At 71.1% G+C, this 47,248-nt stretch carries 37 protein-coding genes; 26 read left to right on the forward strand and 11 right to left on the reverse strand.

All coding sequences use genetic code 11. The features are described from left to right. Positions 1-259: 259 nt before the first annotated feature. Together TPA0908_RS26915 and acs are read left to right on the forward strand one after the other, a co-directional pair. Positions 260-1,078, forward strand: coding sequence for a methyltransferase domain-containing protein (locus tag TPA0908_RS26915; RefSeq protein ID WP_281942529.1), 819 nt, complete (start codon positions 260-262; stop codon positions 1,076-1,078). A gap of 141 nt (positions 1,079-1,219) precedes the next feature. Then, on the forward strand, positions 1,220-3,199 hold the full coding sequence (gene acs / locus TPA0908_RS26920) for an acetate--CoA ligase (RefSeq protein ID WP_281942532.1): 1,980 nt from the start codon (positions 1,220-1,222) through the stop codon (positions 3,197-3,199). A gap of 236 nt (positions 3,200-3,435) precedes the next feature. On the opposite strand, the gene dpgD is transcribed toward acs, so the two are convergent. Together dpgD and TPA0908_RS26930 are read right to left on the reverse strand one after the other, a co-directional pair. Further along, positions 3,436-4,227, reverse strand: a complete 792-nt coding sequence (dpgD, locus tag TPA0908_RS26925; protein WP_281942534.1) for an enoyl-CoA-hydratase DpgD — start codon at positions 4,225-4,227, stop codon at positions 3,436-3,438. Beyond that, a complete protein-coding gene (locus tag TPA0908_RS26930) occupies positions 4,224-5,696 on the reverse strand; it encodes an FAD-binding oxidoreductase (protein WP_281942536.1) in 1,473 nt (490 codons plus the stop codon). Before TPA0908_RS26930 ends, dpgD begins: the two co-directional genes overlap by 4 nt. 479 nt (positions 5,697-6,175) lie before the next feature. On the opposite strand from TPA0908_RS26930, the gene TPA0908_RS26935 reads away from it, so the two are divergent. Beyond that, entirely contained in the window at positions 6,176-7,786 is a 1,611-nt protein-coding gene (locus TPA0908_RS26935) for a condensation domain-containing protein (protein WP_281942538.1), read from the forward strand. Between the two features lie 272 nt (positions 7,787-8,058). On the opposite strand, the gene TPA0908_RS26940 is transcribed toward TPA0908_RS26935, so the two are convergent. The 3 genes from TPA0908_RS26940 to TPA0908_RS26950 form a co-directional block, all read right to left on the reverse strand. Beyond that, entirely contained in the window at positions 8,059-9,048 is a 990-nt protein-coding gene (locus tag TPA0908_RS26940; RefSeq protein WP_281942540.1) for an LLM class F420-dependent oxidoreductase, read from the reverse strand. A 65-nt stretch (positions 9,049-9,113) separates the two neighbouring features. Next, entirely contained in the window at positions 9,114-10,664 is a 1,551-nt protein-coding gene (locus tag TPA0908_RS26945; protein ID WP_374709246.1) for a 4-hydroxyphenylacetate 3-hydroxylase family protein, read from the reverse strand. Between the two features lie 729 nt (positions 10,665-11,393). Then, a complete protein-coding gene (locus TPA0908_RS26950) occupies positions 11,394-12,686 on the reverse strand; it encodes an MFS transporter (RefSeq protein WP_281942544.1) in 1,293 nt (430 codons plus the stop codon). Positions 12,687-13,248: 562 nt separating this feature from the next. On the opposite strand from TPA0908_RS26950, the gene TPA0908_RS26955 reads away from it, so the two are divergent. Continuing rightward, a complete protein-coding gene (locus tag TPA0908_RS26955) occupies positions 13,249-13,836 on the forward strand; it encodes a dihydrofolate reductase family protein (protein ID WP_281942545.1) in 588 nt (195 codons plus the stop codon). 121 nt (positions 13,837-13,957) lie between these two features. Here TPA0908_RS26955 and TPA0908_RS26960 read toward each other — a convergent pair whose 3' ends face one another. Together TPA0908_RS26960 and TPA0908_RS26965 are read right to left on the reverse strand one after the other, a co-directional pair. Beyond that, positions 13,958-15,157 (reverse strand): acyltransferase family protein, encoded by a 1,200-nt coding sequence (locus TPA0908_RS26960; protein WP_281942547.1) that lies wholly within the window; start codon positions 15,155-15,157, stop codon positions 13,958-13,960. Positions 15,158-15,366: 209 nt separating this feature from the next. Beyond that, a complete protein-coding gene (locus tag TPA0908_RS26965) occupies positions 15,367-16,602 on the reverse strand; it encodes an acyl-CoA dehydrogenase family protein (RefSeq protein ID WP_374709247.1) in 1,236 nt (411 codons plus the stop codon). Between the two features lie 284 nt (positions 16,603-16,886). Between TPA0908_RS26965 and TPA0908_RS26970 the strand changes: the two genes are divergently transcribed. From TPA0908_RS26970 to TPA0908_RS27040, 15 genes are all read left to right on the forward strand, one after another. Then, on the forward strand, positions 16,887-18,665 hold the full coding sequence (locus tag TPA0908_RS26970; RefSeq protein ID WP_281942549.1) for a non-ribosomal peptide synthetase: 1,779 nt from the start codon (positions 16,887-16,889) through the stop codon (positions 18,663-18,665). Further along, positions 18,652-20,022, forward strand: a complete 1,371-nt coding sequence (locus TPA0908_RS26975; protein ID WP_281942551.1) for a condensation domain-containing protein — start codon at positions 18,652-18,654, stop codon at positions 20,020-20,022. The genes TPA0908_RS26970 and TPA0908_RS26975 overlap by 14 nt, the downstream gene beginning before the upstream one ends. Before the next feature lie 51 nt (positions 20,023-20,073). Continuing rightward, positions 20,074-20,304 (forward strand): MbtH family protein, encoded by a 231-nt coding sequence (locus TPA0908_RS26980; protein WP_281942553.1) that lies wholly within the window; start codon positions 20,074-20,076, stop codon positions 20,302-20,304. A 630-nt stretch (positions 20,305-20,934) separates the two neighbouring features. Continuing rightward, the gene (locus TPA0908_RS26985) at positions 20,935-23,664 is read left to right on the forward strand and encodes a PEP/pyruvate-binding domain-containing protein (RefSeq protein ID WP_281942555.1); all 2,730 of its coding nucleotides are present in this window, start codon (positions 20,935-20,937) and stop codon (positions 23,662-23,664) included. After that, positions 23,661-24,563 (forward strand): UbiA prenyltransferase family protein, encoded by a 903-nt coding sequence (locus TPA0908_RS26990; RefSeq protein ID WP_281942556.1) that lies wholly within the window; start codon positions 23,661-23,663, stop codon positions 24,561-24,563. The genes TPA0908_RS26985 and TPA0908_RS26990 overlap by 4 nt, the downstream gene beginning before the upstream one ends. Beyond that, entirely contained in the window at positions 24,560-25,243 is a 684-nt protein-coding gene (locus TPA0908_RS26995) for a dTMP kinase (protein WP_281942558.1), read from the forward strand. The genes TPA0908_RS26990 and TPA0908_RS26995 overlap by 4 nt, the downstream gene beginning before the upstream one ends. Then, on the forward strand, positions 25,240-25,950 hold the full coding sequence (locus TPA0908_RS27000) for a DUF6182 family protein (RefSeq protein WP_281942560.1): 711 nt from the start codon (positions 25,240-25,242) through the stop codon (positions 25,948-25,950). Before TPA0908_RS26995 ends, TPA0908_RS27000 begins: the two co-directional genes overlap by 4 nt. A 28-nt stretch (positions 25,951-25,978) precedes the next feature. Continuing rightward, the gene (locus tag TPA0908_RS27005; RefSeq protein ID WP_281942561.1) at positions 25,979-26,842 is read left to right on the forward strand and encodes an HIT family protein; all 864 of its coding nucleotides are present in this window, start codon (positions 25,979-25,981) and stop codon (positions 26,840-26,842) included. Then, complete coding sequence (locus TPA0908_RS27010; RefSeq protein ID WP_281942562.1) at positions 26,839-28,017, forward strand: hypothetical protein; 1,179 nt, start codon at positions 26,839-26,841, stop codon at positions 28,015-28,017. Before TPA0908_RS27005 ends, TPA0908_RS27010 begins: the two co-directional genes overlap by 4 nt. Further along, positions 28,014-29,114: an AfsA-related hotdog domain-containing protein gene (locus tag TPA0908_RS27015; RefSeq protein WP_281942563.1), complete on the forward strand. Its 1,101-nt coding sequence runs from the start codon at positions 28,014-28,016 to the stop codon at positions 29,112-29,114. The genes TPA0908_RS27010 and TPA0908_RS27015 overlap by 4 nt, the downstream gene beginning before the upstream one ends. Next, positions 29,114-30,139 carry a beta-ketoacyl-ACP synthase III gene (locus tag TPA0908_RS27020; protein WP_281942564.1) on the forward strand — a complete coding sequence of 342 codons (1,026 nt, stop codon included), beginning with the start codon at positions 29,114-29,116 and terminating at the stop codon, positions 30,137-30,139. The genes TPA0908_RS27015 and TPA0908_RS27020 overlap by 1 nt, the downstream gene beginning before the upstream one ends. A 13-nt stretch (positions 30,140-30,152) precedes the next feature. After that, complete coding sequence (locus TPA0908_RS27025) at positions 30,153-30,392, forward strand: acyl carrier protein (RefSeq protein ID WP_281942566.1); 240 nt, start codon at positions 30,153-30,155, stop codon at positions 30,390-30,392. Further along, entirely contained in the window at positions 30,392-31,627 is a 1,236-nt protein-coding gene (locus TPA0908_RS27030) for a beta-ketoacyl-[acyl-carrier-protein] synthase family protein (protein ID WP_281942568.1), read from the forward strand. The genes TPA0908_RS27025 and TPA0908_RS27030 overlap by 1 nt, the downstream gene beginning before the upstream one ends. A 52-nt stretch (positions 31,628-31,679) precedes the next feature. Continuing rightward, entirely contained in the window at positions 31,680-32,384 is a 705-nt protein-coding gene (locus TPA0908_RS27035; RefSeq protein ID WP_281942571.1) for an HAD family hydrolase, read from the forward strand. Between the two features lie 4 nt (positions 32,385-32,388). Beyond that, a complete protein-coding gene (locus tag TPA0908_RS27040; RefSeq protein WP_281942573.1) occupies positions 32,389-33,402 on the forward strand; it encodes an aldo/keto reductase in 1,014 nt (337 codons plus the stop codon). Between the two features lie 149 nt (positions 33,403-33,551). On the opposite strand, the gene TPA0908_RS27045 is transcribed toward TPA0908_RS27040, so the two are convergent. Next, positions 33,552-34,772: a cytochrome P450 gene (locus tag TPA0908_RS27045; RefSeq protein ID WP_281942575.1), complete on the reverse strand. Its 1,221-nt coding sequence runs from the start codon at positions 34,770-34,772 to the stop codon at positions 33,552-33,554. A gap of 291 nt (positions 34,773-35,063) precedes the next feature. On the opposite strand from TPA0908_RS27045, the gene TPA0908_RS27050 reads away from it, so the two are divergent. The 4 genes from TPA0908_RS27050 (at position 35,064) to TPA0908_RS27065 (ending at position 38,808) form a co-directional block, all read left to right on the forward strand. Next, positions 35,064-35,642, forward strand: a complete 579-nt coding sequence (locus TPA0908_RS27050) for a carboxymuconolactone decarboxylase family protein (RefSeq protein ID WP_281942577.1) — start codon at positions 35,064-35,066, stop codon at positions 35,640-35,642. Positions 35,643-35,735: 93 nt separating this feature from the next. Further along, positions 35,736-36,899, forward strand: a complete 1,164-nt coding sequence (locus TPA0908_RS27055) for a M20 family metallopeptidase (protein ID WP_281942579.1) — start codon at positions 35,736-35,738, stop codon at positions 36,897-36,899. 65 nt (positions 36,900-36,964) lie between these two features. Then, positions 36,965-38,089: a carboxylate-amine ligase gene (locus TPA0908_RS27060; protein ID WP_281942581.1), complete on the forward strand. Its 1,125-nt coding sequence runs from the start codon at positions 36,965-36,967 to the stop codon at positions 38,087-38,089. A gap of 119 nt (positions 38,090-38,208) precedes the next feature. Then, the gene (locus TPA0908_RS27065; protein ID WP_281942720.1) at positions 38,209-38,808 is read left to right on the forward strand and encodes a nitroreductase family protein; all 600 of its coding nucleotides are present in this window, start codon (positions 38,209-38,211) and stop codon (positions 38,806-38,808) included. Here TPA0908_RS27065 and TPA0908_RS27070 read toward each other — a convergent pair. The 3 genes from TPA0908_RS27070 to TPA0908_RS27080 are packed head-to-tail and all read right to left on the reverse strand — an operon-like array spanning position 38,792 to position 41,605. After that, positions 38,792-40,336: an NAD(P)-binding domain-containing protein gene (locus TPA0908_RS27070; protein ID WP_281942583.1), complete on the reverse strand. Its 1,545-nt coding sequence runs from the start codon at positions 40,334-40,336 to the stop codon at positions 38,792-38,794. The two genes, TPA0908_RS27065 and TPA0908_RS27070, sit on opposite strands and share 17 nt — an antisense overlap. A 58-nt stretch (positions 40,337-40,394) precedes the next feature. Then, complete coding sequence (locus TPA0908_RS27075) at positions 40,395-41,447, reverse strand: cupin-like domain-containing protein (RefSeq protein WP_281942585.1); 1,053 nt, start codon at positions 41,445-41,447, stop codon at positions 40,395-40,397. After that, complete coding sequence (locus TPA0908_RS27080; protein ID WP_281942586.1) at positions 41,444-41,605, reverse strand: hypothetical protein; 162 nt, start codon at positions 41,603-41,605, stop codon at positions 41,444-41,446. The genes TPA0908_RS27075 and TPA0908_RS27080 overlap by 4 nt, the downstream gene beginning before the upstream one ends. A gap of 207 nt (positions 41,606-41,812) precedes the next feature. On the opposite strand from TPA0908_RS27080, the gene TPA0908_RS27085 reads away from it, so the two are divergent. The 3 genes from TPA0908_RS27085 to TPA0908_RS27095 form a co-directional block, all read left to right on the forward strand. Further along, positions 41,813-44,962 carry a hypothetical protein gene (locus TPA0908_RS27085; protein ID WP_281942588.1) on the forward strand — a complete coding sequence of 1,050 codons (3,150 nt, stop codon included), beginning with the start codon at positions 41,813-41,815 and terminating at the stop codon, positions 44,960-44,962. A 100-nt stretch (positions 44,963-45,062) separates the two neighbouring features. Next, complete coding sequence (locus tag TPA0908_RS27090; RefSeq protein WP_281939313.1) at positions 45,063-47,015, forward strand: sensor histidine kinase; 1,953 nt, start codon at positions 45,063-45,065, stop codon at positions 47,013-47,015. Further along, on the forward strand, positions 47,012-47,248 hold a 237-nt coding region (locus tag TPA0908_RS27095), incomplete at its 3' end, for a response regulator (RefSeq protein WP_281942591.1). The genes TPA0908_RS27090 and TPA0908_RS27095, both read left to right, overlap by 4 nt.

Below are 47,248 nucleotides of genomic sequence, written 5' to 3' on the forward strand. Positions count from 1 at the left end.
GCGGCTGGACTGAGATAGCACGTCGAAACCGTGAAAGGAGCTTCCACAATGACGACGTCGCTGGGGAGCCTCTCCACCCGCGTGCGACCGATCGTCGCACCACCCTGAGTGGACCTGGGACACGGACACCACAGTGGATGGTGCCCGGCCCGCCCCTGACGCGCCGGCGTGCCGAGCGGGGGCACGTCGACATCCGAGCAACGGATCCACACCCATCCGGCCGCGGCGCGGCCTCGACCAACGAGGGAAGTCAGCATCGATGATTCTCGAGGACCAGTACTTTCTTGGCTACCGGAGCGCGGAGCACGATCGCCTGCGGGCGCAGGCGGAGGACTTCCGGTCCGAGGCGGCATGGTTGTTCGACCAGGTCGGTCCGCTCGACGGTAAGCACGTCGTGGAGCTCGGCGTGGGACCCCGTGGCTGCCTGGACGAGTTGGCCCGACGGGTGGGACCGACCGGGTCCGTCATCGGCGTCGAGCGCGACGCGGAGTCGGTCGAGCTCGCGCGCAAGTTCGTGGTGGACCGCACGCTTGACAACGTCGAGGTGCGCCACGGCGACGCGCGTGCGACGGGCCTCCCCGGCGACAGCTTCGACCTCGTCACCGAGCGACTGATCCTGCACAACGTGCCTCGGCCCGAGGAGATCGTCACCGAGGCGGTACGGCTCGCCCGCCCGGGCGGCTGGGTCGCGTTCCACGAGGGCGACCGGGTGGGGCAGGTGTGCGACCCGCCCGCCGAGTCGTGGACCCGGCTCATGGAGGTCTCCCAGCGGTACGCCGACCTCAACAAGATCAACCTGTTCGTGGGCAGGCGGATGCCCAACCTGCTCCGCCGCGCCGGCCTCGTCGACGTCCAGGTGCGGCCCGTCGTCTACATCGACCACGAGCCCGGACACGAGCGGCGGATGGTCCTCGCCGACTTCGCCGAGAACCTGCGGGACCGGCTCATCGCGAGTGAGCTCATCACCCGGGAAGAGTTCGACGAGCTGCACACGGCGTTGAGCAGTCACCTCGCCGATCCCGGCACCAGCGTGATCTCTCACCTGTACGTGCAGGCCTGGGGCCGCAAGCCCGAGTGACCGCGTCCTGGTCCAGCGGAAGCCGGCCCGCGACGGCCCCGCTGGACCATCCCGGGCGTCCCCGCACGGTAGAAGATGACCACCGGCGGTGTTGCGGCTGGACTGGGGTGGCGCGCCGACGCCCCGAGAGGAGCTGCCACCATGACCACGCCGCTGGAGAATCTCTCCACCGAGACGCGAACCTTCGCCCCACCACCTGACCTGGCCGCCCGAGCCAACGTCACGTCGGACACCTACGACGACGCCGCCGCCGACCCGCCGGCGTTCTGGGCCCGGCAGGCGGAGCGGCTCACCTGGGCGCGGGAATGGGAGCAGGTCCTCGACTGGAGCAATCCGCCGTTCGCCAAGTGGTTCGTCGGCGGTGCGCTCAACATCGCCTACAACTGCGTGGACCGCCACGTCGAGGCGGGCCGGGGCGACAAGGTCGCCATCCACTGGGTGGGCGAGCCCGGCGACACCCGCACGATCACCTATGCGGACCTGCTCAAGAGCGTCAGCCAGGCGGCGAACACGCTGACCGAACTCGGTGTGACGGCCGGCGACCGGGTGGCCATCTACCTGCCGATGATCCCGGAGGCCGTGGTCGCGATGCTGGCCTGCGCCCGCGTCGGCGCCCCCCACAGCGTCGTCTTCGGGGGCTACTCGGTGGACGCGCTGGCCACCCGGATCGAGGACGCGGGCGCGAAGGTCGTCATCACCGCGGACGGTGGCTACCGGCGCGGGGAGCCGTCGGCGCTCAAGCCCATCGTCGACGACGCCGTCGCCCGGTGCGCCAGCGTCGAGCACGTGCTCGTCGTCCGCCGGACCGGGGAGGACGTCACCTGGGGCGAGAAGGACCTGTGGTGGCACGAGACGGTCGAGCAGGCCGACGGCAGGCACGAGCCGCAGGCGTTCGACTCCGAGCACCCGCTCTTCATCCTCTACACCTCGGGCACCACGGGTAAGCCGAAGGGCATCCTGCACACCAGCGGTGGTTACCTGACCCAGGTCTCGTACACCCACTGGGCCGTCTTCGACCTCAAGGCCGACACCGACGTGCACTGGTGCGCCGCCGACATCGGCTGGATCACCGGGCACTCGCACATGGTCTACGGTCCACTGTCGAACGGCGCCACCGAGGTCATGTACGAGGGCACCCCGGACACCCCGCACCCGGGCCGGTTCTGGGAGATCGTCGACAGGTACAAGGTCAGCGTCCTCTACACCGCGCCCACCCTGATCCGCACCATGATGAAGTGGGGCAGCGACATCCCGGCCAAGTACGACCTGTCGTCGCTGCGCATCCTCGGCAGCGTCGGCGAGCCGATCAACCCCGAGGCGTGGATGTGGTACCGCGAGCACATCGGGCACGACCGGACCCCGGTCGTGGACACCTGGTGGCAGACCGAGACCGGCGGGATGATGATTTCGCCGCTGCCCGGCGTGACCGCCACGAAGCCCGGCTCGGCGATGGGACCGCTGCCGGGCATCTCCGCCGACGTGGTCAACGACGACGCCGAGTCGGTGCCGAACGGTGGGGGCGGCTTCCTGGTGCTCCGCAAGCCGTGGCCGGCGATGCTGCGGACCATCTGGGGCGACGACAAACGCTTCGTCGACACCTACTGGTCCCAGTTCGGCGCCGGCGCCAACGCCGGTGACGAATGGGTCTACTTCGCCGGTGACGGCGCGAAGCGCGACGAGGACGGCGCCCTGTGGCTGCTCGGCCGGGTCGACGACATCATGGTCATCTCCGGCCACAACATCTCCACCACCGAGGTCGAATCCGCGCTGGTGTCGCACCCGGCGGTCGCGGAGGCGGCCGTGGTGGGCGCGGCCGATCCCACCACCGGCCAGGCCATCGCCGCCTTCGTCATCGCCCGAAGCACCGTGGAGACCGCCGGCGAGAGTGGTGACCAGCTCAAGGCCGACCTGCGCAACCATGTCGCCAAGACGCTCAGCCCGATCGCAAAACCCCGTTCGATCATCTTCGTGGGCGAGCTGCCCAAGACCCGTTCCGGCAAGATCATGCGACGCCTGCTGAAGGACGTCGCCGAGAATCGCACGCTGGGCGACGTCAGCACGCTGATGGACTCGACGGTCATGGACATGATCCGGGCGGGGTCCGGAACCGCCGAGGACTGAGCCGGAACCCGTACGACGCGCCGTCGAGGCGCTCCGCGCCACCGGCGCCGGCGGTATCGCCGGCGCCGGTGCGCCGCGTGGACCTCAGCCGGCCGGGAGCGCGGCGGGAGCCGGGAGGGCGCCGGCCGCGGCGGAAGCCGGAACGATCTCCGTCCCGTCCAGGATTCTGGACGGGACGGAGATCGCGGACCGGGCGCCCCGGCCGTGGTGACCGGGCGGGCGTCCCGCCCGAACGCTCAGCGTCCCCGCCAGACCGGGTCCCGCCGCTGGGTGAAGGCGAGCGGGCCCTCGGTCGCGTCGGCACTGTGCATGCGCTGCTCCTCCCAGGCGTAGCGGGTGGCGAAGGCGTCGGCGAGGCTCCGGGTCGCGGCGGTGGCCGCGGCCTCCTTGATCGCCCGCACCGACAGCGGGGCACAGCGCAGGATGTCCTCGACCCAGCTCGCCACGCTCGCGTCGAGTTCGGCGGCCGGCACCACCTCGTTGACCAGTCCGAGCTCGTAGGCGCGGGCGGCGTCGAACCGGCGACCGGTGATCAGGTGCCCGACCGCGACCCGGTAGGGCACCTGACGGGTCAGCCGGAAGACTCCGCCCGCCCCGGGGATCAGACCGAACCTGGCCTCGGTGAGCCCGAAGACCGACCGGTCCGAGGCGATGATGACGTCACAGGCCAGGGCCAGCTCGCAACCACCGCCGAGGGCGTACCCGTCGACCCGGGCGACCAGCGGTTTGGCGAGGCCGAACCGCTCGGTCAGCCGGGGCCAGCCCGGCTTGCCCCGGCTGCCGAAGGTGGACGGCGTGGCCCGGCCCTGCTCGGTCAGGGCCACCAGTTCCTTGAGGTCCTGACCGACCGAGAAGGCGCGCTCACCCGCTCCGGTGAGCACGCCGACCCAGATGTCGTCATCGGCTTCGAAATCGTCCCAGATCTCGGCGAGTTCCTCATGCGTACGCAGGTCCAGCGCGTTCAACACATGTGGCCGGTCCAGCGTGATGTAGGCGACCCGATCCTGTTTCCGGTACCGAACGGTCACCTCGGCACAATCGACAGAGCGTGGTGGAACACGTTCCGCGGGTCGTACCGCTTCTTGATCTGCTGCAGACGCGGGTAGTTGGACTTGTAGTAGAGCTCCGCCCACGACGTCCCGGACGTGTTCCAGGCCGGGTCGGCGAGATCGGCGTCGATGTAGTTGATGTAGCTGCCGCCATTGATCGCGTTCGGCACCGGCACGCCGCCCGTCTCCGAGAAGACGTCCCGGTAGAACTCGCGAATCCACTTGATGTTCTTCGCGTCGTCGGCGGGCGAGGTCCACCGGCCACCGGTGAAGTACACCCGCAGGACGCAGTCGCGGTCCGCCGTCGCGGTCGCGTCCTTGGCCACCGCGTTGATTCTGCCGCCGTACCCGGACATGGTGAGCGCGGCGCCCGCGTTCGTGGGCTCCGGGTCGGTCAGCCGACGGTAGATGGTCGCGAGCTGGCTGTCCGAGAATCCCTTGCGCAGGTTGGCAGCCTTGTCCTTGGAACGCGAATCCGGCTCGCTCTGCCAGTTCCGGTCGTCCAGGTACGGCGCGAACTCGGTGGTGTCCGACGCGGGCTGCACGCCCACCCCGGACATGACCGCCTCGACGTGTGCGTCGACGAGGGCCTGGGCATTCGGCACCCCGCTGTCGACACCCACGATGAAACCGACCGGCCCGGCCGACTTGTGGAAGGTGAAGAACCCACCCCACAGATTCGCGTACGGCGAGTCGGGCGCGCTGTTCTGCTCGTACCAGTTGGTGTAGTTCCGGAAGAACTTCAGGAACGAGGTGCGGTCCAACTGGTCCCAGGACATCACGACCGCTCGCCGGATCATGGTCGCGGGCGCCCGGGGCAGCAGGTCGGCGGGGTCGGTGGAGTCCGTGCCCGGACGTCGCATCCAGTAGCGCGTCACGACGCCGAAGTTCCCGCCCCCGCCACCGGTGTGCGCCCACCAGAGGTCCCGGTTGGGGTCACCCTCGTCACGTGTCGCGACGACGATCCGGGGCTTGCCCGACTTGTCGACGGTCACGACCTCCACGGCGTACAGGTAGTCGGCCGCGAGACCGTACCGGCGCGACAGGAAGCCGTAGCCGCCACCGGCGATGTGGCCGCCGACGCCCACGCCGGGGCAGATTCCGCCCGGAATGGTGACCGCCCACCCCTTGACGAGGGTGTCGTACACCTTGCCCAGCGTCGCGCCGCTCTCGATGGCGAACGCCCGCCGCTTGGGGTCGTAGTAGACATCCGACATCTGCGAGAGGTCGATCAGTTCCTGAATGTCAGGAGAGGAGGTGAGATTCTCGAAGGAATGGCCGCCGCTGCGAACCGCAAATCGCTTGTTCGCGGCGACCGCAGCGCCGACGACCTCGGCGACCTGCTTCGCGTTGTAGACCAGGTGCACATTCTGCGGGCTGCCCTCGAAACGCCTGTTCCACGGCGTGATGAGGCTCGGATAACGCGGGTCGTTGGTCCCGACCACCACCGCGTCGGGCGACGCGCACTGCGCACTCGTTGACGATCCTGCGTGGATAGCCGGCGGCGCCGCACTCGCGCTGGTCCCGTTCAGCCCAACGGTGATCCCCCCGGCAACCGCACCTGCTAGCAGCCCACGGCGACTTAAATCCGCCATCGTTAGTTCCCCCAATCGTCACAGTGACGGGGTACATGAGAACAGCGAGGTCACACAGGGGTCTACTTCAAAATTGCTCTATGCGGCGATTCAGGTAGCTCTTTTGGAGGTGTATCGCGAAGGGCCGGCCTGCGACAGTGACATGCACAAGTGGCTTCTGACGTGTGCCCCGACGCCCAATTAAGGCCGAATGCGAAGGAGTCGGGCGGCTGTGACATCGAGCATCAATGACCGGGTGACGCCCGACCAGCCGTCGCGCCCCGACACCCACCACCCGGCGCCGGCTTGACCACCAGTTCGTTGAACGCTAATCCACCCTCTAAGGAGCGGGCATGACGCAGCGAGAAGACCTGCGAAGCGACCCCAACGGGGCACTCTCAACGGACGAGCACCCGCGCGGCGAGACAGAGAGCACCATCGCGCGGATATTCGGCGAGATGCTCGGCATTTCCAGCCTGCCGCGCATGGCGTCCTTCTTCGATCTGGGCCTTGACTCCGTAGCGGTGACCGTCGCGTGCGCCCGGTTGGAACAGGCGACCGGGATCCGGGTCCGGTTCACCCAGCTCTTCCGGACCCCGACCGTCGCGCAGCTCGCGACATGGATCGACGCCCACGACAGCGGGAACGGCGCGCCCCGCACCTCGGTCGCGCCACCGGCCGAGCGCAACGCCGAGCTCGTGGCGATCACCCCCATGCAGGCGCACACCGTTCCGATGGACATCGTGCCGCGGTTCGCCTGGTGGTTCGACGGCCAGGTCGACGACGTGGCGCTCGCCGCCGCCGCCACCGACGTGCACCGCCGTCACCAGGCCCTGCACGCCAAGTACCTCTACGAGCCGGATCTCGGCCTGGCCGAGGTGCCGGCCGATCCGGGCCAGGCGCGGTTCCAGCGGCTGCCGGAGCAGGACGACGACGGCGCGGCCGGCGACGCGCTCTGGGAGGCGCTGGAGCACCCGCTGCACATCGACCAGGGTGAGGTCTGGCGGTGCGTGATCGTGCACAGCAGGCAGAGCAATCGCACCCTGTTCGGGGTGGCCGCGCACCACGCCGCGTTCGACGGCCGTTCGCTGGAGATCATGACGGCGGAGCTGTCGGCGGCCTACTCCGCCCGCGCGGCCGGGAGGGCGCCGCAGTGGTCCGGCAGAACCGCGACGCTCGCCGAGATGGCCGCGGACTACCGTCACCAGCTCAGGACGCAGGACGCCGAGGCCCAGCGCCGGTACTGGCTCAACGAACTCCGCGACCTCCCGCCCTGTCGCCTTCCCGGGCGCAAGGACGGGCCGACGGAGCCGAGCGGACCCGCGGCCGACTTCTCCTTCACCGTGTCGAAGACGCGGCTGCGGGCCTGGGACGACTACGCCAGCGCCAACGGGATGCCGCCGTCGGTGGGGATGGTGGCGGTGTACGTCCAGTCCCTCATCCGGGCGGGCGCCCCGCACGACCTCGGCCTGATGGTGTCGATCGGGAACAAGGCCGGCGCGATGATCGACGCGACGATCACCACCCGGGTCGGCAACATCCTGCTGCGGCCGAACGGGCCGTTCCGGTCGGGCCCGCACCTCCTCGCCCGCATCCGTGACTCGTACCTCCAGGGCATGGCCGCGCGCGACGTCCTGCTGGACATGAAGCAGATGGCCAGCATCCTGGGCGCGTTCGGCGGGCTGGAGGCCATGTTCATCGGCAAGCCGGCCGTGGTCTACAACTCCGTGCCGACGCTCAGCCTCGGCAGCGTCCCCGGTGTGATGGATTCCCGGAACGACGACTGGACGGCGTCCGTGCACGACTTCGTGCTCGAGGTCCTGCCCGTCCCCGACGGCCTGGAGATGCACCTGGTGGTGCGGACCGACCTCTACGAGGGCAGCCTCGCCAACGAACTCGGCAAGCACTTCGCCGACATCATCGACAACGGGCCGAAGCAGCTCGAAGTGGAGACCGCGGGCTGACCGACGTCCCGAGGTCGGGCGCCACGTGCCGGTGGCCGCTCGACGACGAGGTCTCCGGTCGCGGGGTCATCGACGAAGATGAACCCCGCCACCGGAGACCTCGTGGCATGCACGGGGGTGGCGAACGACACGACCTGGTGCACGGCCCCCGGGTGCGACCGGCCGGGCCGTCCCCGCCCGGGCCCGCGCCTTCCGCGCCCCCGAACCTGGCGGTGCCGCCGGCGGGCCCGAAGGGCTCCGCCGGCGGCCGACCACCTACGTGGGGACGACGCCTAACCGATCAACTCCGGTATCACCTTGCCGGCGAACAGGTCCATGCTCGTCCGGTCGTAGGCGGCGTCCGCGAAGTAGGCGATCACGTAGCCGACCCCGGCGTCGGCAGCCTTGCGCAACCGCTCGACGATCTGCTCGGGGGTCCCGACCAGACCACGGCGGAACTCGCCGAGCCAGGATTCGAGCGCCTCGGGCGGCATCAGCGGCTCGTAGTGGGACCTCATCCGCGCCATGCTGTCGGCGACGTCCTTCTCGGTCTCGCCGATGGTCACGAGGTAGTAGGCCGAGCGGGTGATCGCGTCGAAGTCGGTGCCCACGTCCTTGCAGTGCTGGGCCAGGACCCGGGACTTGTGCGCGAACTCGTCCAGGCTCAACGTCCCGAAGTTCGTGTACTGCGCGTACTTCGCCGCGGTCCGCAGCGTCTTCTTCTCGCCGGAGCCGCCGATCCACAACGGGATCCCACCGGCCTGAAGCGGAAGCGGATTGCTGACCGCACCATCGAGCTGGTAGTGGCGTCCCGCCAGCGTGGCCGTGCCGGTCGTCCACAACTGCCGCATGATCTGCGCGCCCTCGTCGAGCATGCCGAGCCGATCGGCGACGCTGGGGAAACCGTAACCGTAGCCACGCCATTCGTCCTCGAACCAGCCCGCGCCGAGGCCGACGTCCAACCGGCCGCCGCTCATCACGTCGACGCAGGCCGCCATCTTGGCCAGGTACGCCGGATTCCGGAAACCTATGCACGTGCACAACTGCCCGAGCCGCACCCGGGACGTGCAGACCGCGAACGCGGCCATCATCGACCACGCTTCGAACGCCGACTCGTTGCTCGGCGCCGGAATGGTGAGAAAGTGGTCGCTGACCCAGATCGAATCGTACGGCCCGGCGTCGGCGGCCTGGGCGATGTCACGAATCGTGGACCACTGCTCGGCCACCGGTATGTTGACGAGGTCGAGACTGTAGCCCTGCGGCAAGTGCACACCAAATCGCATGTTCAGACCCTTTCTATCGACATACCCGGATGCTGTCCCCGCGCGCCGGGGTCCCCCGGCCGCCCTCACCCGTTGAGCGTCCGGTCCCGCACCTCGTGGAGATCGTCGAACGACGACAGGTCGGGCACCGTCCAACCGTCCAGGTCGTACTCGGAGAGGCACTCCTGCGCGAAGGCCTTGTAGTCGTCGATCTCACCGCTCGCGAGCTGCGCCGAGAGCAGCTCGACCCGGGTGTTCTCGTGATTGCCCGCGTAGTTGCGCTCGTAGAGCTCGTGCCGCCCGCCGAACTCGGTGCCGACGGCGTCCCACAACAGCTTCATGACCTTCATGCGCTCGACCGCGTCGCTGCCGTCGGAGCCGCGGAGATACTGGTCCAGGTACGGCCGGATCTCCGGGTTCTTGAAGTCCTCGGCGCTGGAGTTGATGTAGATCAACCCGCTGGCGACATCCTGCTGGATGATCTCCTTGATCCTCGGATAGCCGATCTGCATGAACCACCGGTATGCCATCCCGTACCGCGGGTTGGGCAGGACCGCGCCGTTGTGCCAGGGCACCGGGTTGCGGGCCGCCGCGTCCGAGAACGCCCAGAACAGGTTGCGCCAGGCCAGCACCTCGCCGATCCGGGTCTGCACGCCACGGAAGTCCTTGGCACCGGTGAGTTCCACCGCCCGCGCGAGCAGGCCGGCGATGAACTCGAGTTTCACCGCCAGGCGGGTGCAGCCCTGGAACGTGAACCGCTCGGAGAAGCCCGACCGGCTGGGGAACAGTTGGACCTTTCCCAGATGGCCGTAGATGAACACGTTCTCCCACGGGATGAGCACCTTGTCCATCACGAGAATCGTGTCGTTCTCGTCCAGCCGGGAGGAGAGCGGGTAGTCGAACGGGCTGCCCATCAGTGCCGCGCTGGCCGTGTAGGACGGACGGCAGATCAGCTTCAGCCCGGGCGCCCCCATCGGAACGGTCGCCACGAGCGCGAACTTCTTGTCCTTGATCGGCAGGCCGTAGTGCGCGATGAAGTTGTAGTGCGTCAGCGCCGAGCCGGTGGCGACCACCTTGGCGCCGCTCACGACGAGCCCGGCGTCGGTCTCCTTCTCCACGTGCACGAAGACGTCACCGACCTCGTCCGGGGAGCGGTTCCGGTCGACCGGCGGATGCGCGATCGCGTGGTTCCAGTAGAGGACCTTCTCCTGGGACTCCGCGTACCACCGCCGCGCGTTCTCGTCGAACGGCTTGTAGAAGTCGGCGTTCGCACCGAGCGTGCCGAGGAAGGCGGCCTTGTAGTCGGGGCTGCGCCCCATCCAGCCGTAGCTCATCCGGGCCCAGGCGGCGATGGCCTGCTGGTGCTCGACCAGGTCCTCCGCCGAGCGGGGTGTGGTGAAGAACTTGTGGGTGAAGCCGTCGCTGCCCGTGTCGGTGGGCGAGGTGAGCACGTCACGCGTGCGCGGGTCGTGCAACGCGTCGTAGAGCCGCGCGGTCATCCGTACCGGGTTGTAGAACGCAGGATGACTGGTCATGTCCTTCACGCGATCACCGTAAAGATACAGACAGCGGTCGTCACGCAGCGATTCGATGTATTCGGCGCCGGTCATCGGCCGCGTTTTCCGCGGTTCATGCATCTTCTCTTGATCCGCCATTTCGTTCCTCCGAACAGGCGATCGACGACTGAGCATCAGGGCGTGAGGAAACTGCGTGCTGGGCGGCGTTTTACGCTCGAACGGGCGCTCCTCGGATCGGCAGGCGAGACGGCAGGAACCGGCTCTCTCGCACCAGTGGGGAGCCGGCCGCGCGGTCAGACGTCGGAAATGACGGCCACACCGCCGATTCTTCGCGAACTTTCGGGTAAGCGCATCTTCTGTGTTGCAGAGTGCTGCCCCGAAGCGCCGGCCACCGGAAAATCCGGGTCGGCAGCGGAGAAGTAGTCCGCGCCCCGGTCGCCGGGTATGCTGCGCTGATTCGAGTCGGGAACGCCGGCCGAGGGCTCGCACCCGCATACCTCGTCCACCATTGTGTTGCCCCGGGGCGCAGCCCCGCACACTCGGCCGCCTTCATCGCGCACAAGACAACGCGTGGCCGCCCGGCTTCCCGGCCCGGTGTGCTCGGGAGTGTCCACCACGCTGCACCGGCGACGCGGCGGCCCGCGCCGGTCAGCGAAGCCGGGCCCTCGCCCTGACGGTTTCAGGGCTCGCGCGGTTGGTTCACGTCAGCCGCCACCTCGGCGATCGGCTGGTCTGTCTCGCGGACGACCCGGGCGTCCCGCACGGGACTCCCGGGTCGAACCGCCACCTCTTCTCCAGAGACCGTGATCAGGTCGCCGGATCGTGCACTTCTGGCCGGATCAGATCACCTCAGTCGGCTACGGCCGGCGCTACCTCCGGAGCAGCCGGCGCGGCCTTCTCCTCCGACGGCTTCTCCTCCGACTCGGGCCTGGTCCGCTCGCCCCACCGCGCCACGGCGGGCGCCAACAGGCCCACCAGGGCGAAGAACACGCCGATGCCGACCAGACCCGGCCGGCCGAGGGTCAGGATGAAGCTGAGGAACAGCAGCGGGGCGAACGCCTCGCCGATGCCGGAGCCGATCCCGAGGAAGCCCATGTACTGCCCCTGTGCGTGCGCCGGCGGCAGGCCGAAGTTGAGGGCGAAGGAGCCCGCCATGTACCACAGCTCGCCGTAGGTGTGCACGAGGACGGCCGCGACCAGCAGGAGCACCGCGGCCCAGCCGGGAAGCCCGCTCGCGAAACCCATCCCGGCACAGCTGAACAGGAGGAGCGCTCCGGCGCGCCGGATCGCGACGCCACCCTGCCGGATCGTCTTCACCTTGTTGCCGACGCGAACCATGAACAAGACGATCAACGTGTTGTTGATGATGTAGAAGACCGCAACCGTCCAGGTCGGAGCATTGGTGGCATCGACCACCCACAGCGGCAGCAGCATATTGATCATGAAGAGCTGGAGGTTCATGGCACCGGCGATCGCCGTCCACGCGACGAAGGGCCGGTCGGACAGCACACCCCAGCGGGACGCGGTTTCCGGCTTCGGCAACGGCTCGTAGTCGGGCAGCCGGGTGAAGACCAGCAAGGCGCCCAGGAAGCTGAGCGCGTCGAGGGCGATCATCAGGTGGTACGCGGTCGGCGTACCGATCTGGATCACGACGGCACACCCGGCGGTGCCCAGGCCCATGGCGACGAACTGGATCGCGTGCACCTGGGCGCGGAAGCCGACCGCCTCGTCGCCGGCAACCCGACGCAGCAGCGATTCGGACGCCGCCACGGACGCCTTCATCGCCAGCATGTCGAGGGTGGCGGCGATGACAAGTTGGGTGAAGTTGTCGATGAAGATGAATGTGGTAGCCGTCAGGGCCTGGATCACCAGCATGACCTTGACGGTCTTCACCGGACTCCACCGGTCGGCCAGGTTGCCGACCGGGACACCGCTGATCAGGCTGATGGCGACGCCGATGGTGAGGGCGAGACCCACCTGCGAGGCGGGCAGCCCCACGATTCGGGTGAAATACAGGCTCATACTGACGACCAGCAGCCCGAACCCGAACATGTTGATAAAGGTGCCCAGCGCGTAAAACCGCTTCGGCCCAGCCTCGGGAACAAGGGAGCGAAGCTCCTTGATCGGGTTAAACCTCGGCATGCAGTACCACCATCTCTCGCCGTCCGCCAGCGGATGCTACCTATTGGAACCAGACCTTACTACCTTTTAGGCACGGAACCTTCGGCACAACTTCCAGATTGCTCTCCCCAACAGACGAAACGCTCTCCGGTTTGCCTCCCGTCTATTGCGCGGCGGCCTCCCCGAGCAAGCCGCTGACCTGGAAGAAGACAAAGGAGAGTGGCGGGATTCCCACCCATCCGACGCTTCTCCCCTTTGGGGGGCGCCCGACTCGACCTCGTCGCGACCGCCCGGCGCGGCGGCGAGTCGGGCGCGCCGGGCGGGTTGACACACCGCCCGAAATCCGACAAAGAACCTAAGCTTCTGCATACACTCATCCCACCCAAGTAGTAAATATGGGGGGCAACTCCGGCACGTCCACCGCGCCTCATCAATGGGGCCGGCGGAGGGGCGCGACCGGAGGTCCCGAGTGGATCCCGAGTGCCGGTGCACCCATGGCGAGGGTTCGCGCCAGACGCGCACCAGATGGACGCCGCGCCGACGGAGGTCCGGGTGGTGGCAACCGATCATCGAGAGGTGGAGCATGGCAAAGCTGATCTACGTGACGAACGTGTCGCTCGACGGCTACATCGAGGACGAACGCGGCGACTTCAACCTGTTTCCGGTCGATGACGAGGTGTTCGTGTGCTACACCGACATCGTGCGGTCGGCGGGCACCTTCCTCTACGGACGGCGGCAGTACGAGGCGATGGCCGTCTGGGAGACCAATGACGCGCTGGCCGCGCAGTCCGACCTCACCGCCGATTTCGCCAACGCCTGGCAGGCGGCGAGCAAGGTCGTCTACTCCGGGAGCATCTCCTCGGCGTCAACCGCCGACACCACTGTCGAACGTCGTTTCGACCCCGGCGCGGTCAAGGAGATGAAGGCCGCGGCCGACAGCGACCTCACCATCGGAGGCGCCAATCTCGCGACGCAGGCCTTCAAGGCCGGGCTGGTCGACGAGTGCCAGCTGTTCGTCCTGCCCGTCGCCGTCGGTGGGGGCAAGCCGGGACTGCCGACCGGGATGCGTACCGACCTCGATCTCGTCGACGAGCGTCGGTTCCGCAACGGCGTCGTGCACCTGCGCTACCGCCCTCGCGAACAGGAAGCGACAGCCCGATCCGCACGGTGACCCATCGGCGTGGCCACACAGTCGTACGGTCGGGGTCGACGCGGACGCCCTCAGCGTCACCCTCGTCGACCCCGACCGCTCCGCCGGCCCGCTCCACGACCCGGCGGCTACCGACAGACGATCAGTGGACCGCGGCCGGAGCCTCGGTTGGTCGGGTTCGTCCCGGCCGGCCCCACCGCCGCATCACCGGACGCTCCACCAGGGAGTACAGGAGCCAGGCGACGAGCAAACAGGCCAGATAGGAGCCGATGAGGAACGCTATCGCGGGCAACGTGGCGAACGGTCGCGAGGTGAACATCCCGCCCAGGCCCCACTGGTGGTTGAACGCGGCCTGAAGGGAGAAGAACACCGTGATGTGGACGAGGTAGAAGGCGTACGAGATCTCGCCCAGGAAGACCATGACGCGGGTGTTGAACAGCGTCCGGCGTCCGGCGAGGTCCGCCGCGGCCGTGCCGGTGATCGCCAGCGCGAGCGGGATGAGGAAGGCGATCTGGTATCCCTCCTCGAACAGCTTGAGCGGCAGGGTCGCCACGTACGCCGCCGCCACCACCGCCGCGATGAGCGACGGCCGGATGTTCGGCCAGCGGCCCGTGATCAGGATCCGGGCCATGACCATCCCGACCACGAACTCGAACATCCGGGTGACCGGGAAGTAGTAGATGAACCACAGCTGGGGCCAGGAGAGCGAGGCGGAGATGGGAGTCGCCGGGCTGTCGGGCAGGATCAGCCGCGAGAGCACCGGCATGAGCAGGGCGGCCACGGCGGCCAGCCCGGCGTACAGCCACAGCCGGCCGGGCCGGATCCGGTTGATCACGATCAGCAGGAGCGGGAAGCACAGGTAGAACAGCAGCTCCACCGACAACGTCCAGGTCGGCGGGTTCACCGCGAGGAGCTGGTAGTCGAAGCTCGGCACCCACGCCTGCATGAGCGGGAGGTTGGCCAGCGCCTCGGGCCACAGGATGGTGCGCCCGGCCACGAACATCAGGACCAGCAGAATGGCGTAGACCACGAGGTGGTTCGGGAAGATCTTGAAAAACCGGCGTCGGTAGTAGTTCTTCAGGCCGTCGCGCGGCTTGCCCGACCAGGTGAGGATGAAGCCGCTCAGCACGAAGAAGAACATGACGCTCAGCGGGCCCAGGTTGCGGGAGAACTCGTTGTAGGCGTTCTGCACGCCCTGGTCGGAGAAGAGCGGCTGGAACATCGCGTGGTGGATGAACACCAGGGTCGCGGCCACGGTCCGCATTGCCGTCAGGGAGGGGAGTCTGATGCCCGGAGGTGTCGGGGAATCCGTTGCCCCGTCCACCCTTTCTTGCACTGTCATCGGCGGCTGTCCTTTCGCTCCGGCCGAGGATCCCACGCGTCCGTCGCGACCACGTCTTCGTAAATGCGTTCATGTCGGCGCGCAGGCGGGGCCGGGGCGGCGGGCCGACGAACGTGACGTGGATCGATGCCGGTCATCCGGTCGGCGCGGCACTCGCCGACCCCGCGAGTCGCGCCCCGGACGACCGGCCCGTCGTCCCCTCGGCGACGTCAGCGCATCCGTACCCGGGTGAGTTCCCGCACGGCCACCGTCGGCAGCAGGACGGAGATGCCCCCGTGACTGTGCAACATGGACATGTCACGCCAGACGCGCTCGAGCCGCTCGCCGTGCCGGACCGAACTCGCGCCGGCGGTCGGCATCAGGTAGTTCGCCACCGCGTCCCAACAGAGCTGGATCACGTGTCGGCAGATCGCCGAGATCCGCAGGTCCTCTTGCCGGGTGACCGCCGCGGGGCCACGGACACAGTTGTCGTGCCACTGCTGAACTCCGTTCAGCAACGCGGCCTCGGCGGTACCGATCATGCCGACGGCGTCGCCGTACCAGAACTGGTAGTCGGGATCGTGGTGCCGGGCCACGATCGGCGGGACCAGGGTCGTCCGCTCCCGTAGCAGGATCTCGTAGATGTCGAGCGCTCCCCGGGCGATGCCCACGGCCAGGGCCGCGTTGCCGAGATTCGTGAAGGAGAGCGGCCCGCCGCCGTACTCCGGGTTCCCGTGCAGGTCCCGGCCCGGCGTGCCACCCGAGACGTCGGCCTCCATTACCTGCACGCCGGGCAGGGCGAGGTGCTCCGGAACGTAGGCGTTCTCCATGGTGATGCTGTGTGACCCACTGCCGCGCAGGCCCAACTGCCGGCCCCAGTCGTCCAACCGCGTCCACTGACTGCGTGGCGCGAGGAAGAACAGGGGTTTCGGCGACGCCCCGTTCACACCGGCGATCAGGGCGTGTCCGAGGAAATGCGTCGCGTAGGGCGACCCGGAGCAGTAGGACCACTTGCCGCTGATCGTCCAGCCGCCGTCCGCGGAGCGTTCGGCGGACCCGCTGGGAACGGCGGTGCCGGGGCAGATGAAGTCGCCGACGCCGAACACCTCCGATTGCGCCTGCTCACCGAACATGGTGGCGACAACCTGCGTGTGCATGGCCCCGAGGGTGAACATCCAGCCGGTCGACGGGCATCCGCGCAGCAGGGTCGTGGAGACGCGCACGAAAGTGTCGAGGCCGAATTCGTAGCCGCCGTAACGCCGGGGCTGAAGAATTCGGTAGAAGCCGTTCCGGGCGAATTTCTCGTGGATGTCCTCGGCGTAGAAGCTGCGTTCCTCGACCTCTGCCTGGCGGTCGACGAGCTCGGGGATCATCGCCTCGGCCCGCGCCACCATCTGGGCCGGGGTGAGGTCCGGCTCGACCGGGGCAGGAAGGTCGTGTTCGGCGGTGCCGCTGATTCGTGTCACGGTGCACGATCCTTTCGGCTGCTGACGGTTCTCCCGGTCAGATGCAGCGTGTCGGAGTCCAGTCCGCAGACGATCCTTATCGCCGAGATGGAGCTGATGCCACCTCGACAGCCTCGTCGAGTGTCCCAACTCCGCCGGCCTGCCACATCTTTACGATTGCTGATCGACATCGACGCTCGTCGACGATTTGTAGCGCAGTCCTGAAGGCGAAATCGATCAGCGCCGGCGGTACGTTCCCTCTTGTCAGGTCGGGTCTGCGGACGAGTGGACGGAGATGAGGCGGCATGGGTTCCAGGTCCATCCAGGAGCAGTTCGCCAGGCAGGTGGCCCGGACACCCGACGCGCCGGCGCTGACCGGAGGGAGCGTACGGCTGACCTATCGCCAGCTCGACGAGCGCGCCAACCAGTTGGCGCATCGGCTGATCGGCCTCGGCGTGCGGCCCGGCGAGCCGGTCGGGGTGCTGATCACGCGCTCACCCGAGCTGATCGTGGCGACCCTGGGCGTGCTCAAGGCCGGCGCGGTCTACCTGCCGTTGCACCACTCCCATCCGCTGGAGGCCAAGCAGCGGGTCATGGACAACGCCGGCCGGCCGGTGCTGCTGGCCGACGAGGAGACCCACCGCGCCGGCCTACCGGTCGGCAGGCGGACCGTGCTCGTCGACCCGGCCCCCGCGCGCCAGGACCCGCCGGTCGCCGCCCCGGACATCGACGTACGACCGGACGACATCGCGTGCGTCATCCACACCTCCGGGTCGTCGGGGCTGCCGCGGGGCGTCTGCGTGACCCACCGGGGCGTGCTGAGCGTCGCCCTGGACTCGTGCTGGGACAGCAGTCCCCAGGACCGGGTGCTCATGGTGGCGCCGTACGCGGCGGCGGTGTCGACGTACGAGATGTGGGTTCCCCTGCTGCGCGGCGGTCACCTGGTCCTGGCACCGCACGGTCGTCTGGACCTCGGCACGCTCCGGCGGCTGATCCGGGACCACGAGATCACCTCCGTCCAGCTCACCAGCGGCCTGTTCCGGGTGGTCGCCGACCAGGCGCCGGACTGCCTCGCCACCGTCGGTGAGGTCTCGACCGGTGGGGACGTCATCTCGCCGGGCGCCGTCGAGCGGGTGCTGAAGGCGTGCCCCGGCATCACGGTGCGACCCACCTACGGGGCGACCGAGGTCACGCTGTTCGCCACCACCACCACGGTGAGGGCGCCGTTCGTTCCCGCGACGCGGGTGCCGGTCGGCCGTTCGCTGGACAACGGCGAGCTGTTCGTGCTCGACGAGCGGCTCCGGCCGGTCGGCCCCGGCCAGGTCGGGGAGCTGTACGTCGCGAGCGAGCGCCTGGCGCGCGGCTACCTCGGCCGGCCGGGCCTGACCGCGGAGCGCTTCGTGGCGAACCGGTTCGGCGGCGCCGGGACGCGCATGTACCGGACCGGCGACCTGGTCCGCTGGGCCACCGACGACATGATCGAGTTCGTCGGCCGGGCGAACGACCAGGTGAAGATCCGTGGATTCCGGGTCGGTACCGCCGAGGTCGAGGCAGCGCTGACCGCCTACCCGGAGATCTCCGAGGCGATCGTCGTGGCCCGGCCGACCGACGACGGCGACCACCGCCTCGTCGGGTACGTCGTCGGCGAGACCGACGCGGTGGACCTCGCAGCGCTCCGCAGGCACGCGGAGAAGGTGCTGCCCGACTACTCGATCCCCGCCGCGTTCGTGGTGCTCGACTCGCTCCCGCTCACGCCGAACGGCAAGGTGGACCGTCGGGCGCTGCCCGAACCGGTCCTCGCCGGTTCGTCGACCCACACGTCCCCCGGCACCCCGCAGCAGGAGATCCTGTGCGCCGCCTTCGCCAGCGCCCTGGGCGTCGCGGAGGTGGGACTCGACGACAGCTTCTTCGAACTCGGCGGGCAGTCGCTGAGCGGGATCCGGCTGGTTCAGACGGTCAACGAGGCGCTCGGTGTGGAGCTCACTCTTGACGACCTGTTCGAGCTGCCCACCGTCACCGAGCTGGACCAGTACCTCCTGGAACAAGCGGAACCAGTTGATAGGAGCCGGGATGAGCCCCACTAGGACCACAGGCGTCGACGCGCCGGAGACGATCCCGCTGTCGCTGAATCACCAGTTCGTCGACGTGTTCGACCACGGTGACGACGACGGCCCGTTCGGTCCCCGGTACCACGTGGTGGACGCGTGGCGCGTGACGGGCGGGCCGATCGACGTCGCCGCGCTGCGCGACGCGCTGCAGGACGTCGTCACGCGGCACGAGGCACTCCGGACGCGGATCGTCGGTACGACGGGGAATCGGCACCAGGAGATCTCGCCGCCCGGTCCGGTGCGCGTGGAGATCCGCGACCTCCCGGAGACGCCGGAGGCGGCGCGCGCGGCGCGCGCCGACGAGCTGCGGCAGGAGGTCGAGGACGAGACGATCGGCGTGGACGAGACGCCCGCCCTGCGGGTGGTGCTGGGCAGGTTCGACGACCAGGACACGGTCCTGGTCGTGATGATCCACCACATCGTCTCGGACGGCATGTCCATGGAGGTGGTCATTCGCGACCTGGTCAACCGGTACGTCGCGAGGACGGGTCAGACCGTCCCGGACCTGCCGGCGGCACCGCAGTTCCGCGAGTTCGCCGACTGGCAGCGGACCGGGGCCGGTGCGGGCACGGAGGCGAAGCGCGAATACTGGCGCCGCAAGCTCGACGGCGGTCTGTTCTCGGCGCTCCCCACGGACATCCCGCGATCCGCGAACCTGCCCGAGTCGACCGCGGCGCACTGGTTCCGGATCCCGGACGACGTGTTCTCGACCATCGACCGGCTGGCCAGAGCCCACCGCGCCACGCGGTTCATGGTCCTGGTCGCGATGTACAAGCTGCTCGTGCATCGGCTGACCGGCGCCACGGACGTCGTCATCGCGACGTTCACGCCGGGGCGTGGCGGGCAGCTGTTCGAGAACACCGTGGGCCCGCTCTTCAACTTCCTGCCGCTGCGCACCGACCTTGCCGGCTGCGCGTCGTTCGGGGACCTGCTCAAGCGGACCCGGACCACCTGCCTCGAAGCGTTCTCGCACGAGATGCCGACGCTGGAGATCTTCGGGCAGGCCCCGGAGCTGATGCGGACGGCCGCCTCCGACGACCACGCGGCGGCGGTGTTCCAGGCGGTGCCCGATCAGCGGCAGTACATCGAGGTGCCGGGAGAGGTGAAGTTCGGCCGGATCCCGCGGGCGACGGGCCTACAGCCGCGGAAGTCCGCCGTGCCGGACGGCGCGCTGTGGACCCTGACCAGGGAACCGTCGGGTGACGCCTCGGTGTGCCTCTCCTTCAAGCGCAACCTGTTCCGTGAGGAGACCATCGCCTCGATGGCCGCGGACTTCGCGGAGATCGCCCGGACCTTCAGTGCCTCGCCGGACGCGCCGCTGGGGCTGGCCTGACAAGGTTTTTTTCTACCACCGCGATTCCACCAGTCACCCGGAAGGAATGTCATGACGAACCCCTTCGAGAACGAGGACGCCACCTACCTGGTGCTGGTCAACGAGGAGAACCAGCACTCGCTGTGGCCGGCGGAGGTCGACGTGCCCGAGGGCTGGCGAACCGTGGTCGAGGCCAGCTCCCGTCAGGAGTGCCTGGCGTACGTGGAGGAGAACTGGACGGACATGCGCCCGACCAGCCTCATCGCGGCCACCGAGGCGGCCGGCTCCGCATCGGGGCGGTGAGGCACCCGCTCCGTCCGTCTCCACCGTCGGACATCTGACCGTCTCGCCACCCCCGCCCGCCTCGCCCGTCGGCATCGTGCTCGGCCACCGCGCCGAGCACGATGCCGACGTCGGCGACGTCCCGCCCGGCCTTCTGCGCGCCGGCTCGGGGACGCTCACGGATCGCCGGCAACGCCCGGAAACCCGCCTGGTCCGCCACCGGTTTTTTCGCTGCGATTATCGCGCATCGGGGCACGTCAGCGACGTATAGCCCGGCCGGAAACCTGAGCGCTATCGAAATATTCGGCGGAACGTTCCGTTCGGACGCCCGGTTCGTCGCTGCTGTCCGGCATTGCCCTGCCGTTTCTCCGCCCTCCTCCGCAAACAGTGGGAATGCGGCGCCAATGAGCTGCGCCCACCCGGCGGACCGGGGCATGCCACCGGGGTCCCACGTCATCGCGTTTTGTCGGACCTGTCTGAACAGCCCAAACGCAACGATCCGCACGGTCTTCTGTTTCGGGCCTTGAATCACAGATCCCTGTCGTGCATGATCACCGCGAATGTGCGACGCGCCCGTCCCGGCGGACAGTCGGGCTAATTCCGCATGCGTGAGGAAGGCTCAGCAGTGTGTGGTTAGTCAAAAGCGGACCGATGATTCTCGACCCGGAGCTGGTCGGCCACAAGTTCGCCAGACAGGCGGAACTGGCCCGTGACGGATTTGCCGTACCGCCGTTACGGTGCGTGCCCGCGACCGTGTTCGACCAGGTCGTCGGCCCTCTCCTGACCGATATCCGCGCCGACACGGCCGGGTCGGCCCAAGCGCTGCTCAGCCACGCGGAAGCGCTTCGGCAGAGAGTCCGGTACCTGACAATTCCATCAGAACTCCTCGATGAAATAGACGCGCACTTCGACGAGATCGCCGGACCGGACGGACTGGTGGCGGTGCGTGCGTGTGCGGTACCCCGACCCAATCAGCAGGAGTCGGGCGAGGATTCGGCGGAGGATCCGTTCGCCGGGCTCAGTGACAGTTTCCTGTACGTTGGGCGGGCCGGTCTCGCCGAACGACTCGTCGCCTGCTGGGCGTCGGCGTTCAACCCGGAAGCGGTGCTCTACCGCGCCCGCCGGGGCCACGCCCCGTTCGCCGCGCGAATCGCGGTCGGGATTCAACGAATGGCCATGGGCACCCGGTCATTCGTCGCGTTCACCCGCGATCCGCGCGACGGCGCGGCCCGCCTGGTGATCGCCGCCGCCTATGGCATTGGCGAAGGGGTGGTTCAGGAAAAGGCCGATGTCGACCACTATTTCGTGGACCCGGCGACCGGCGCGGTCGAGCCCCACGTGACGGTCAAGACCAGGGCGGTCGGGTGGGATCCGGCCCGCGCCGACCAGGGACCGGTCGACCTGCCGGTACCCCCGGAACTGGCCACCGAGCCGGTGCTCACGGACGCCGACCTGGCGGCGATCGCGGAACTGGCGGCGCGGGTCGAGGCCCGCTTCCACGCACCCCAGGACATCGAGGGCACGATCACCGAGGACGGCGCGATCCACCTGGTCCAGGCGCGCCCGGTCGCCACGCCGGCACGCCCCCCGGACGAGGTGGGAAGCCCGGCCCTGCTCTGGGACAACAACAACGTCACCGAGAGCTTCCCGGGCATCAGCTGCGCCCTGACCTACTCGGTGGCCCGGGAGCTGTACGAGGTGGGGTTCACCGACCTCTACCGGCGGATGGGCGTGCCCGCCCGCACGCTGCGACGCGAGCGACCGACCCTGCGTCGGATGATCGGGCACCTGGACGGCCGGATCTACTACCAACTCGACTGCTGGTACCACCTGCACGGCCTGATCCGGTGCTTCCGCCCGCTCTGGTCCACCTGGGAACGGTCCCTCGGCCTGGCCGCGACCGGCAGCACCGGGCGGGACGGGACGACGGCCCGGCACGACGGCGTACCCGGCGGACGGCGCGGCTCCCGACTCACCGACGTACTCGACGTGCTGGAGATCCTCGCCCGGCTGGTCGCGCACCCGTGGCGGGTCCGCCGCTTCCTCCGCTGGTGGGACGGGTACCACGCGGGCCTCGCCGACGTGGCGGCCCGACGTCCGCACGAGATGGTCGACGCGTACCGGGCGCTGTGGGTGCAGGTGGCCCGGCGGTGGGGGGTCACCCTGGTCAACGGGATCTTCCTGTTCACCGCCACCCGGGCGACCGACGGGCTGCTGCGCCGGTGGGTGCCGGGGGCGGACCGGAGCCTGCTCAACGGGTTGCTGTGCGGCGGTCCGGAGAACCGCTCCACCGCGGCGCTGCACTCGGCGATCGCGCTGGCGGCGACCGCCGCGGAGGACCCGGACACGCGGGCGGCGCTGCGGTCCGGCGCGGACCCGCGGCGGATCTGGGACGACCTGGTCGCCGGCCGGCACGGCGCCCGGTTCCTGGCGGCGCTGCGGGAACACCTCCGTGACCACGGCGACCGGGGCATGCACGACCTCAAGCTGGAGACGCCCGCCCCGCGGGACGAACCGTGGACCGTCCTCCAGCCGGTGCGGGCCTACCTGGCCCGGGGACTCACCGTGTCGGCCAGCCGCGCCGCCGGGCGCCAGGCGCACGACCAGTCCGTACGCGAGTTGCGCGAGCGGTGCCGCAACCCGGTGAAACGGGCCGTGCTGCGCGGGCTGGGCCGGACGATGCGTACGCTGATCAATGTTCGGGAGAACACCCGGTTCTGCCGCAGCCAACTCTTCGGCGACTCCCGGGTGCTGCTCACCCGCCTCGGTGCGGAGCTGGCCGCGCGGGGCCGCCTGGACCGGCCGGGCGACGTCGTCGACCTCACCGTCGACGAGGTGCTGGGCGCCTTCGACGGCACCCTGGCCGGGGCCGACCTGCGCGGGCTGGCGGCGGTCCGGGCCGCCGAGCGGGCCCGCTGGACGGACGCCGACCCGCTGCCCACCCGGCTGCGCACCGATGCCGACCTGCCGCTCGCGGTGGCGCTGGCCGGGGCACGCGTCGCCGGCGGGGCCGCCGCACCCGGGCCGGGAGCACCCGTCGGACCGGACGCGGCCGTCCTCACCGGGTTGGCCTCCAGCTCGGGCGTCGTCCGCGGCCCGGCCAAGGTCGTGCTCGATCCGTCGATCGACGCCGAGCAGTGCCGCGACCACGTCCTGGTCGCCCGGGAGACCGATCCCGGCTGGCTCTACCTGATGCTCTCGGCGAGGGCGCTGGTGGTGGAACGGGGCACCCTGCTGTCGCACACCGCCATCACCGGACGCATGCTCGGCATCCCCACCGTGGTCGCGGTGGACCGGGCCACCGACCGGATCACCGACGGCAGTCTCATCGAGGTGGACGGCACGGCCGGCACGGTGCGGATGCTGGACGGAGTCCGATGACCGGCCGCTGGGGCCGGTACGTGGCCGCCGCGTACCCGCCGGCGGTGCACGTGCCGTTCATGCTCTCCTGGGCGATCGGCCTGACCGCCCTCTTCGCGGCGGTCGGCGGGGTGCCGCGCTGGCGGCCCGACGGCGGGCTCGCCGTCACCGCGGTCACGCTTGTGGTCGGCATGCTGCTGCTGCGGGCCATGGACGACATCCGGGACCACGAGTACGACCGCCGGCACAACCCGCACCGGCCGTTGCCCGCCGGGGTGGTCCGGGAGCGGGACCTGATGGTCCTCGTCGTCCTCGGCGCCGCCGCCCTGCTGCTGCTCAACGCCGGCCGGGGCGTGGTCCTGGCGGCGCTGGCCGGGCAACTCGGCTACACGGCCGTGGTGATCACCCTGGACCGGGTGTACGGCTGGCCCGCCGGCGACCGGTTGGCCCTGCACCTCGCCGTGAACCTGCCGATCCAACCGCTGCTCAGCATCTACGTGTACACCGCCTTCCTGCACGCCGAGGGGCGGCGGCCGGACCTGGGCGGGGTGCTCGCCATCGTCGCGGTCACGCTCAGCGGGGTGTGCCTGGAGTTCGGCCGCAAGGCCACCCGCCGGCCCCGACCCGGGGAGCGGACGTACAGCACGGTCCTCGGCCCGTGGGGGACCACGGCCGTCGCGCTCGGCGCCGCCGTGCTCGCCACCGGCATCGTGCTGGTACTGCTGCGGCCGTGGCAGTCCGGCGCCGGACACGCCTGGGGCTGGCTGGCGCTGGTGCCGCTGGCGTGGTCGGTGGCCGCGGCGTCCCGGTTCGTCACCGGCGCGCCCCGCTGGCCGGTGGGCCTCACCATCGCCTACATCCCGGTGACGTACGCGAGTTATCTCGCGGTCGGGTGGCTGACGAAGGGAGCACCGGCGTGAGCCGCTCCGACGGCACCGGGTTCTGGGCCCTGCTCGGGCCGGACCTCGCCGGCAAGTCGACGGTGTTGCGCCGGCTGCACGACGAGCACGGCTGGCGGGTCGTCTCCTACGACGACCGGTATCTCGGGCCGTACCCGCTGATCCATCAGCTGCGCAGGAGCTGGATCACCGACGCGTTCGGGTGGGCCGGGGAGCGCTACTCCCCCGAGCTCGTGGTGTCGGTGCTGACCCCGATCGTGCTGCACCTGCGGGAGGAACTGGCGCGGGCCGCCGACGCGGACCGGGTCATCATCGACTCGTACTACTACAAGCTGCTGGTCAAGTGCCGGCTGCTCGGGGTGGAGCACACCCCCACGTTCGACTACTGGCGCTCGTTCCCGCAGCCCGGCCGCGTGCTCTACCTGGACGTGCCGGCGGAGACGGCCTGGGCGCGCAGCGGCGACGGTGCGCGGGTCAACCGGTTCGAACACTACGGGCCGGCCGTCGACCGAGCCGATTTCGTCAGGTTGCAGACGGACCTGCGCGCGGCGCTGCTGGCCGAGGTCCGCGACCTGCCGGTGCGGATCGTCGACGGCGCGGCGCCACCGGACGAGGTGGTCGCGGCAGTGCTGACGACGACCAGTGAGTCCACTATGGACTCCGTGGCGCACCGGGCGGCGTCCCCGGCGGTGGACCGGTGAGCGCCCCGGTGGACCTCGACGGCGCACCGTCGGAGAGCCGGCTGGCCGAACTCCTCGCCGCACGCGCCGCCTGGGTGGGCGCCGAGCCGCACCGCGCCGCCGACGACACCGGGGGTTGCACCGTGCTGGTGCTGCTGCGCAGCGTCGACCTCGACGACCTGGTACGCGGCGCCCGGTGCTTCGCCGCCGGGCTGTCCGACGGGGAGGCGGACGCCTGGCGCCGGTCCTGGACCCGGACCCGCTTCCTGTTCGGCAACTCCGCCAACCTCACCGCCCGGAACCCGGCCCGGGTCGTCGCCCCGACGGGCAGCGCGGCCTGGTTGGGTCCCTTCCCGGCGGGCCGGCTACCGGGGCTGAGCCGCCTGCTCAAGCCGGTGACCGGGGTGCTGCCGGCCCTGCCGGCGGAGCTCGACCTCCCGCCGGTCGCCGGGCCGGCGTCGGCCCACCCCGGCGCTCCCCGCGAACTGCACGTGGCCGTCCGGGCGCTGACCCTGGCCGAGTACCTCGTGCACCTGCACCACACCCTGGCCGAATCGGTCCTGCGCGGCAGCCTGCGCGCCGACGAGCCACTCCGCCTGATCCACCGGACCGACCTCGACGCCCGACTGGTCCGCACCGAGCCCGGCTACGCGCGGGTCCACCACGCGCGCGGCGACTCCCCGGCCCTTCGCCTGTTCACCTGGCTCTCCCCCGAGCCGAGGCGATAGGGCGCCCGACCGAATGAAGAGGACCCACATGGACACACCGGACTTCACCGCGGCCGACCTGTCCCGCCTGGCGTTGTCCGCGCGGTTGCAGGCCCTGTCCGAGGCGCTGCGCCTGGCGGTCGCCGCCCCCGACGGGGAGGAGCCGCTGGCCCCGAGGCTGTGGAGCCTGCTCGGCACCGAGGTCCCGGAGTTGCACGACGCGATCGTCGGCTACCTGCGCGACACCGGCGGATCCTGGCGGGACGTGGCCGACCTGAGCGGCCTGACCGACGAGCAGGCCCGGGAACGCTGGGCCGACGCCGCGACCCCGCACCTCACCGATCCGGCCGCGACCGCCGCCGAACTCGACGCCTGGTACAGCCGGCACGCCCAGCTGGAGCCGCTGGCCCGGGTCCGCGACCCGTTCACCCGGCTGCTCAGCGGGCGCACGCCCCAGGAGCGCCAGTGCCTCGTCTGCGCCAAGTACGCCGGCCTGCCGGTGCCCGCCTGGGCCGGCTTCCCGGTGCCGCCCGGCGGGCACCTCGTCGACGACGGCATCTGGCGGGTGGGCCACGGGCCCACGCCGTACTGGCCGGTCGGCACCCTGCTCATCGAGTCCCACCGGCACTTCCTCGACTACGCCGACTTCACCGACGAGGAGGCGGCCGGCATCGGCACGCTGGTCCGGCGGTTCACCGGCCCGCTCAAGGAGGTGACCGGGGCGCCGCGGATCCACATCTTCTCCTGCATGGAGGGCACCGAACACTTCCACCTGTGGCTGGTGCCCCGCACCGTCGGCGGCGTGGCCGGGCGTACCTTCATCGCGGACCCCGGCTACTGCACGCCGGTGGAGGCCGAGGAGGTGGTCGGCCGCCTCCGGAAGGCGCTGGCGGAGTCGGCGGCGGCCCGATGACCCACCCGATCCCGCCCGGCGCCGGATCGCGGATCCTGCTGGCGCCGGTCACGGTCAGCCCCACCAAGCCGTTGACGCCGACCCACCTGAAGTACCTGCTCTCCCTGGACGTGATCGTCCGGGTCAGCGCGGTCCTCGCCGACGTGACCGTCGCCTACCAGCACGGGGCGTACGCGGGCAGCCAGCAGGTGGCCGGATTCTGGGACCACCTCGACCGGCACCACCCCGGGACGGCGTACGCCGGACTGGACGAGGTCGAGATCGGCGAGCTGTACGTCGCGTACCACCGGACCCCCCGGCTGCCGTTCGCCGCGATCGAACCGACGGTACGCCGTGCCGAGGCCGGTTGGCTCCACCCGGCCAGCGCCCGGCTCCTGGACATCTGGCGGGGCCACTACGAGCTGCTGGGGATGTTCGACCCGGACCTCGGCCGGCACGGGCCCGAGCTGATGGCCGAGGCGGACCTGCTGGACCTGCTCGTCCGCCGGAACCTCTGCATCGACGGCCGTCCGGTGGGCGCTCCGGTGTACCTGGACGCGACAGCGGCGGGCCACCCGCTGCGGGTCGTCCTCGGCGCGGACGGACAACCCAACTACCTGCTCTATCTGCTCCGGGAGCTGGTGCCGCTGCTGGCCGACCACGACCTGGTGGTGCTGGCCCACGACGAGCAGTTGCGCGCCGACTACCAGACGGTGGGCCACGTCCTCACCGCGCTCGGCGCCCGGGTGGTCCGGTTCGAGGTGCCCCGGGTGCCGATCGACGGCGTCAGCACATCCACCCGTTTCGGCGGCTGGCAGGGGTACACCCTGGACGCCATCGCCGACCGGTTCGTCGACGACCACGGCGTCGACGCGTTCCGGCTCGGCCTGCGGCTGTACCTGATCGCCGGCCTCGGGCGCACCGCCCGGGAGAGCTACTCGGCGCACCAACTCAGCCGGTGGATCCGACGCGCGCGGCGACTGCTCGACGTCCACGCCGGTGCGGACGACCACGACGCCGGGGAGCGGTTCCCGGCCGAGCTGTGGGGCACGCTGGTCGCCCGGCGCGGCTACGCGGACCCGTACCGGGTGGCCACCATGCTGATGAGCCGGCAACCCACCGTGCCGGTGGGCGCGCTGCTGGACGTGGTGACCGGCCCGGTCCGCACCCGGGCGACCGTGGGCGGTGCGCGGTGACCGGGACCGCCGGGGCGACCGCCACCGGCGAGCGGGAGCTGCTGGCCGCCGCGGAGTCGCTGGACTTCGCGCGTGCCGTCGACCGGTCCGTGGTGCACCGGCGGAACCTGACCGAGGTGTTCCTGACCGACGTCCGACCGGTCGGCCCGCACGGTTTCGTCGCCGCCGCGCTGCTGCCGGCCGGCCACCCGCACTACACCGGACACACCGGGGCGGCCAACCGGCGGCTCGATCCGCTGCTGCTCGTCGAGTGCTGCCGGCAGGCCGAGACGTACGCCGCCCACGTGCTCTTCGACGTCGAGCCGCGCGCGGCCTTCGTGCTGCGGGGCTGGTCCGCCGAGCTGTTCCGGCCCGGGTTCGCGGCGGTGGTCCGGGACGCGACGTCCGGCCCGACCGAGCTGCGGATGACGGTGACCACCGGTGTCCCCCGTCGGGTGGGGGGCCGGGTGCGGGGGTTGGACTACGAGTTCACCCTCCGGGTCGCCGGTCACCGGATCGGCGTGGTGCGCCTGGCGGTCGGCTACCTGGCCCCGGAGGCGTACACGGTGGTCCGGTCCCGGGGGCGCGGCGGCCCGCCGCCGACGTCGTCCCGGCTGGGCCCGGCGGCCGTCGTCGGCGGGCTGACGGCGCCGGACCGCGTCGGTCGTCGCCGCGCCACCGACACCGTGCTGCTCGACGTGCGGACCGCCGAGCGGGCGGTCACCGCCGGCCTGCGGGTGCCGGTGGAGAACATCAGCTTCTTCGACCACGACCACGACCACGTGCCGGGGATGGTGCTCCTGGAGGCCGCGCGGCAGGTGGCCACGCTGGCCACGGCGCACTGGGGCGGCGACGCGCCGGACCGCACCGTGATGTCCCGGATGGCCGCGTCGTTCGCGGCCTACGCGGAACTCGACCAGCCGGTGACGCTGACCGCGGTACCGGCGGACGCGGCGGACGCGGCCGGGCCGGCGGCGGAACCGGACCGGGCCGGCGGGGCACCCCGACCGGTCGACGTGACGTTCCACCAGGGCGGCGCCGAGATCGCGCGGATGGGTCTCACCGTGGCGCCCGACGCCGACGGCACCTCGACGACGGACCGGGAGCGGGTGGCCTGATGGGGCGAGCGGCGGTGGTCGCCGGGCTGGGCGCCTGGGTGCCCCCGAGGGTCGTCACCAACGGGGATCTCGCGGCGCGCCTGGGCGTCGACGAGGACTGGATCGTCACCCGCACCGGCGTCCGGCAACGCCACGTCATCGCGCCGGGCGAGGCCACCAGCGACCTCGCGGTCGAGGCGGGCCGCCGGGCCCTGGAGTCCGCCGGCGCCGCCGGCGCCGACGTGGTCGTGGTCGCGACCAGCACACCGGACCGGCCCTGCCCGGCGACCGCACCCGAGGTGGCCAGTCGACTCGGCCTGGGCGGCGTACCGGCGTTCGACGTCGCGGCGGTCTGCGCGGGGTTCGTCTACGCCCTGGCGACCGGGGCGGGCCTGATCGCCGCCGGCACCGCGTCGAGTGTGCTGGTCATCGGCGCGGACACGTTCTCCACCATCCTCGACCCGGACGACCGGACGACCCGGGCCGTCTTCGGGGACGGGGCGGGCGCGGTGCTGCTGCGCAGCGGCGCCGCCGACGAGCCGGGCGCCCTGCACGGGTTGAGCCTGGGCAGCGACGGCAGCCGCAGCGACCTCATCGAGGTACGCGCGGGGGGATCGCGCCAACGGTCCACCGGGCTGCCGGTCAAGCCGGAGGACACCTACTTCGAGATGCAGGGGCGGGCGGCCTTCGCCGAGGCGGTCCGCCACATGTCGGCCTCGATCGGACGGACCACCGCACTCGGCGGCTGGGCGACGGCCGACGTCGACCGGTTCGTGCTGCACCAGGCCAACCTGCGGATCATCGCCGCCGTCGCCACCCGGCTCGGGCGGTCGGTCGACCGCTTCGTCACCAACATCGACCGGGTGGGCAACACGGTGGCCGCGTCCATCCCCCTGGCCCTGGCCGACGGTGTCGCGGCCGGCGCGGTACGCCCCGGGCACCGGGTGGTGCTCGCCAGCTTCGGGGGCGGGCTCACCTGGGGGTCGGTGGCGCTCGTCTGGCCGGAGTGCCGGGCGGTAGCACCTCACGGAACTGACCACAGCTAGCGGGAGCACACGGATGAAGGCAATCGAAGACCGGATCATCGACGTTCTGGCGACCCAGTTGAAGCTGGTGCCGGACGGCATCGAGCCGGACATGACGTTCGAGTCACTCGACATCGACTCGCTGGTGATCGTGGAACTCGGGCTGTTGCTCGACGGCGTGTTCGACATCGCCATCGACGACGGCGAACTCACCAACGAGATGACCATCCGGGACGCGGCGCGGCTGGTCGAGACCAAACAGGCGGTCGCCTGATGGCCGAGCACCCCGACGGCTTCGGCGTGGCGGTCACCGGGCTCGGCCTGGTGACGCCGGCCGGGATCGGCGTGGCGGCGAACTGGGAGCGGATCCGCTCGGGTCTGAGCTGCGCGCGGGCCGACGACACCCTCCGTGGCACGCCGACCGCCCTGAGCTGCCGGGTGCCCGGATTCGAGCCGGAGGCCGCGCTCGGCGGCTTCGCGTCCTGGCAACTGGAACGGTTCGCGCAGTTGGCGATCGTGGCCGCCCGGGCCGCCGCCGAGGACGCCGGCTGGCAGCCCGGCGGTTGGGACGGCGCCCGGGTCGGCGTGGTCCTCGGCAACTCGCTCGGCGGGGCCGGCGCCCTGGAACGGCAGCACACCGCGCTGACCGGGGGCGGGCCGCGAAAGGTGTCCCCGTTCCTGATTCCGATGTACATGGTCAACATGGCCGCCGGGTACGTCGCGCTGGACCTGGACGCCCGCGGTCCCAGCCTGGTCACCGCCACCGCCTGCGCGTCGGGGACGACGGCGGTCGGCGTGGCGCGGGACCTGCTCCGCGCCGGGGCCTGCGACATCGTGCTCGCCGGCGGCGCCGAGTCGGCACTGACCCCGCTGGTCGTCGCCGGGCTCGGCCGGATGGGCGCGCTGTCGCGGCGGGCGGACGCGCCGGCCGAGGCGTCCCGGCCGTTCGACGCCGACCGGGACGGGTTCGTGGTCGCGGAGGGCGCGGGCGTGCTCGTCCTGGAACGGATCGAGGACGCCCGGGCCCGGGCCGCCCGGACCCGGGCGGTGGTGCGCGGCTACGGCGCCGCGACCGACGCCTACCACGCCACCGCGCCGGATCCGCGGGGACGCGGGATCGAGCAGGCGTTGCGGGCCGCGCTGGCCGACGCGGGGCTCGACCCCACCGACGTCGACCACGTCAACGCCCACGGCACCTCGACCCCCCTCAACGACGTCACCGAGGGTCGGATGCTGCACCGGGTGCTCGGTGACCGGCCGCTGGTGACCTCCACCAAGGGGGTGACCGGACACACCCTGGCGGCGGCCGGCGCGATCGAGGCCGGGTACACCGCGCTCGCCATCGAACACGGCAGCGTGCCGCCCACCGCGAACCTCGGCCGGCTGGACCCGGAACTCGACATCGACGTGGTCAGCGGCGCGCCGCGACCGGCCCGGATCGACGTGGCGGTGAGCACGTCGCTGGGCTTCGGCGGGCACAACGCCGCACTCGTGCTGACCGCGGCGTGACCGCCGCCCGACCGCACCGACCGACCCATCGGACCGACCGTCTGGAGAAGAAGTGAGCAAACTGGACAAGATCCGCCTCGTCGCGCTCGACAGCGACGGAGTGGTGCTGAACGACACCTACAGCCCGGTGATCGAGAGCTTCGTGACCATGCACGGCGGGGCGTACACCGCCCACGTCGAACGGCACGTCTGGGGTTCGCCGCAACTGGCCGCCGGCCAGAACATGGCCCTGGCCTGCAAACTCCCCTGGACGGCGAAGGAGACCATCGCGGCGTTCTTCGCGCACCGGGAGGAGTACCTGAGGACGCACCCGGTCGAGGTGACCGAGGGCGCCGAGGAACTGCTCGCCACGCTGCGGGAGGTCGACGTGCGCGTGGTGTGCTACGGCGGCCGGAACCGCGAGTACACGTTCGACAGGTACCTCGGCCACCTCGCCGGCTACTTCGACGCGGAGATCCCGTACGTCGACGTCAACGACGTCCGGCCCGGCACCAAGGAGATCGTCCGGGACATCTTCGGCTACGAGTTCGACGAGGTCGTCTTCGTCGACGACATCAACCGGGTGGCCGAGGTCACCAGGGCGCTGGGCGCCGGCTTCATCGGCGTACCGGCCAGCATGCCGCACAACTTCCAGCGGGAGGAGATGGTGGCCACCGGGGTGCGACACCTGGTCGACGACATCCGGAAGATCGACGTCGACCTGCTCCGCACCGTCGACCAGGAACTCGCCGCCGGCACGCACTGGTCGGGCCGATGACCCGATGACGGAACGGACGCTGCGGCCGGTCGCCCTGGGCGCCGCCGGCCCACCGGTCGGCGCGCAGGGACTCGGTTGCATGGGCATGAGCGAGTTCTACGGCCCGAGCGACGTCGAGGAGTCGCGGCGGACCCTCGACCGGGCGCTGGAGCTCGGGGTGACGCTCTTCGACACCGCCGACGCGTACGGGTACGGCCGGAACGAGGAGCTGCTCGGGCCGTTCGTCCGGGCCAACCGGGACCGGGTCGTCATCGCCACCAAGTTCGGCCTGGTCCGCAGCGTGGACGATCCCCGGCACCGGCGCATCGACAACACGCCCGGGTACCTCCGCCGCGCCGTGGAGGCGAGCCTGCGCCGTCTCGGTGTCGACGTCATCGACCTCTACCACGTGCACCGGGTCGCCCCGGCGACGCCGGTCGAGGAGACCGTCGGCGCCCTGGCCGAGCTGGTCGACCGGGGCAAGGTCCGGCACCTGGGGCTCTCCGAGGTCACCGGGGCACAGCTGCGGGCCGCGCACGCGGTGCACCCGATCGCCGCCGTGCAGTCGGAATGGTCGATCTTCTCCCGGGACGTGGAGACGACAGTCGTCCCGACGGCGGCGGAACTCGGCGTGGCGCTGGTGCCGTACGCGCCGTTGGGCCGCGGCTTCCTGACCGGCGCCGTCACCGGCGTCGACCGGCTCGCCCCGGACGACTCCCGTCGGCACATGCCGCGCTTCACCGGTGACCGGGCCCGGCACAACGCCGCGCTGCTCAGCCCGGTCCACCGGATCGCCGCCGCCCGCTCCGTCACGCCGGCACAGGTCGCGTTGGCCTGGGTGCACCAGCGGGCGGCCGTGCACGGCCTGCCGGTGGTGCCGATCCCCGGCACCCGGAGCCCGGCCCGGCTCGCGGAGAACGTGGCCGCGGCCGGTCTCGTGCTCACCGGGGCGGAACTGGCCGAACTGGAGCCGATCGCCGCCCGGGTGGCCGGTTCCCGGGACGCCGGGCTGACCATGTCGGCGGTCCGCCGGGACTGACCCTGTGCCGGCTCCCCGACCCGTCGGGCGGCCTGCCACCGCCACCGCACCCGTCGGCGCTGACGGGTGCGGTGGGGTGGATCCGGCCGGCGGCGCGGTCACGCCGGACGGGCTCCGCGCCGCCGGGCGCTGTGGCCGGCGGCCGGGAATCACCAGGTCACGGGCAGCTTCGACACGCCGTAGACGGCCGCCTCACGCTGGAAGGGAAGCTGGTCGAGCGGCACGGCCAGCCGCAGGTCCGGAATCCGGCGCAGCAGCGTCTCGATGACCGCCTCCATCTGGATCTTGACCACGTGCTGCCCGAGGCATCGGTGCAGTCCGTGCCCGAACGACACGTTGCCGGCGTGGGTCCGGCGCATGTCGAGCGAGTCCGGGTCGTCGTACCACTGCGGATCGAAGTTCGCCGTCGGCAGGTAGACCAGCACCGCCTCGCCGGTCTTGATCTCCTGCCCCCCGATCCGGGTGTCGCCGACCGCGATCCGGGGCAGCCCGGTGTGGAAGTTGGTGCTGTAGCGGAGCAGCTCGCCCAGGCCGCCCGCGATCAGGCTCGGGTCCTCGCGCAGCAACGCCAACTGGTCCGGGTTGAAGAACAGCGCGGCCAGGCCGAGGGAGACGCCGTGCACCGCCGGCTCGTACCCGGCGACGATCAGCACGCGGGCCATGCCGATGATGTCGGCGCGGGTGAGCGCGCCGTTCGCCTCCTGCTCGGTGATGAGGCGGCTGAGCAGGTCGTCGCCGGGATTCGCGGCCTTGGCCTCGAGGACCTCGACGATGACGTCGGTCAGCTCGTCGCTGGCCCCGTCGAGCTTGTCCTGGCCGACGTAGTGGTCGGCGAACGTCGAGGCGACCCGCAGGAAGAGGTCCTTCTCGTACGGGATGTCGAGGATCAGGCACATCACCTGCGCCGCCAGCGGCTCGGCCAGTTCGGCGACCAGGTCGGCGGGCGGCGACTTCGCCAGCAGGTCGTCCACCAGCCGGTCGACGATCTGCTGGATCCGCGGCCGCCACCGGGCCGACGAGCGCTGCGTGAAGTCGGCGTTGACCATGGCCCGCTGCCGGGTGTGCTCCGGCGGATCCATCCGGGCGAACGTCGGGTTGTCCTCGGTGAGCGTCTCCGACCCGGCGCTCAACAGCGGGAAGCCCGGCCGGCGGTTGTCCGCGCTGAGGCGCTCGTCCGCGAGCGCGGCACGCACGTCGTTGCGCCGCGTGATGAACCAGACCTTGCTGCCGTCCCACATGGTGACCTGGCTGACCGGGCTCTCGTCGCGGAGCGTCTGGTACCGGACCGGCGGGTGGAACGGTGACCTGCCGTCGCGCTCGGCCCGGTAGTCGTAGATGTCGGTCACGTCGGTTCCTCTGCCCTCGCTCATGCCCCGCTCCATTCGCCCGCCTCCCCGCAGCCGGAAGACGCGTCGCTGTACACCTGTTCGATCAGCCTCACCGTCGGCACCTTTCGTCCGCATCTCCACCGTTGCGGGGCCTGCGGCGCGGCGCGGGCGACCCGGTCCGGGCCCGACACAGAGCACGATCCATGGAATGCGGCCGCCATCCATATGGGATGGTGGGCGCGCGGCGTCCGAACACGCCGTCCGGTCCGGGCCTCCGCGACGGCAGGAGCATGACCCGGCCGGCGCCACGGTCACGACTGGAGGCAGCACAGCATGGCGCACATCGATCTCGGGATCGACGAGAAGCAGTTCCCCGGCATCTCCGGTCCCATGCGGTACCGCCCGGAGACGGCGAAGCCGCTCAACGAACTGGCCGAGGTGCTCCTGCGCGCCCCGCACACGCTCCCGGCCGGGGAACGCGAACTGATCGCCGCGTACGTCTCGGGACGCAACGAGTGCAATTTCTGCTGCGCGTCGCACTCGGCGTTCGCCGCCGCGCAGCTCGACGACGGCATGACCCTCGTCGACCAGGTCCGCGCGGACCTCGACAGCGCGCCGATCTCGGCGAAACTGCGGGCGCTGCTGAGGATCGCCGGCGCGGTCCAGATCAGTGGCCGCAACGTCACCCCCGAACTCGTCGCCGACGCCCGCGCCCAGGGCGCCACCGACCTGGAGATCCACGACACCGTCCTGATCGCGGCCGCGTTCTGCATGTACAACCGCTACGTCGACGGCCTCGGCACCTTCGCGCCCGAGGGGCCGGACGCCTACTCCGAGACCGCCCGCCGGATCATCGAGGTGGGCTACGGATCGTCCGCTCCGCTGCGGTCGACCACCGCGCCGACGAGCTAAGCACGGACGAGGAAGACCACATCCGGTCCCCCTGCGACGGTGAAATAGGCGGGCATCATATCGAACCCGTCAACCACGCAGTTGGAGGGACCAATGGGCCGAAAACGCTCGCTACTCGGCGCCGCGGAGCAGTACCAGGCGGACATGGTCGACCGGCTGGGCATGCTCGTCTCCTGCGAATCGGCGCCGGGCTCGCTGCCCCACCTCGCCTGCTGTGCCGACCTGCTCGCCCGCTGGGGCGAGCAGGTCCTCGGCCGGCCCGCCCAGCGGGTCGAGATCGACGGCCTGCCGCACCTGCTGTGGCCGGCCGTCGATCAGCGCGTGCTGCTCCTCGGCCACTTCGACACCGTGTTCCCGGTCGGCACCGTCCGGTCCCGGCCGTTTACCGTCCACGGGGACGTCGCGACCGGCCCCGGCGTGTTGGACATGAAGGCCGGCATCGTGCAGATGTTCACGGCGCTGCGCCTGATCGAGGACACGTCGGCGGTGGGCGTGCTGCTCACCTGCGACGAGGAGACGGGTTCCGGCACGTCCCGGCCGCTCATCGAGCGAGAGGCACGGCGCTCGGGTGCGGTCCTGGTCTGCGAGGCGGCCACCCCCGAGGGGCACCTGAAGGTGGCCCGCAAGGGCGGCTCGGTCTACCGCCTCACCGTCTCCGGCCGGGCCGCCCACGCCGGCGTCGAACCGCAGCGCGGGGTCAACGCCACGGTCGAGGTCGCCCACCAGGTCCTCACGTTGGGCCGCATCGGCACGGCGGACAGCGACGGCACGTCCGTCACGCCGACGCTGCTCTCCGCCGGCACCACCACGAACACGGTGCCCGACTCCGCCTGCCTCGCCGTCGACGTGCGGGCCTGGACCCGGCACGAACTCGAACGCGTGGACCACGCCATCCGCGGGCTCGCGCCGGTCCTGCCCGAGGCGACGCTGGACGTGCAGGGCGGGATCAACCGCTATCCGATGTCCCCGGAACTCGCCCGCCCGCTGCTGGAACTGGCCCGGTCGGTGGCCCGGCAGATCGGCGTCCCGAGCCCCGACGGCGCGTACGCCAACGGCGCGTCCGACGGGAACTTCACCGCCGCGATCGGGGTGCCGACCCTCGACGGCCTGGGTGCGGTCGGCGGCGGGGCGCACGCCGACGACGAGTACGTCTGCCTGGACCGGATGCCCGAGCGGACGGCGCTGCTGGCCGGCCTCGTCGACACGCTGTCCATCGTGGAGCGAATCGTGCCGTCACCGGAGGACGACATCCCGTAACCTGCTCTACGTCGGCGAACGACCGGCAGCGAGGGGTCGGCGGCGTGGTGACTTCGGAACAGGGCGTGCCAACCTCCGTACCCCGGCTCGGTGTCGAGGAGGAGTTCCTCGTCGTCGACGCCGCGCACCGCGGGGTCGTGCCGGAGGCGGCCACCGTCGTCGACCGCGCCCGCCCGGCCCTCGGCCCCCGGGTCGACGGTGAGATCACCAAGTTGCAGGTCGAGACCCGGACGGACCCGTGCCGGAGCCTCGACGTGCTGCACGCGCAACTCGTCGACGGACGGGCCGCGATCCAGTCCGCGGCCCGGTCCGCGGGCCTGCGGGTGATCGCCAGCGGCTCGCCGGTGCTCGGTCGCGCGGTGCCGCCACCCGTCACCGAGGGGCCCCGCCAGGACCGGGGCACCGCCACCTTCCGGGGGCTGCACGACGAGCTGGCCATCTGCGCCCTGCACGTCCACGTGGAGCAACCAGACCGGGACCGCGCCGTGCTGATCGGCAACCACCTGCGCCCGCTCCTGCCGGTGCTCCTCACCCTCACCGCCAACTCGCCCTACTGGTCCGAGCGGGACACCGGCTACGCGAGTTGGCGCACCATCACCTGGGGGCGCTGGCCGGTGGCCGGCCCACCGCCGTACCTGACCTCCGCGAAGCAGTACGACGACCACGTGGACGCGCTGCTCGAAGCGGGCGCGCTCGTCGACCACGGCACCGTCTTCTGGGACCTCCGCCTGTCGACGAGGCACCCCACGATCGAGGTGCGGGTGGCCGACGTCCCGCTCACCGCGCCCGAGTCCGCGGCGTTCGCCGCCCTGGTGCGGGCGTTGACGGTCGTCGCCGGGAAGGCCGTCGACCGGGGCGACGAAGGGCCACGCCCGGCCCCCGAGCTGATGCGACTGGCGTACTGGCGGGCCGCCCGGGACGGGATGGGCGGCCAGGGCGTCGACGTCGCCACCGGCCGCCCCCTGCCGGCGGCGACGCTCGCCGAGCGGCTGGTGGAGCGCGCCCGGCCGGCGCTCGACGAGGCGGGCGACCGCGAGCGGGTGGAGGGCTGGCTGGCCGGGCTCGCCCACGGCGGTGACGGCGCGACCCGCCAGCGGGACGCCCGGGCGCCGCGCGGGCGTCTGACCGACGTGGTCGACACGATCGCCAGGCACACCGCGCCCGAGCGCGAGGAGCGCACCTCTGAGTAACGACACGGCGGCCACCGCCGGGACATGCTGGACGCACCTGATCAGGGAGGTTCCAGGTGAACGACACGAGCCTGCTGCCCACGGTCCCCGTCCGGCACCGTCGCCGTCCGCCGGCGGACATGGTGCGCGAGGCGGAGGCGTTCGCCGATCGGATGGCCCAGCGCCGCTCGGTGCGCGACTTCTCCGGTGACCCGGTGCCCGCCGGGGTGGTCGAGGCCGCGATCCGGGCCGCCTCGACCGCGCCCAGTGGCGCCAACGTCCAGCCGTGGCGCTTCGCCGTCCTGACGGATCCGGTCCGCAAGCGCCGGCTGCGCGAGGCCGCCGAGGCCGAGGAGCGGGCCTTCTACGACCGCCGCGCCTCGCCGGAGTGGCTGGCGGCGATCGCCGGGATCGGCACCGACTGGCGCAAGCCGTTCCTGGAGACCGCACCGGTCGTCATCGTCGTGTTCGAGGTCCATCAGGGACCGAACAGCCCGAAGCCGTACTACGTCAAGGAGTCCGTCGGCATGGCGGTCGGCGTGCTGATCACCGCGCTGCACCACGCCGGCCTGGCCACCCTGACCCACACGCCCAGCCCGATGCGGTTCCTCAACGAGGTGTGCGAGCGTCCGCCGGAGGAGCGTCCGTACGTGGTGATGCCCGTCGGGTACCCCACCCCGGACGCCCGCGTCCCCGACCTGACCCGCAAGCCGCTCGACGAGGTCATGGTCTGTCGGTGAGGTCCTCGGTCAGGAAGTCGACCAACGGCCCGACGTGCCGGTCCGGGCGTCGCCACTCGGCCAGCAGGTCCTCCAGCAGATGCTGCTCGGCGAGCAGTTCGGCGCCGCGGTAGCGGCGGATCACCGGGTGGATGAAGGCGCTCTCCCGGGCCCGGTCGGGTGTCGGGTGCCGGTCGATGGCGAAGACGTCGCCGTAGTCGTCGCGGCCCCACCGCAGCGCGAGCGTGTACCAGTGCGTGGCGGTCCCGAAGCGTTCGACGGCGTAGTCCTCCGGCAGGTCCTCGTAGTGGTGGAAGTCGCCGGTCACGTCGTCGCGGACGAAGACGTCGCAGAGGTACTCGAACTGCGTCCACAGCGCCGAGGACCAGTTGACCCGGTCGAGCATCAGCTTGGTCAGCGACGCGGCGTCCGCCGGCGTCGTCGCGTACGGCAGCGGCACGTCGTCGTACCGCTCCCGCAGCATCCGGGTGAACGTCCGGAGGTTGTACCGGAATCCGTCGATGAACGGTGAGGACGCGTGTTTGACGTCCCGGTCCTGGGCGATGGTGCCGGCGAAGTACAGGCCGTCGACGTTGCGCGACTGCCAGTCCGGGCGCAACCCGGGCATCCGACCGTCGCGCACCATCTCGGGACGGCACGACTCGTCGAACATCGACGTGTCCATCCGGAAACCGGTGCACCTGAGCACGGTGTGGTAGTCCAGCTCGGCGGTCTCCCCCTCGGCGTGGGTGTACGTGATCGACACCCGGAACCGCCCGTCGACGGGCCGGATCTCGTCGATCGTGCAGTCCAGCACCGAGTGCAGCGTCTTGAACTGGTAGCTGTCCAGGATCGCGCCGTACTGGCCCCGGACGTCGCCCGGATGCTTGGTGTTCCACGCCAGTCGCAGCGGCTGCCGGCTGGCGAGGTGCACCATCGAGGCCCGGCCGAGGATCGCCGACGCGGTCTCGAAGGCGGAGTTGCCCTTGCCGATGATCAGCACGCGTTGGCCGTCGTACGCGGTGGGATCGACGACCATGTCCTCGTACCCGACGGCATGTTCGATCCCCTTGATCGCCGGCACGAACGGCCGGCCCCAGCCGGTCGCCACGATCAGGCAGCCCGCGCGCACGTCGCCCCGGTCGGTGCGCACGGTGAAGCCGTCGCCGGTCCGGGTGATCCGTTCGGCCGTCGTGCCGTAGCGGACGTTGAGCTGGTGCACCCGCTGGAACTCGGCGAGGTAGCGCACCAGGTCGTCGGCCGCCGGCAGGTACTCCTCGCTGAATCGCGGGAAGAGCAGGTCCGGCGCGTCGTTGAGCAGCGAGTTCCAGTCCCAGCGCAGGCGGATCTCGGGGTCGGTGCTGTCGGTGTGCACCTTGTTCAGGGAGATGAGGCGACGGTGCCGCGGGAACCGTCGGAAGAACCCGCCGGGGGCGTCACCCCGTTCCAGCGTCAGGTAGTCGGCGCCCTGCCGCTGGAGGTAGTAGCTCAGTTGCAGGCCGGCAGGCCCCGCCCCGACGATCACGTACCGGTGTTCGCTGCTGACCATGCCGCGCCCTTCGACGGAGAGGTGATTCCATCGACCATGGAATGTGGAGCGAGGCGTGTCAATGCCGGACGGGTTCCGCGTCGCCCTCACCGGTCGGCGCGGTCGGTGCAAGGGCCGCGGGCGGGGTGGCCATCCGATGGTTCTGGCCGGGAACCCGGAAGTGGTGGAACGTGACGGTGGCGCTGAGGTCGAGCGCGTGCACCCAGTGCCACCAGCCGACGGGGATGAGCAGCATCTGGCCCGGTTCGAGGATGGTCTCCAGCACGGTGGCCTCGGCGTAGCGGGGATGCCGGTCCAGGTCGGGCCGGGCCGCGTCCACCGCGCTGAACGTCCCGCCGCGCGGATAGACCAGGTGCCGCTGGTACGACGGAACCAGCCGGACGTGCTTGCGGCCGAGCACCTGGCAGAGCAGCACGGTGCTGTTGTCGACGTGCAGCGGGGTCACCGTGCCGGCGGGGCCGAGCAGCAGGTGTCCCCCGCCGGCGGGATCGACGAGATGGCCCGGTGGCCGCACGTCCTCGGCGAGCGCCCGCAGCGAGCCGTTCCAGTTCTCGTTACGGGGCACCATGTAGTAGTCGTTGGTGCGCGTGCCGGAGCTCAGCAGCATCAGGTAGTCCCGGAACGGCATGGTGGTGCGGTGCCGGTCGTACTGCCAGGCGTGGTCGGGGTTGGCCTCCCGGCCGGTCATCACCTCGACCACCGCGTCCGGGCACCGGCGGGCCATCGCGTCCAGCGTCCAGTTCCGCGCCGGCCAGTCGGCCATCAGGCCGTCGAGGACGACCGGACGGTTGGCGTAGTAGTAGCGGCCGAAGAACTCCGCCGCGGTGAGGTCGGTGCGCCGTTCCAGCTCACGACCGCCGTCGTCGTCGCGCAGCACCCGGTAGGTGTCGAGCACCGACTCCATCCAGTCGTGACGCAGCGCGAGCCGTCGGCAGACGGCGAAGTACGGGTGCGCCTCCAGGGCCGCCAGTTCCGCGTCGACGGCGTCAGGATCCGCACCCGCGGCGACGGCCGCCGCCCGGGCCTGCCCGGCGGCGACCCCCATCGCCAGGTTCTCGGCGAGCCACTCCCGCCAGGCGGGAAGCAGGCCCGGCGCGGCGGCCACGGTCACCGGACGACCGCCAGACGCACCGGCGCCGGCGGTACGGTCTCGTCCGCGCCGGCCACGGTCGGCGGCGGGGTGAGCCGGGGCGCCCGGGTGTACTCGGAGCAGTTGACGTAGGAGTTCTTCACGTGGGCCGGGATGTGGTCCGGCGTGGTATCGGTCATGCCGCGTAGTCAATCGCCGCGCCGTCCCGTCCACCAGGGACGCCGGTCCCGGCCGACCCGGGACGACGACACCTGACCGGACGGTGGAGGTCCCGCGTCCCGCCCGGATGGGACATCCACACCTGGCCGACGGGACACCATCGGACGCAGGCTGCGCTGCGCGTCCACCGACCCCCGGCGGACGCGGAGCGATCCGGAGGAAACCCAGTGGGTGTGATGGTGTGGGCTCCCCGCCGCCGACGGCGGTGGCGGGCGCTGGTAGCCGCGGTCGTGGCGGCGGTGGTGGTGATGTCGCCGACGCCGGCCGTGGCGGCGGAGGACCCGGTCGACTTCCAGGCGGCGAAGTTCCACGACGGCGTGTTCGCCGCCTACCTGCGAGCGCACAACGGCGGCGTCGCGGGCCTGAAGAACCTGGTGCTCACCGCCGAACTGCTGGACTGGCGGGAGCGCAACCCCGGCTCGTCCCGCGACGACGTGGTGCGGCACCTGGTCGCCACGCGGCAGGCGGTCAACGCGGCGGGCATCTCCGACACCACCGCCCGCACCACGTACGCCACCATGATCAAGGTGATCGACGCGCTGTCCGGCATCCCCGGGGTCAGCATCGGCGCGCCGATGGTCAAGGGGCTGCTGGACGCCACCGTCGGCGGCACGATCACCGCCTCGGCCGAGGTCGAGGACGCGGTGACCAGCGCCTACCAGAACTACCGGTGGATGGACGCGCTCTACGCGCAGCAGGAACGCGCGTGGGGCCAGCTCACCCGGGCGGCGGCCCAGGACGCGGACCTCGCGGCGGCCTGGGACGGGGAGATCGGCGCGCAGCTCAACGTGCGCGCCACCGCGACCACCGAGCAACTGCTCGCCGACCCGCTGCTCGCCTCCTTCGTCAACACCGAGGCGATCCTGGAGCACCTGGGCAACGAGCAGGCCTACCTGGCGGCGCTGCGCGCGCAGCTCAGCGGGGCGCTGGACCAGGTCGCCGCGCAGAACTCGCAGATCATCGACAAGCTGGCCGCCGCGGACCTGAAGTATCCGGTCGGTCCCGGCCCGAAGCCGACGCCGCAGGACTACACGGCCGCGCTGGCCGAGGCCGCCAACCGGCAGGTGGCGATCGACGCCGCCGACTCCGCGGTGACGATCCTGGCCACACTCGCCGGGTTCGCCGACGCGAAGGCCGGCAAGGACGTGCTGGCGATCGGCAAGGCCGCGGTCGGCATCGCCACCGCCATCAACAAGTACCTGCCGACGGTGGCCGGGCTCAGCCTCAGCGACGCCATCGGGTCGCTGAGCACGGTGGTGCTCACGGGCAACGTGCTGGGCGCGGTGATGACGCTACTGCCGATCTTCATGGGTTCCGGCCCGAGCGAGCACGAGCTGGTGATGCAGGAGATCGGCAAGCTGCGCGAGCAGGTCGGCGAGCTGCGTGCCGAGATGCACGAACGGTTCGACCGGGTGGAGGCGATGCTCTCGGCGATCTACGACGACGTCATGTCGGTCCTGCTGAAGATGCGCGACGACATCGGCGTAGTGATGCGCGACATCGAGGCGATCAAGCACCAGATCTACGGCCTGGAGACCAAGGTCGACCAGCTCAGCCTCTCGATGCAGGAGGCGCTGAAGAAGAACGCGCTCGCCGACGCCGAGTACGTCATCAACACCTTCGTCGGATACAAGGCGCGCACGGGACGTACCCTCTCGGTGGCCCAGTACGACGAGACGGAGGGCAAGCTGTTCACCGCCGCCACCTCCACGGCCGCGGGCGCGCCCTTCGTCCTCACGCCGGCCGAGTGGTCGCAGTCCACGATCGAGCCGGTGAAGGTGCTCGACGAGAAGACCCCCTACGGGGCCATCGACTACCTGTCCTACCTGGCCCGGAGGTGGGATCCGGGGTATCCGGCCACGGTGAAGACGCCGCACGCCGGGGCTTGGACGATGTCGACCCGGCCGTTCACCGCGCTGGCGTTGGAGAACCCGACGCTGGCCGGCGACATGATCGGCGACGACTCCTTCGCCGCCCGGATCGGCCGCTCCGGCCAGCAGATCCTGGACGCCAGCAGCCGGTTCAGCCGGCCCACCGCGGACGGGCACCGCAACGCGTTGTTCACCGGCCTGGTGGAGAACTACAAGAGCGCGGTCAACGCCCAGTCCGCCGAGCTGCGCAAGCTGCGCGACGAGGCCACCGGCGGCGGCTACAACCCGTGGTACGGCCCGGACCAGGCGCCCCCGACGCGGCTGACCAACACCCGCTCGTACTGGGCCGCCGACAAGGAGCACAACTACAACGCGGACGCCAAGATGTCGAGCTGCGACCCGGCGCATCCGCTGCCTCGGGTGCGCATCCCGGCCAACGTGAACCTCGGCGACCTGCCGAACGCGTTCCAGCTGCTCAGCCACGGCACGAACAGGCAGTTCGAGCCGCACTTCCAGATCTGTTACGACGCGGAGCTCGTCAACCACACGACCACCACCGGGCCGCGCGCCGAGATCACCAAGGCCGACCTCCAGTTGACCGTGCACGCGCAGATGAGCGTCAACCAGGGCGGCTTCTGGATGGACGTGCGGACCTGGCGCAACACCAAGAGCGCCGGCATCGTCTGCTCGTGGAGCACCCGGGACAACCCGCCCACCGGCTACTGCTACGACGAGGTCTACTACATGACCTACAACGACGAATCGGTGCACCTGCCGGCGTTCGAGACGGGTGCGCGCTCGGCCGACAACCCGGAGCGGCTGACCATCGCCCGTACGCTGGGCGACCGGATGTTGTGGGGCAAGCAGAAGCGCTACTACCAGTTGGTCAACCAGAGGTTCGGCGACCCGACCTCGGAGCTCCGCAAGGCCGGCAACAAGGTCACCGAGGCGTTCCGGCTGCTTCAGGCGTACACCAAGCTCGGCTTCCCGGTGGCGTTGGACTCCGACGCCTCGCTCAGCGGCTATCTGCTCGGCGGGAACCTGCTGCCGAGCGGCTACCGCCACCCGGGCGCGCCGGTCGGGCGGGAACTGCCGGACACGCACATCGGTCGGGCGTACGAGATCGCCGAGGCCGACTACGCGCCCTGTACCCAGCCGATGCCGGGTGACCCGTGCCCGGAGTCGATCTCCGAGATCGACCCCCGGGTCGGGCAGGCGCCCATCTTCAACACGGCGTGCTCGGGCGCGGACAGCCCGAACTCGCCCAACGAATATCTGGGCAACTGCATCCACGCGGTCGCCATCGAACGGGCGGGTGAGCTGGCGGCGGTCTACGAGACGTACTCGCAGCGTCTCGCCGCGAACGTCTACCGGGAGCGGTTGCCCGACGTCGCCACCGTGGTCGACCAGCTGAAGGTCAGCGGCAAGGCCGTCGCGCAGAGCTGACCCCCGGACGACGGGCCGGTCGCCACGACCGGCCCGTCGTCCGGCTCACGCCGTTTCGGTGGTCCCGCCGACGGCACCGGACTGACACAGTGGACCCGACATGTCGAACGCACCCGGGACGCGGCGGTGGGCCGCGTGGACCGTCCTCGCCCTCACCGCCCTGCTCAGCCTCGGCGCGGTCGCCGCCTGGTCCGTGGCGACTCCCCCGTTCACCGCCACCGGGCTCTACTCCCTCGTCGACCTGCTCGACGGCCTCGTCTACGGGGCGGTGGCCTGGTTGATCCTCAGCCGGCAGCGCACCGGCAGCCGGCTGCCCGGTGTGATCGCCTGCGCGGCGGCGCTGGGCAGCGCGCTGTCCGCGTGCGTCGCCCAGTGGCAGCTCGCCGTCGGCGGACCACCGCTGCTGGCCGTCCTGCACCACGTGGCCTGGGTGCCCGGCCTCTACGCACTCGTCGTGGTCATGCCCTGGTTGCTGCCTGACCGGCCACTCGGCCGCCTCGACCGACTCGCCGCCGCCACCGGTCTCGGCTACGTGGCGTTGACGACGGCCGTGCTCGCCACCGCGCCACCGCCGCTGGGGGCGCTCCCGCTACCGCCCGAGCTGCGCGAGGTTCGGGCCGCGCTGCTGCGCCCGCTGGCGCCGGTCCTGTCGTGGGCGCTTGTCGGTCTCGGCCTGCTGGCCTGCGCCGGGTTGGCGTGGCGGTGGCGGCGGGGTCCCGCACCGCAGCGCCACGGCCTCGGCTGGGCGACCGCCGGCAGCGCGCTGCTCACCCTCAGCTTCGCCGCCTCCCTCCTGCCACCCGTTGTCCCGTCGACCGTGCCCGCGCTGCTGATGCTCGCCTCGCAGGCGTTCTTTCCCGCCGCGGTGGCGGTGGTGGTGCTACGCCAGCAGTTGTGGGGGCTGCGGGTGGCCGTGCGCCGCACCCTGGTCTGGTATCTGATGACCGCCGTGGTGATCGCCGGCTACTGTGCCGCGGTGGCCGTGCTCGACCGGTTGCTGCCGCGTGCGCTGCCGCTGCCGCAGCTCGTCGTGACCGCCGCGCTCGCGGCGGCCTTCCAGCCGATCCGCCAGGCGGTGCAACGACGGGTCGACCGGCTCGTGCACGGCGAGGCGCCCGAACCGCTGCTACAGCGGGTGGTGCACAGCGTCGGCAGCACCACCGACATCGGCGCGACGATCGCCGCCGCACTGCGGCTGGCCGAGGTACGCATCACCGAGCACGGCCCACCACCCCCACCCCACGACCACGGCCCTCCGGTCGCCGTGCCGCTGACCAGCGGCGACCGACTGGTCGGCTACCTGCACGCCTGGCCCCGGCCCGGCGAGCTGCTCGACGGCCGGACCCGTGAGTCGCTCGCCGTCCTCGCGCCGGTGGTCGCCGCCGTGGTGGACCTCGCCGGCACCAACCGGGACCTGGCCCGGTCGCGGCAACGGCTGGCGGAGGTACGCGACGAGGAACGCCGCTCCCTGCGCCGGGACCTGCACGACGGCCTCGGCCCGGCGCTGAGCGGCATCGGGTTGGGGCTGGCCGCCACCCGCAACCTGCTGCGCCGCGACCCGGACCGGGCGGAGGACCTGCTGGACCGGTTGACCGACGAGCTGACCGCACGCGCGGCGGAGGTCCGGGAACTGGCACACGGTCTGCTGCCCCCGGTGCTCGCCGACGGCGGCCTGGGCCCCGCCCTGGACCTGCTCCGTGACCAGTACGCGCGGGCCGGTCTCCACGTCGTGGTGCACGGACCGGCCGCCCTGGACCCGCTGCCGGAGCTGATCGCCACCGCCGCCTACGGCGTCACCGCCGAAGCGATCCGTAACGTACAGCGGCACGCCGGCGTGGACCGGTGCACCGTTTCGCTGGACCGGCTGCCCGACCTGTTACGCGTCACCGTCACCGACGACGGTCGGGGCGTGCCGGCCGGGCCCACCAACCACGGGGTCGGCCTGCATGCCATGCGGGAGCGGGCACAGGCGGTGGGTGCGACCCTGACCGTGGGACCGGCCGGGGCCCGCGGCACCACCGTCTGCCTGACGATCCCCCTGGAGCGGCCGTGAGCGACAACCCGATCCGCGTCGTCGTGGTGGATGACCACCCGGTCTTCCGACTCGGCATGAGCGCGTTGCTCGACACTCTGGTCGGCATCGAGTGCGTCGGGGAGGCCGCCGACGCCGCCGACGCTCGCACCCTCGTCGCCCGGGTACGCCCCGACGTGGTGCTGATGGACCTGCACCTCGGCCAGGGCTCCGGGATCGAGGCGACCCGCCTGCTGCGCCGTGACCACCCGGCG

It is taken from the genome of Micromonospora sp. AKA38, from assembly GCF_027925725.1.
GTDB lineage: Bacteria > Actinomycetota > Actinomycetes > Mycobacteriales > Micromonosporaceae > Micromonospora.

What these genes read in the sequence shown, in the direction of transcription:
- TPA0908_RS26915 (WP_281942529.1), top strand. Translation starts at nt 260, where the DNA reads ATGATTCTCGAGGACCAGTACTTTCTTGGCTACCGGAGCGCGGAGCAC.
- acs (WP_281942532.1), top strand. Translation starts at nt 1,220, where the DNA reads ATGACCACGCCGCTGGAGAATCTCTCCACCGAGACGCGAACCTTCGCC.
- TPA0908_RS26935 (WP_281942538.1), top strand. Translation starts at nt 6,176, where the DNA reads ATGACGCAGCGAGAAGACCTGCGAAGCGACCCCAACGGGGCACTCTCA.
- TPA0908_RS26940 (WP_281942540.1), bottom strand. Translation starts at nt 9,048, where the DNA reads ATGCGATTTGGTGTGCACTTGCCGCAGGGCTACAGTCTCGACCTCGTC.
- TPA0908_RS26945 (WP_374709246.1), bottom strand. Translation starts at nt 10,664, where the DNA reads ATGCATGAACCGCGGAAAACGCGGCCGATGACCGGCGCCGAATACATC.
- TPA0908_RS26950 (WP_281942544.1), bottom strand. Translation starts at nt 12,686, where the DNA reads ATGCCGAGGTTTAACCCGATCAAGGAGCTTCGCTCCCTTGTTCCCGAG.
- TPA0908_RS26955 (WP_281942545.1), top strand. Translation starts at nt 13,249, where the DNA reads ATGGCAAAGCTGATCTACGTGACGAACGTGTCGCTCGACGGCTACATC.
- TPA0908_RS26960 (WP_281942547.1), bottom strand. Translation starts at nt 15,157, where the DNA reads ATGACAGTGCAAGAAAGGGTGGACGGGGCAACGGATTCCCCGACACCT.
- TPA0908_RS26970 (WP_281942549.1), top strand. Translation starts at nt 16,887, where the DNA reads ATGGGTTCCAGGTCCATCCAGGAGCAGTTCGCCAGGCAGGTGGCCCGG.
- TPA0908_RS26975 (WP_281942551.1), top strand. Translation starts at nt 18,652, where the DNA reads ATGAGCCCCACTAGGACCACAGGCGTCGACGCGCCGGAGACGATCCCG.
- TPA0908_RS26980 (WP_281942553.1), top strand. Translation starts at nt 20,074, where the DNA reads ATGACGAACCCCTTCGAGAACGAGGACGCCACCTACCTGGTGCTGGTC.
- TPA0908_RS26985 (WP_281942555.1), top strand. Translation starts at nt 20,935, where the DNA reads ATGATTCTCGACCCGGAGCTGGTCGGCCACAAGTTCGCCAGACAGGCG.
- TPA0908_RS26990 (WP_281942556.1), top strand. Translation starts at nt 23,661, where the DNA reads ATGACCGGCCGCTGGGGCCGGTACGTGGCCGCCGCGTACCCGCCGGCG.
- TPA0908_RS27005 (WP_281942561.1), top strand. Translation starts at nt 25,979, where the DNA reads ATGGACACACCGGACTTCACCGCGGCCGACCTGTCCCGCCTGGCGTTG.
- TPA0908_RS27010 (WP_281942562.1), top strand. Translation starts at nt 26,839, where the DNA reads ATGACCCACCCGATCCCGCCCGGCGCCGGATCGCGGATCCTGCTGGCG.
- TPA0908_RS27020 (WP_281942564.1), top strand. Translation starts at nt 29,114, where the DNA reads ATGGGGCGAGCGGCGGTGGTCGCCGGGCTGGGCGCCTGGGTGCCCCCG.
- TPA0908_RS27025 (WP_281942566.1), top strand. Translation starts at nt 30,153, where the DNA reads ATGAAGGCAATCGAAGACCGGATCATCGACGTTCTGGCGACCCAGTTG.
- TPA0908_RS27030 (WP_281942568.1), top strand. Translation starts at nt 30,392, where the DNA reads ATGGCCGAGCACCCCGACGGCTTCGGCGTGGCGGTCACCGGGCTCGGC.
- TPA0908_RS27040 (WP_281942573.1), top strand. Translation starts at nt 32,389, where the DNA reads ATGACGGAACGGACGCTGCGGCCGGTCGCCCTGGGCGCCGCCGGCCCA.
- TPA0908_RS27045 (WP_281942575.1), bottom strand. Translation starts at nt 34,772, where the DNA reads ATGAGCGAGGGCAGAGGAACCGACGTGACCGACATCTACGACTACCGG.
- TPA0908_RS27050 (WP_281942577.1), top strand. Translation starts at nt 35,064, where the DNA reads ATGGCGCACATCGATCTCGGGATCGACGAGAAGCAGTTCCCCGGCATC.
- TPA0908_RS27055 (WP_281942579.1), top strand. Translation starts at nt 35,736, where the DNA reads ATGGGCCGAAAACGCTCGCTACTCGGCGCCGCGGAGCAGTACCAGGCG.
- TPA0908_RS27065 (WP_281942720.1), top strand. Translation starts at nt 38,209, where the DNA reads ATGGTGCGCGAGGCGGAGGCGTTCGCCGATCGGATGGCCCAGCGCCGC.
- TPA0908_RS27070 (WP_281942583.1), bottom strand. Translation starts at nt 40,336, where the DNA reads ATGGTCAGCAGCGAACACCGGTACGTGATCGTCGGGGCGGGGCCTGCC.
- TPA0908_RS27080 (WP_281942586.1), bottom strand. Translation starts at nt 41,605, where the DNA reads ATGACCGATACCACGCCGGACCACATCCCGGCCCACGTGAAGAACTCC.
- TPA0908_RS27090 (WP_281939313.1), top strand. Translation starts at nt 45,063, where the DNA reads ATGTCGAACGCACCCGGGACGCGGCGGTGGGCCGCGTGGACCGTCCTC.